The sequence below is a fragment of the Amycolatopsis anabasis genome (genome assembly GCF_009765355.1).
Classification (GTDB): domain Bacteria; phylum Actinomycetota; class Actinomycetes; order Mycobacteriales; family Pseudonocardiaceae; genus Amycolatopsis; species Amycolatopsis anabasis.
Genome location: NZ_VTHK01000019.1, coordinates 1 through 55,747, shown reverse-complemented (window position 1 = coordinate 55,747; position 55,747 = coordinate 1). Strand labels below are relative to the sequence as shown.

Below are 55,747 nucleotides of genomic sequence, written 5' to 3'. Positions count from 1 at the left end.
GCGCCGCGACCGGCTGGAAATTGAAGGTCTCGGAGTCACTGGCCACCACGCCCGCGCCCACGGAGGATGAACTGAGGATTCTGCGTGAGCTGAAGAAAGCGAGTGAACCGTGACCGAGGTCTTCGTTCTGGACGCCGTCCGCACCCCGTTCGGCCGCTACGGCGGCGCGCTGTCCGGGGTCCGGCCGGACGATCTGGCCGCGCACGCGCTGCGCGGCCTCGCCGAGCGGACCGACCTCGATCCGGGGACCGTCGACGAGGTGATCCTCGGCGACGCCAACGGCGCGGGCGAGGACAACCGCAACGTGGCGCGGATGGCCGCCCTGCTCGCGGGCTGGCCGACCGCGGTGCCCGGGGCCACGGTCAACCGGCTGTGCGGTTCCGGCCTGGAAGCGGTCATCCAGGGCAACCGGGAAATCGCGGTCGGGGACGCTTCGCTGGTGGTGGCCGGTGGGGTGGAGTCGATGAGCCGCTCGCCGTGGGTGATGCTGAAACCGGAGAAGGCGTTCCCGGCGGGCCCGCAGACGCTGCACTCCACCGCGCTCGGCTGGCGGATGGTCAACCCGAAGATGCCCGAGCGGTGGACGGACTCGCTGGGGGAGAGCACCGAGAAACTCGCCGAGCGCTACGGCATCGGCCGCGAGGCGCAGGACGAGTTCGCGCTGCGCAGCCACCGCAACGCCGCCCGCGCCTGGGACGAGGGTTTCTACGACGGCCACGTCGTTCCGGTGCCCGGCACGGACCTGACCCGGGACGAAGGCATCCGGCCGGATTCCACAATGGACAAACTGGCCAAGCTCAAGCCCGCGTTCCGCGAACAAGGCACGGTCACCGCGGGCAATTCCTCCCCGCTCAACGACGGCGCCTCGGCGCTGCTGCTCGGCGACGAGGCCGCCGCGAACCGGCTGGGCCGGGACCCGCTCGCCCGGATCGCCGGACGCGGCGCGGCGGGCGTCGATCCGGACGTCTTCGGCATCGGCCCGGTGCGCGCCGCGGAGATCGCCCTGGAGCGGGCCGGGATCGGCTGGGACGATCTGGCGGCGGTGGAACTGAACGAGGCGTTCGCCGCGCAGTCGCTGGCCTGCCTCGCCGACTGGCCGAAGCTGAACCCGGAGAACGTGAACGTCCACGGCGGCGCGATCGCCATCGGGCATCCGCTCGGCGCGTCCGGCGGGCGCATCCTCGGCACGCTCGCGCACGAGCTGCGGCGCCGGGGCGGTGGCTGGGGTCTGGCCGCCATCTGCATCGGAGTGGGTCAGGGATTGGCCGTCGTTCTGGAGGCGTGAAACATGGGCACACCGACGAAGTTGCACCTGCCGAGTTACCGCCGGGATCCGGACGGCACGCATCCGCCGCTGGACTCGCCCGGCTATCGGTCGACCGCGTTGCGCCATCCGAAACAGCGGCCCGTCCTGCTGCCGCAGATGCTCACCGAGGTCACCGGCCCGCTGCTCGGCCCGGGCCGGATCGGCGAGCACGACAACGACCTCACCCGCCAGCACGCGGGGGAGCCGCAGGGGCAGCGGATCATCGTGCACGGCAGGCTGCTCGACGGCGACGGCAGGCCGGTGCGCAACTCGCTGGTGGAGATCTGGCAGGCGAACGCGGGCGGCCGTTACCGGCACACCGGCGACCGCTGGCCGTCGCCGCTGGATCCCAACTTCGACGGGGTCGGCCGCACGCTGACCGACGACGAGGGCCGGTACGAGTTCACCACCATCAAACCCGGCGCCTACCCGTGGAAGAACCACGACAACGCCTGGCGCCCGGCGCACATCCACTTCTCGCTGTTCGGCACCGCGTTCATCCAGCGGCTGGTCACCCAGATGTACTTCCCGGACGATCCGCTGTTCGCCCAGGACCCGATCTTCAACTCGGTGCCGGACGAGAAGGCGCGGCAGCGGATGATCTCGAAGTTCGACCTGAGCCGCACGGTCGACCACTGGGCGCTGGCCTTCGAGTTCGACATCGTGCTGCGCGGGCGCGAGGCTTCGGTCTTCGAGGACGAGGAGGACGAATGAGTGACGATGCGAAGCTCCGCTCGTTCGTCCGACCGGGTGCGGGTGTCCCGCAAGGCACAGTGGAGGACGACGAGTGACTACTCCCTCGCAAACCGTCGGTCCGTACCTGTCGATCGGGCTGCCCTGGCCGGACGGGGTCGACGCGGTGCCCGAGGGCACCCCCGGCGCGGTGTGGATCCGCGGCCGGGTCCTCGACGGCGCGGGCGAACCGGTGCCGGACGCGCTGGTGGAGACCTGGCAGGCGGACGCGAACGGCCGGTTCGACCACCCGGACGATCCGCGCGGCGCGGTGGCGGGTTTCCGGGCCTTCGGCCGGTGCCCGACCGAACCGGACGGCAGCTACCGCATCCGCACGATCGTGCCCGGCGCGGTCCCCGGGCGGGACGGCCGCGAGCAGGCGCCGCACATCGACGTTTCGGTGTTCGCGCGCGGCCTGCTCGACCGGGTGGTCACCCGGATCTACTTCCCGGAGCACGCCGAGGCGAACGCGGCGGACGAGGTGCTGGCCGCGGTCCCGGCGGATCGCCGCGCCACCCTGATCGCCGTCTCGGCCGAGGACGGTTACCGGTTCGACGTGCGCTTGCAGGGAGAAGGCGAGACAGTCTTCTTCGATGTCTGAACTGTTTGACGGGATCATCGCCGCGGGCGCCGTGCGCAGCGAGGTGAGCGACGCCGCGTGGCTGCGCGCGATGCTCGACGTGGAGAGCGCGCTCGCCGCCGCGCAGGCCGATGCCGGGCTCGTCGAGCGCGCGCACGCCGAGGAGATCGCCCGGGCCTGCCGGGACGGCTACTACGACCTCGCCGAACTCGGCGCGCAGGCGATCGGCGTCGGCAACCCGGCCGCGCCGCTGGTCCGGGAGATCACCGCGAAGGTCGCCGGGACCGCCGCCCGGTACGTGCATTTCGGCGCGACCAGCCAGGACGTGGTGGACACCGCCGCGGTGCTGGTCGTCGCCCGCGCGCTGGAACCGCTGCTGGAAGACCTCGACGCGTGCGCCGAACTGGCGGCCGGGCTCGCCGGGGAGCACGCCCTGACCGTCCAAGTCGGACGGACGCTGGCGCAGCAGGCCATTCCGGTGACCTTCGGGCTCACCGCCGCGGGCTGGCTGTCCGGTTTGGACGCCGCCGCGCACCGGTTGCGCGGGCAGCGGCTCGCCGTCCAGCTCGGCGGCGCGACCGGAACCCTGGCCTCGCTCGGCGAACGCGGTCCGGCCGTGCTCGCCGCGTTCGCGAACCGGCTCGGCCTGGCCGAACCGGACCTGCCCTGGCACACCGAACGCACCCGGATCGCCGAGATCGCGGGCGCGCTGGCGGAGACTTCCGGTGTGGTCGCCGGGATCGCGCACACCCTCACCCTGCTCGCGCAGACCGAGATCGCCGAGGTGTCCGAACAGGGGCCGCCGGGCAGCGGTGGCTCGTCGACCATGCCGCACAAGCGGAATCCGATCGCGTCGGTCGTCGCGCAGGCGTGCGCGCGGCAGGCGCCCGGGCTGGCCGGCACCCTGTTCGGTGCGATGGCCCACGAGTACCAGCGCGCCGCCGGGGCCTGGCACGCCGAATGGCGCCCGCTCGCGGAACTGTTGCGCAGCACCGGATCCGCGGTGCACTGGCTGCGGACCGCGGTCGAGCGCCTGCGGGTCGATCCCGCCCGGATGCGGGAGAACCTGGACCGCAGCGGGGGAATCCTGCTCGCCGAACGGGTCACCAGCGCGCTGACCCCGGAAACCGGTCGCCTCGCCGCGCACGACGCGGTCACCGCCTGCTGCCGCCGCGCGCTCGCCGGGGAGGGGACGCTGGCCGAACTGCTCGCCGCGGATCCGTTGGCGGGCAAGCACCTGAGCCACGAGCAGATCGAAGAACTCCTGGATCCCGCCGGATACCTCGGCAGCGCGGAGTTCTTCGTCCGCCGCGCCCTCGATTCCCACCGCGCGTTCAAGGAGACCAGGTGAGCGTAGCCCTGCACCACGTCGTCGACGGTCCCGCCGGCGGCGAGGTCGTCGTGCTGAGCAATTCCGTCGGCAGCGACCTGCGGATGTGGGATCCGCAGGTCGGACCGCTGACCGCGGCCGGGTTCCGGGTGGTGCGCTACGACCAGCGGGGCCACGGCAAGTCGCCGGTGCCGCCCGGGCCTTGCACGATCGGCGACCTCGGCGACGACGTCCTCGCGCTGCTGGACTCGCTCGGCGCCGAGCGAGTCCGGTTCGCCGGGCTGTCGCTGGGCGGGATGACCGGGATGTGGCTGGCCGCGCGGCATCCGGACCGGATCTCCCGGCTCGTGCTGTGCTGCACCTCGGCCCGGCTCGGCCCGGCGAAGATGTGGGCCGACCGGGCGGCGCTCGTGCGCGCGGAGGGCACCGGCGTCGTCGCCGAGGCGGGCGTCGGGCGCTGGCTCACGCCCGGTTTCCGCGAGCGGAATCCCGGCCGGGCCGGGGAACTGCGCGACATGATCGCCGCGACCCCGGCCGAGGGGTACGCGTCGTGCTGCGGGGCGATCGAGCGGATGGACCTCACCGGCGAACTCGCCTCGATCACCGCGCCGACCCTGGTGATCGCCGGGGCCGAAGATCCGGCGACCCCGCCCGAGCACGGCCGCCGGATCGCCGACGGCATCCCCGGCGCCCGGCTGGAGATCGTCGAAGGCGCCGCCCACCTCGGCAACGTCGAGCAACCGGCCCGGTTCAGCGAACTGATCATCGAACATTTCCAGGGGGCCGCGTGACCGAGGACGAGCGCTACGAGGCCGGGATGCGCGTGCGCCGGGAGGTGCTCGGCGACGAGCACGTCGACCGCGCCATCGCCCGCACCACCGAGTTCACCGCGCCCTTCCAGGACTACATCACCCGATCGGCCTGGGGCTCGATCTGGACCCGCCCCGGACTGGACCGGCGCACCCGCAGCTGCATCACGCTGGCCGCGCTGACCGCCCTGCACTGCCACGACGAACTCGCCATGCACGTCCGCGCGGCTGTCCATAATGGACTTTCCGCGGCGGAGATCGGCGAGGTGCTGCTGCACACCGGGGTCTACGCCGGGGTGCCCGCCGCGAACGCCGCGCTGGCCATCGCGCAGCGCACCCTCGCCGAACTGGGTGAGCCCACCGCCCAACCGCCGAACGGCCTATAGAGTTGGCCTATGGACGAGGTCGGGGAAGGCACGCGCGGTGCGCACCACGTGCAGTCGCTGGAACGCGGCCTGGCGGTGATCAAGGCGTTCAACGCGGGCGCGCCCGAACTCACGCTGAGTGAGGTCGCCCGGGTCACCGGCCTGACCAGGGCCGCGGCCCGCCGGTTCCTGCTGACCCTGGCCGACCTCGGGTACGTCCGCACCGACGGCAAGCACTTCTCGCTCACCGCGCGCGTGCTGGAACTCGGCTACGCCTTTCTGTCCAGTTTGTCCCTTCCTGAGGTCGCGCAGCCGCATCTGGAGCGGCTGTCGGCGGAGGTGCACGAGTCCAGTTCGGTCTCCGTGCTGGAGGGCGGCGACATCGTCTACATCGCCCGGGTCGCGGTGTCCCGGATCATGACCGTCACGATCAACGTCGGCACCCGGTTCCCCGCGCACGCGACCTCGATGGGTCACGTGCTGCTCGCCGGGCTGGACGCCGACGCGCTCGCCGCCTACCTCGCCGAGGCCGAGCTGACCCGGCTCACCTCGCACACCCTGACCTCGCCCGCCGCGCTGCGCGCCGAACTGGTCAAGGTGCGCGAACAGGGCTGGGCCATGGTCGACCAGGAGCTCGAGGAGGGCTTGCGGTCGGTCGCCGCGCCGATCCGCGACCGGCACGGCGCGGTGGTGGCCGCGGTGAACGTGTCCACCCACGCCAGCCGGACCACCCCGGAATCCGTGCGCGGCGAGATGGTGCCGCCGCTGCTGGCCGCCGCCGCCCGGATCGAAGCCGACCTCGCGGTCGCCCCCGCCGCGCACGCCAAACGTGGGTGACGTAGCCGGTCTGCTGCTCGCCGCGGGGGCGGGCAGACGCTTCGGGCAGCCGAAGGCCCTGGTCGAACTGGACGGGGAACCCTTGTTGCTGCGTGCTTTGCGCACGCTGACCGGGGGCGGCTGCGCGCCCGTGCGCGTGGTGCTCGGCGCGGAGGCAGAGGCCGCGCGCGCCCTGCTGCCGGATCCGTCGATCGCGGTGGTCGCCGAGGACTGGGCGACCGGGATGGGCGCGTCGCTGCGCGCGGGACTGCGGGCCGTCCGCGAACTGGACTGCGACGCCGTGCTCGTGCACCTGGTGGACCTGCCCTGGACCGGCCCGCCGGTAGTCGACCGGCTGCTGGCGAACGCGGGCCCCGAGGCGGTCGCCCGCGCGAGTTTCGACGGCGTACCCGGGCATCCGGTGCTGTTCGGCAGGCGTTGGTTCGACGAGATCGCGGACAGCGCCCGCGGTGACCGGGACGCGCGGGACTGGCTTTCCGGACGGGCGGATCTCCGGCTGATCGAATGCGGCGACCTCGGCCGCGGGGCCGACGTGGACCGGCCCGACGATCTACGCTAGCTGGTTGTGACGGGTCAAATCGGTTCGCCGGAGGAGCTGGCGCGGCTTCTCGACGGCATCGGGTACCTCGCCGACGACGGCGTGGCCACGGCCGCGTTCCTGGCGTTGCGGATGCGGCGGCCGCTGTTCTGCGAAGGCGAGCCGGGGACCGGGAAGACCTCGCTCGCGGTAGGTCTCGCGCAGGGGCTGGACCTGCCGCTGATCCGGCTGCAGTGCCACGAGGGCATCGACGCGGCGCAGGCGTTGTACGAATGGGACTTCCCGCGCCAGCTGCTGCACCTGCGCGCGCTCGAAGCGGCCGAGGACCGGCTCGACGCCGAGGTCGCCGAGCGGTCCCTCTACACCGAACGGTTCCTGCTCGCACGGCCGCTGCTGCGCGCGCTGACCGCGTCCCCGTGCGTGCTGCTGGTCGACGAGATCGACCGCGCCGACGACGAGTTCGAGGCGTTCCTGCTGCAGCTGCTGGACGAGAACGCGGTGACCATTCCCGAGTTCGGCGAGGTGCGGGCCGAAACCCCGCCGCTGGTGGTGCTCACCTCCAACCGCACCCGCGAGGTGCACGACGCGCTCAAGCGGCGCTGCCTGTACCACTGGCTGGAGCATCCGGATCTCGCGCGGGAGATCGCGATCCTGCGCCGCCGGGTGCCGGGCATCGGGGAACGGCTGGCGGCGCAGGTCGCCGGGGCGGTGCGCAAGCTGCGCGATCTGGAACTGCTGAAACCGCCCGGGGTCGCCGAATCGCTCGACTGGGCGCAGGCGCTGCTGGCCCTGGAGCGCGACGAACTGGACGCCGAATCCGCCGCGCGCACGCTCGGCGCGGTGCTCAAGTACAGCGAGGACCTCGACCGGGTGCGCGCCAAACTGGACGCTTTGCTCGCCTAGCGCCCGTTCAGCCCGGCGAGGTTCGCGCCGGTAGGTCACCACGTGCCGGTCGCGGGTCAGGGAGACCGCGGCGAGCGGATCCCGCCAGAACACCTCGCCGCCCGCGATCTGCGGCGGCATATCCGGTTGGGTGAAGATCGTGTGCGCCAACCGCGCCTCTTCGGTTTCCGCGGTGGCGCCGATCTTGTCCACATAGGACTGATCGACCGGGGTCCGGTTGGTGGCGCCGAGCGGGACGGCGGTGACCTGCGCGTGGGCGAAGACGGTCCGCGCCGACCGCATGCCTTCCGCCTCCCGGTCAGGAGTGTGCGCCGTAGTCGCCGATCCCGTGCTCCAGCAGATCGAAGGCGTCGTCGATGAAGCTCGCCTGATCGCGCCGGACCTCCTCGACGTCGTCGCCGTCCAGGATGCGCCGCACGGCGTTCCCGAAGATCGCCGAGATGACACCGGAGAGCAGGCGGGCGACCACCCGGGCGCGGTTGTCGTCCTCGATCTCCGCCGCGAGGACCTTCGCCAGCGCGTCCCCGAGCTCGTGGCCCTGCTCGTTCATCCGGTTCATCAGGGCCGGGCTGGACCGCAGCACCGACCAGAAGCCGGTCACCCCCTCGATCGCGCCGGAGAGCGGGTGGCCGGAGGCGAGCAGTTCGTGGTGGTAGCGGCGCATCGCGGTCACCACCGGCTCGCCCGGCGCGCGTTCGGTGATCACCTGCTCCAGTTCGGCCAGCCGGTCGGCGTGCCGGTCGAGGAAGAGGTCCTCCTTGCGCGGGAAGTAGTTGAAGACCGTCATCTTCGAGACGTTCGCCGCCTCGGCGACCTCGGCCACCGTCACGTTGTCGAAGCCGTGTTGGATGAACAGGGCGGTCGCCACGTTCGAGATGTGCCGGCGGGTCGCCTGCTTCTTCTGCTCGCGCAACCCTTGCTTCGCCATGACCCGATCATATACCTGTCATAAACTTTGACTCGGTCCAAGATTATCGGCATGATGGTGCCACCGAGACAGATGGGGAGAATCGATGGACTACGAGGTGGCGATCTGCGGCGGGGGGCCGGTCGGCCTGATGCTGGCGTGCGAACTGGGCCTGGCCGGGGTGGACGTCGTCGTGCTCGAACGACTCACCGAGATCGACCAGACGATCAAGGCGGGCGCGATCAACCTGCCGACCGGTGAGGCGTTCTACCGGCGCGGGATGTTGGGGGCGTTGCAGGAGGAGCAACGGCTCGGTATCGAGCGGATGCTGGAATTCCGGCGGTCCAGGGGGGCGGACGTCGTCGCCGCGCCGCGGAAGAAACCGATGTTCGCGGGACATTTCGCCGGGATCATGGTCGGCGGGGACCTGGTCGACTACGACGATCCGGACTTCCGCGACGTCGGCCCGGTCGCGGGCGTGATGGCGGTCGGGCAGCAGGCCATCGAGGCGATCCTCGCCGAGCGGGCCGCCGAACTCGGCGTGACCGTGCGGCGCGGGGTGGAGGTCACCGGCTTCGACGCGGACGACGACGGTGTGACCGTCCACTTCGGAGAGTCGTCGCTGCGGGCGGGCTGGCTGGTCGGCTGCGACGGGGGGCGCAGCCAGGTGCGCAAGCTGACCGGTTTCGACTTCCCCGGAACCGATCCGTCGATCACCGCGTACCAGGCGATCGTGGACCTCGAAGGCGCCGAGGAGTTGCGCCCCGGCTGGAACCGCACGGAGAACGGGATCTACGTGCACGGGCCGATCCCGGGCCGGATCCTGAGCGTCGAGTTCGACAGCCCGCCCGCCGACCGCGAAGCGCCGATCACGGCCGCCGAGTTGCAGGCGAGCCTGCGCAAGACCTCGGGTGTCGAGGTCACCGTCACCGCGGTGCGCTCGGCGACCCGCGCCACCGACAACGCGCGGCAGGCGACCACCTACCGGCGGGGCCGGGTCCTGCTGGCGGGGGACGCCGCGCACGTGCACTCGCCGTTCGGCGGGCAGGGGCTCAATCTCGGCATCGGGGACGCGGTCAACCTGGGCTGGAAGCTGGCGGCGACGATCCAGGGCCGGGCGCCGGAGGGTTTGCTCGACACCTACACGACCGAACGGCATCCGATCGGCGCGTGGGTGCTGGAGTGGACGCGCGCGCAGGTCGCGTTGATGCGGTCCGATCCGCGCGCGCACGCCCTGCACGGCGTGGTGACCGATCTCCTGCGGACCCGGGACGGGGCCACCTATCTGGCCAAGAAGCTGTCCGGGGTGCTGCACCGCTACGACCTCGGCGACGGGCATCCGATGGTCGGGTTCAGCGCGCCGGATCTGGAGTTCGCCGACGGCACCCGGCTCGGCGGGCACTGCGCCGACGGCAAGCCGCTGCTGCTGGACCTCGCCGATTCCGCGGAACTGCGTGCGGTGGCAGCGAACTGGGACGTGCGGGTCCTCACCACCAAGTCCGTTTCGCGGCCCGAGCTGACCGGCCTGCTCCTGCGTCCCGACGGCCACGTGGCCTGGGCGAGCGAGGAGTCCACTGTGGAGGGTTTGATCGAGGCGGTGTCCCGGTTCGCGATTCCGGTGTGAGCGAGGAGGCCTCCTCTGCTACGGTGGCGGGGGAGTGATCCTGAACTAGGGGAGACCAGGCGTGGCAGGTGAAGACGACATCTCCGGGTGATACCCGGCCATGTCGTCGTCTCCTGTTCCCTGCTGGGCGTTTCTGTGCCGCCCGCATCTCACCCGAGGTCTCCCGCATGTTCATCGTCTGTTCGAATCTTTCCTTTTCCTGGTCCGACGACACCCCGGTGTTCCAGGACCTGTCGTTCACCGTCGGCGGCGGCCGCACGGGCCTGGTCGCGCCGAACGGCGCCGGTAAGAGCACACTGCTCAAACTGATCGCGGGCGAGTACCGGCCCGGCGGCGGGACCGTGTCCGTGCAGGGAGTGCTCGGTTACCTCCCGCAGAACCTGCCGTTCGCCGGGGGCCTGACCGTGGCCGAGGTCCTGGGCATCGCTCCGGTGCTCAGGGCGCTGGAAGCCGTTGAATCCGGGGACGCGAGCGAGGAGCACTTCACCGCGATCGGCAACGACTGGGACATCGAGGAGCGCACCCGGGCCCAGCTCGACCGGCTCGGCCTCGGGGACGTGCCCTTCGCCCGGCGCCTGCACACCCTCAGCGGTGGCCAGGTCGTCTCGCTCGGCCTGGCGGCGCAGTTGCTCAAGCGGCCCGACGTCCTGCTGCTCGACGAGCCGACCAACAACCTCGACCTGGACGCGCGCCGCAAGCTGTACGGCGTGCTCGAGGAGTGGACCGGCTGCCTGCTGCTGGTCAGCCACGACCGGGCGCTGCTCGACCGCATGGACCGCATCGCCGAGCTCGACCGGGGCGAGATCCGGTTCCACGGCGGGAACTTCACCGACTACGAGCAGGCCGTGCGCGCTGAACGCGAGGTCGCCGAGAAGAACGTCCGCAACGCCGAGCAGGAGGTCAAGCGGGAGAAGCGGGAGATGCAGCAGGCCCGCGAGCGGGCCGCCCGCCGGGCGAGCAACGCCGCCCGCAACGTCAAGGACGCGGGGCTGCCGAAGATCGTCGCCGGCGGGTTGAAGCGGCGTGCCCAGGAGTCGGCGGGGAAGGCGGACGGCACGCACGCCGCGCGGGTCAGCGACGCCCGGGCCCGGCTCGACGAAGCGAGCCGCGCCCTGCGCGACGAGCAGAAGATCGCGCTGGAACTACCGGGAACCAACGTCCCCGCCGGACGCATGGTCTTCCTCGGCGAGCGGATGCGGATCCAGCGCGGTGACCGGACGCTCTTCGAGGGCATCGACCTGGCGATCCGGGGCCCCGAGCGGATCGCGTTGACCGGGCCCAACGGCGTCGGGAAGTCCACCCTGCTGCGCCTGATCCACGGCGACCTGGAACCGGAGAGCGGGGAGGTCAAACGGGCCGACGGCAGGATCGCCTACCTCTCCCAGCGGCTCGATCTGCTCGACCTCGACCGCACGGTGGCGGAGAACCTGGCCGCGTTCGCACCCGGTATGCCGCAGGCGCAGCGGATGAACCTGCTCGCGCGCTTCCTGTTCCGGGGCTCCCGCGCCCACCTCCCGGCCGGGGTGCTCTCCGGTGGCGAGCGGCTGCGCGCCACCCTGGCCTGCGTCCTGTTCGCCGAACCGGCGCCCCAGCTGTTGCTGCTGGACGAACCGACGAACAACCTCGACCTGGTCAGCGTGGGCCAGTTGGAGGGTGCGCTCAACGCCTACCAGGGCGCGTTCGTGGTGGTCAGCCACGACGAACGGTTTCTCGCCGAGGTCAACGTGAACCGCTGGCTGCGGCTCGCCGGTGGCCGCCTGCGGGAAACCGGGGCGCCCGAGGTCAGGAATCCAGGGTCTGCTCCAGCTTGAGCAACGTCTCGACCAGCGCCGACCGCGAACCGGGGGCGAGGTGGACCTCCGCGTCGCTCCCGGTTCCCGCGGTGTAGTTGAGGTAGCGGCCCCAGTCGGTGTCGGCGTAGTGCAGCGGTTGTTCGAGGCGGGTGTACCGGTTGAGCTCGTCGCGGCGGCCCGCGTAGAGCTCGCCGGTGCCGAGCACGGGGCGTTGCAGCACCTTGACCAGTTCCCGGATCTCCGGGCCGGGCACGTCGTCCTTCCGCCGCCCGGCCTCTTCGAGATCGGCCACCCGCACCATCAGCGGCCGCCCGCCGCCGGGGGTCACGTCGGGCAGTTCGGCGACGAGGGCTTCGGGCAGTCGGTCCCGCCGGGCCGTCCGCAGCGCCACGCCTTCGCCGGACCGGATGGCCACGATGCCCTGCAGCCCGCGCGCCGCGGCGAGCACGCCGTAGGTGCGCTCGCCGTCGTTGGCCCAGCCGTAGTACTCGATCGACGGCGTGGTGAGCAGGGGGAGCCAGTCGAGGAAGTCGACCTCGATCCGGCCGCGGCCGTCCACCAGCCCCGCCTCGGTGAGCGCCTGGTTCATCCGCTCGCGGGCCAGGACCTTCTCGTCATCGCTCAGCCACAACGGTTCCGGGCGCAGCACGACGTGCAGTGCGCCGGCCTTCTCCTGTTCGGCCAGCCCGGCGAGCGCGGTGATCGGCAACTGCACGTAGTCGCTTCGCACGACGGGCATGGTCCTCAGTCTTCCCGGGCCCTATTCCCCGATGACCGGCGGGGTGGCGCGCTCGTCGGTGCCGAAGATCGAATCGGGATCGGCCTCGATGAGGAAGTCGGGACGCTGGTGTTCCTGGTCCTCTTCCCCCTGACCACGACCGGCCGCACCCAGCGGCCCGGCGGCGCCCACGCCGCCGCGTGCCGCCGCACTCCGCGCCGCCGCCCCTTCGGCCGCCGCCGCGCTGCCCGGCATCCCGACCCCGGAACCCTTACCGGCCCCCAGCCCGCGCTCACCGGCGGGTCCCCTGCCCGCGGCGCCTTCACCGGCAGGTCCCTTGGCCCCCGAGCCCGTGCCGACCGCACTCCGGCCGCCGCCCTCGCCGTAAAGCCGGTTGGACGCACTGCCCCGCCCGTAGCCCGTGGTGGGACCCTCGCCGGGCCTGCCGCCGCGGAACGGAGTCCGCTCGGTGCCCCGATCCCGGTTCCCGCCCAGCGGCCCCGGAATGATCGGGGGCGCGCCGGTGGTATGCGTGTTCGGCCCACTGGTCGAGGGAGGCGGAACGTTCGGGGTGTGCACCGGCCCGCCGCCGCCCTGCCCCGGAACCGGCCCCGGACCGGACGTGGTCGACTGGCCCGGGTTGACGCTGGGCCCCCCGCTCACCGGACTTCCCGGCCCGGTGGTCGGCGCGTACTGGGTACCACTGGTCCCCGAGGTCTGCGTGTGCTGCGGCCCCACGATCTCCCGGCTCTCGATGCTCGCGCTGGACCCGGTGCGGACGCCCACACTGGCCCCGTCGAGCGGCAGTTCGCGGTAATCCATCGGAATCTGGCCACGCGTCGAGTTGGTGGTCGACGAGTACTGGTCCATGACCCGGACGTTGTTCTCGTTCGCCGCATTGTGCTTGCTGACGCCCTCTTGATACGAGTTGACGTCGTTCGCGGCCATGATCGGCCCGGCGACCGGAATCGCGGCCTTCAACCCCAGCGACCACCCACTCGGCTTCTCCGGCGCCGGCGGCACTTCTACCACGGAGGTCTTCGCACTGTCGAACGCGGACGACTGGTCGTTCATCGATCGGGTCGTGTTGTCCAGCGGAGTCGCCGACTCCTTGAACGTCTGCGCGAGCGGCCCTGCACCCGCATAGGCCGCGTCACCGGAGGCACCGGTCCAGGCGTCTTGCATCTGCCCCTGCAGATTATTGATCGCCAGTGCCTCATCGCGGTAACCGTCGTTCAGTTCCTTGACCGCAGCCGCGACACTGCGCCACAGTTCCGAGTTGGCATTGGTGAAGTTGTGGTAGATCTGGGTCCCGTCCATCTGGCCCATCAGGAGCCCTCCTTCAGGGTTTGGATCACGGCCTCGGCTACCTGCTTGGCCAAGTCGCACGACTCCTGCGCACCCTGGTAACCCTGGGCGGTGGCTGCGAAGACCTCGGAATCGGCGACAGCCACCGCGAGCGCGCAGCGGCCTGCCGGACGCCCGTCGGTGACGTCGGCGAAAGCTGCTGGATAACCGGAAACCTCGGTCGGCTCGGCGTACGCGATCCTGCCTTTTTCGCGCAGCGCAAAGGTTCTGGCCAGTCCAGGAGTGCTTGGATCCGTGTTCGTCAGGCCGAGCTGCACGCTGATTTCCTTGCCGATTCCGGGCATGAGCCAGTTGCAGGCCGGGCCCCCGACGATCGCACCGACACCGTTCAGCGTCGTGATCCCCGGATTGGTGTAGTTCAGGCTCTGCGACAACTGCGGCGGGAGGAGCTCACACGGCTTTTCCCGATACGAAGTGGGGTCAAGGGGCTGCTCGATCTTCGGCATGTTCGATGCCGAACCGTCCGACTGCGCGGAGGGCTGCGGAGTACCAGCCTCTGTCCGGGAACATCCCGCGACAGCCAGGAGCGCTGCCGCAGTAGCAAACAGCGAGACAATGATGGGCCGCCGAAGTTTCATGTCGCGTAGACGTCTCCCGTGCCCCGTTTCAGGTCGTCGACGGTGTCCTGCTCGCCTGCCTGTTTGCCCGCCTTCACACGTTCCAGCTTGCCGATGTAGTCCTGGATGTATTTCAACATCGAGTCGTGTTGCTGCTGGAGCAGACCGACTGATCGGCTGAGTTCGCTCGTGTAGCCGGTGCTCGCCTCGTCTTCAGCTACCGAACCGAGCATTATGGCGTTCGCAATCTGGCGGAGTGTGATTCCGCGTTGGGCGATGCCGTCGGCGCGGGCTCGCCAGAGACCGAGCAATTCGTCGATCTTTTCCACACTCGGGAACTCGAAGCCGCCGGACACGCCACCGGCCAGCGGGCGTTCGGTGTCCCAGGGGCTGACTTCGCCCCAGATGCTCCGTGCGGCCATCTCGGCCTGGCCGACTGCTGCTCCGGCAGCGGCCCCCGCCGCGATGTCCTGGCCCATGCCGCCTCCCCGTTACTGCCAGTCAGTAGTTGTCCGCGCTGCCAGGGTAGCGGATCGATTCGCGGGCATGGGGTCGTTTGGCGCAGGTCATGGCGTCCGGGACGGGAGATCGGTTCGCGCTCCTCCGCGTCAGAGCAGCCGCCGACCCTGCCGCGAATGGGGGACAATGGCGGGGTGGGTGTTCAGGATCCGCTTGCCGGGTTTGTCGGGTTCGCGGCCGCGTTGCGGGCGGCCGGGGTGCCGTGCGGGCCGCAGCGGGTTCAGGCGTACCTCGATGCGGTGGAGCAGGTCGATATCGGTGACGCTGCGCAGCTGTACTGGGCCGGAAGGTTCACCCTTTGTGCTGATCCGGACGATCTGATCCGGTACGACGACGCCTTCGCGGAGTGGTTCTCCGCCGAGCCGCCGCGACGGCGCCGGGTGACCGCGAGCCGCCCGAAGCAGGCGCGGATCGCGGCGATGTCGCCCCAGTCGCCGGGTGGCGAGACCGACGCGGAACCGGGACAGCTCCGGGTCGCCGCCACCGACGCCGACGTCCTGCGCAGGCGGGACCTCGCCGAACTCACCCACGCCGAGCGGCGTCATTTGCGGGAGTTGCTCGCCGTGCTGCGGCCCGAGCCGCCCCGCCGCTCGTCCCCGCGGCACCGCCCGGCGCGCCGCGGACGGCTCGACCCCGGCCGGACGCTGCGCGCGATGCTCGCCGGGGGCGGCGAGCCGGTGCGGCTCGCGCGTCGTGATCGGTCCAGCAAACCGCGCCGGGTGGTGTTGCTGCTGGACGTTTCCGGGTCGATGAGCCCGTACGCCGACGCGTTGCTGCGTTTCGCCCACGTGGTGGTGCGCGGCGCACCGGCGAGCGTCGAGGTGTTCACCCTCGGCACGCGCCTGACCAGGGTGTCCCGGCAGCTCCGCCAGCGCGATCCCGAGCAGGCCATGCTCGCCGCCGGGCGCGCGGTGCCCGATTTCGCCGGGGGCACGCGGCTGGGCGAGACCCTGCGCGTCTTCCTCGACCGCTGGGGTCAACGCGGCGTGGCCCGGCGCGCCGTGGTCACCGTCTTCTCCGACGGCTGGGAGCGCGGCGACCCCAACCTGCTCGGCGAGCAACTCGCCCGGCTACGCCGTTTGGCCCACGCGGTGTTCTGGATCAATCCGCACGCGGGGCGCGAAGGTTACGCTCCCGTGCAGTCCGGCATCGCGGCCGCGCTCCCGCACATCGATCGGCTGCTCGCCGGGCACAGCCTGGCCACCCTGCAACGACTGCTGCTGGAGATACGCGATGCATGACGTGCTTGACGAGTTGTACCGGCGCTGGTCAGCGGGCGAAACGGTCGGGCTCGGCACGGTCGTCGCGACCTTCTCGTCCGCACCCCGCGCGCCCGGCGCGGCGATGCTGGTCGCCGCGGACGGCGAGGTCACCGGCAGCGTGTCCGGTGGCTGCGTCGAGGGGGCGGTGTACGAGCTCGCGCAGCAAGTGGTCGAGGCCCGCACCCCCGCGCTGCAGCGCTACGGGGTGAGCGACGACGACGCGTTCGCGGTCGGCCTGACCTGCGGCGGCATCCTCGACGTCTACGTCGAACGGGTCGACGCCGAGTCGATGCCCGAACTCGAGGACGTGGTGAAGTCGGTGCGCGGCGGCGAGCCGGTCGCCGTGGTCACCACGATCGAGCACGAGGATCCGGAGCGGATGGGGCGGCACATGATCGTGTGGCCCGACCGCACGGCCGGTTCGCTGGGTTCGGACCGGATCGACGACGCCGTCGCCGACGACGCGCGCGGCCTCCTGGCCACCGGCCGGACCGGCACGCTGCACTACGGCCCCAACGGCCAGCGGCGGGGCGAGGGGATGGCGGTGTTCGTCAACTCCTTCGAACCACCGCCGCGCTTGCTGGTGTTCGGCGCGATCGACTTCGCCGCGGCCATGGCCCGGATGGGCGCCTACCTGGGGTATCAGGTCACGGTCTGCGACGCGCGCCCGGTGTTCGCGACCGCCAGCCGGTTCCCCGAGGCGCACGAGGTGATCGTCGACTGGCCGCACCGCTACCTCAAGGCGGAGGCCGAGGCGGGACGGGTCGACCGGCGCACCGCGATCGCCGTGCTCACCCACGATCCGAAGTTCGACGTGCCCCTGCTCGAGGTCGCCCTCCGGCTGGACGTGGGGTACGTGGGGGCGATGGGTTCCCGGCGCACCCACGACGACCGGATCAAACGTTTGCGCGAGGCCGGGGTGACCGAAGCGGAACTTGCGAGGCTGTCGTCACCGATCGGCCTCGACCTCGGGGCGCGAACCCCGGAGGAAACCGCGGTGTCGATCGCCGCCGAGATCATCGCGCTGCGCTGGGGCGGCGGCGGAAAGCGGCTCGCCGAACTGGACGGCCGCATCCACGGCTGACGGTCACGCCGGGCGGAGTGCGTCCAGGATGCGGTCGCGATCGTTGAGGTAGGCGCATCCGGCGAGTGGCGTGGAGAAGCCGTTCAACAGGTATTCGAGGTTGGTGTGCTCGTCGGGACTCAGGCGGAAGGAGCCGGTGGCGAGATGGGCGGCCAGCACGTCGGCAAGTTCTTCCCATTCGCCCGACCAGAGCAGACCGCGGTAGTGCGCGAGGTCGTCTGCGGGCAGGCGCCCGGCGAGCTGATCGAGAAGCGTCTCGGCGAAGTAGCTGATGCGACCGGCGGACAGGTCGTCGACCGTGGGGTTCGCCGGATCCCGCGCGGCGTCGGGATTGCGGGTGACGCCGGTTCCGCCGACCGGGTAGGCGGTCCGGACCTGGCCATCGGGCTCGATGAGCGCGACGATGTCGACACCGTCGCGTACTCCGGCGGTGCGCCAGCGGCCGTTGGGCTGCTTGCGCGGGCGCTCGTCGGGGTCCTTGGCGACGTCGATGATCGCAGCCATGATCCGATCCCGGCTCCAGTTCGAGGGGAACTCGCTGGTTCCCCGGCGGCCGGTCCCCGGTGCGTGCCCACCACCCACGCGCGCCCCTTTCTTGATCAGCCCGAGCTTACTGTGCGGCGTTGACGATGTTCAGCCCGGCAAGAACCTCGTCCCGTTTGTTGATGGCGTCGAAATATTCGATCGGCACATCGAAATAGTAGAGTAACTTCTTGAGATTGCTGTGCTCTTCCTGGGTTACGGGAATCCTTTCCTGAAGGAGGGTTTCCGTTAACTCGTCGATAAGAAGCGCCCACTCTCCGCCGTAGAGGTAGCTGTCGATACGTTGGCGATCCGCTTCGGGTAGGCGATCGCGCAGGTTGCGCACGAACCCCTCGAGTAGGTTTGTGAACTCATTCTCGTCCATTATCGTCCTGCTGGTGGATTTCGTACAACGCCGGGTCCACTCTCCGGATACGCCGTGATCACGTGGCCGTCGTTGTGGACGACAACTCGTATCAGGACGCCGTCCCGTCTCGCGGTCGTCTCCCAGCGATCCGGACGTCGACCAGGTTCGATCTTGTCCGGATTTCGCGCAACGCTCTCGATCTCAGCGATCACCTTGGCATCGTTCCAGTCGGGCGGAAATTCGGTCTTTTTGGGTTTTCCCGTGCCAGATCGGTGTCCTCCACCAGTCTGATCGCCGTCCAGAATGTGGAAAGCCCTGTCCGGCGTAACCCGAATCTGGTCGGGGTGGGGGTGGTCGCCTTCGACTTCGGACCACTTGCCGCGCAGTTCGCCCAGGACGACGTCTTCGACGGGCTTCAGGCGGCCGCCTTCGACCAGGGTTTCCTTGTGCGTGTCCCCGAACAGGGTGAGCTGCTCGACATGCCGCGTGGGCAACTGCTGGATCGCCTGCTGCAGATTCGACAGGTACTGATCCTTGAAGTCGCTCATGTCGATCCCGGCCCAGATCAGCGTGGCGACCCGGATCACCATCTGGGAGGCGCCCCTGGTGAGCAGGGCGTCCATGGCGATGGCGATCCACTCGAAGACCTCGAGTTTGTCGGCGGCGTTCGCCACGGCGTTGGCGACGCCTTCTTTCACGGTGGCGATCGCGTCGCCGAGCATCTGGCAGGCCGCCGCCATGTTGTTGACCGCCAGGTATGTGCGGTCGAAGGGGAGGTCCTGCAGGCAGTTGTTGCCGCTGCACAGCCGACCCCAGTAGGAACGGATCAGGCTGAACGTCTCGCCCTGGTTGGCGTCGGCCAGCGAAAGGAAGATCCTGGTCGACTCGGCGTTCACGTCGAAGAACTGCCTGCCGAGCGCCCGCCATGCCTCCGCCGCCTCCCAGAGCGGGCCGGGATCCGCATTCGGCCAAAACCCGGCGAGGATGTCCGGTACATACGGTTCGGGGCCGGGGCCTCCGCAGGGCGGCGGGGGCGCCATCTCGTAGTCCGACCGGGTGCCGGGGAACGGGATTCGCTCCTGCTGCCCACCGCCGGAGGCTTCCTCGGCGTCGAGGTAGAGGTTCGCCGTGTCCTTCAGCGTGATCGACACCGCGCCGAGCACGGTCACCACACCACCGATCGCGTTGCAGACCGCCGCCGCGCACCTGTCGTACGGCTCGCGGAAACCGGCCAGCAGGCAGTCCTCACCGATCATGCCTCCGGTCGCCGCAAGAGCCGCGTTGCTCCGGTCGATCGTGGCGACCAAGGCGAGCTGCAGGTCCGCGAGCTTCCGCACGGCGACCCGCAGATCGTCGACGGTGATCTCGAAGCCGTTCGAACCGCCGGGCGCGCCGGCGGACATCGGGATGGTGCCGCCCGCGACCGCGCTCGCTCCGCCCTGCCACAGTTTCGAGGCCGCATGCGCGGTCTCGCGGTAGTTTCCCTGGATGGCGCCCATCCGCTCTTCCGCTTCGCGGAGGACTTCCCGCAGCTCCGCGGCTCCGGCGGCCCATTCGGCGCGCAGGCGGTCGAAGGCGTCCGCGGCTTCGCCCGTCCAGGTGGCGCGCAGCGGTGCGAGCTTGCGGGCCAGATCGTCGAGCAGTTCCTCCCAGGTCTTGCCGGTGTCTTCGACCGCCTCCTGGCCCTCGGTCAGCGTCGCGAAGGACGCTTTGATGTACGTCAAGTCCCCACCCCGTGACTGTCCGGCTCCCCACCGTGACGGTACCGACCCGAGTGCCGCGGGGCCAGGGACAACGCATATGCGACGGCGACCGGCATGCCCGAGTTCCGGTGCGGCGTCGAGCACCGCGTCCGCGATCCGGTAGTACTGCCGCCGCCCCAGATCCGGCCCCAGCCAACGGAGTCCGTCGCCGACCGCGATCACGCCGACCCAGTCGCCGCGCCGCAGGGCGGCCCGCACCAGTTGCGCGGCGCCGTGCACCGCGAGGTCGAGATCCGCGCCGGTGGCGCCCGTGTCGACCAGCGTGACGAAGATCAGGCGTGGGCGGGCTACGAATGGGCATTTCATGGGGGACTTTTCCGCAGATTCGGATCGATGCCCCATGTTTCGACGCGGATGCGGATGGAGGGGGACGGGTCCCTGGCCGGGGTCTTGTCCGAACGAGATCGAAGTAGCACGCTCCAGTGTGAGTCCGATCACCCACCACAGGAGGCCTCATGCGCATCACGGTCAGCGTGGACGGCAACCAGTACACGGACGACGTCGAACCCCGAACACTGCTCGTTCACTATCTCCGGGACAAACTCGGCAAGACCGGTACCGTCGTCGGCTGCGACACGAGCAACTGCGGTGCGTGCACGGTCCACCTCGACGGCCACAGCGTGAAGTCGTGTTCGGTCCTGGCCGTCCAGGCCGACGGCTGCGAGATCACCACGATCGAGGGGCTCGCGCGGGACGGCAAACTCCACCCGGTCCAGCAGGCGTTCCACGACAACCACGCGTTGCAGTGCGGATTCTGCACGCCGGGCATGATCATGCAGTCGATCGATCTGCTCGCGGACAACCCGGATCCGGACGAGCAGGCCGTGCGCGAGGGCCTCGAGGGCAACCTCTGCCGCTGCACCGGCTACCAGAACATCGTGCGCGCGGTGCGGGACGCGGCCCACCACATGCGGCCGGGCGCCGGGCCGGAAGCCGAGCGGGTCGAGGACGAACTCGGCACCAGCCAGCGCGCCGCGAGCAGCGTCGGCGGGGGTGGCGAATAATGACCGCCACGGTCGAGCCGGAGGTCGGGAAGGCCCGGCTTCGCAAGGAAGACGAGCGGCTGATCACCGGCCGCACCCGGTGGACGGACAACCTGGCGCTGCCCGGCATGCTGCACCTCGCCGTGCTGCGCAGCCCGTTCGCGCACGCCCGGATCACCAACATCGACACCAGCGATGCCCGGTCGATGCCCGGCGTGCTCGGTGTCTTCACGGCCACCGATCTGGACCCGGACTCCTCGATCGCGTTGCCGTGCGCCTGGCCGATCACGCCGGACATGAAGCATCCCCGCCGACCGCTGCTCGCCGCGGACACGGTCAACTTCGCCGGTGAGGGCGTCGCGATCGTGGCGGCCCGCAGCGCCTACGAGGCGCGGGACGCGCTGGACAAGATCGACGTCGACTACGACGAACTCCCGGTCGTGCTCGGCCTGGAGAACGCCCTCGCCGAGGGCGCCCCGCTGGTGCACGAGGAACTGGGCACCAACAAGAACGCGTTGTGGGTCTTCGATTCCGGTGACGCCGGGTCCGGCGGCGATGTCGAAGCGGCCATCGGCAGCGCCGAGGTCGTACTCAAACGCCGGTTCCGCCAGCAGCGCCTGGTTCCGGCGTTCATGGAACCGCGGTCCTGTGTGGTCGACCCGACCGGCCCGCAGGTGACCATGTGGTCGGCGACCCAGATCCCGCACATCCTCAAGACGATGTCCGCGCTCACCCTGGGCCTGCCCGAGCACAAGCTCCGGGTGATCGCGCCGGATGTCGGCGGCGGCTTCGGCGGCAAGATCGCCGTGCTGCCCGAGGAACTGGCCGCGCTGCTGATCGCGCGGAAGCTCGGCCGGCCGGTGAAATGGACCGAGTCCCGTTCGGAGACCATGCTCGCCGCGCACCACGGGCGCGACCAGATCCAGGACATCACGATCTCGGCCAACCGCGACGGCACGGTCACCGGGCTCAAGGTCGAACTGCTCGCCGATATGGGCGCGTACCTCGGCCTGGTCGGCCCCGGCGTGCCGATCCTCGGCGCGTTCATGTTCAACGCGATCTACAAGATCCCGGCGTACCGCTTCGCGTGCACCAACGTGTTCACCAACACCACGCTGACCGACGCCTACCGCGGCGCCGGGCGGCCGGAGGCGACCTTCGCCATCGAGCGGATGATGGACGAACTCGCCGCCGAGCTAAGCATGGACCCGCTGGAGATCCGCGAGAAGAACTGGATCAAGCACGAGGAGTTCCCGTACACCACGGTGTCGACGCTGACCTACGACTCCGGCAACTACGAGGCCGCGACCGCGAAGGCCAAGGAACTGTTCGACTACGACGGGCTGCGCCGCGAACAGGCCGAGCGGCGGGCCGCGAACGATCCGGTCCAGCTCGGCATCGGCATCTCCACGTTCACCGAGATGTGCGGGCTGGCGCCGTCCCGCGTGCTCGGCTCGCTCGACTACGGCGCCGGCGGCTGGGAGCACGCGTCGATCCGGATGCTGCCGAGCGGCAAGGTCGAGGTGGTCACCGGATCCTCGGCGCACGGCCAGGGGCACGAGACGGCGTGGAGCCAGATCGTGGCCGACCGGCTCGGGATTCCGTTCGATGACGTCGAAGTGTTGCACGGCGACACCCACACCTCGCACAAGGGGCTGGACACCTACGGTTCGCGGTCCCTCGCGGTCGGCGGGATCGCGGTGCTCAAGGCCGCGGACAAGGTGATCGAGAAAGCCCGCACGATCGCCGCGCATCTGATGGAATGCTCCGAGGACGACCTCGAGTTCACCCAGGGCAAGTTCTCGGTGCGGGGGACCGAATCCGCGACCGCCATCCAGGACGTCGCGAACGCGGTGTTCGCCGCGCACAACCTGCCCGACGGCATCGAGCCCTCGCTGGATTCGGACGCCACCTACGATCCGGAGAACTTCTCGTTCCCGCACGGCACGCACCTGTGCGCCGCCGAGGTGGACACCGAGACCGGGCGGGTGAACCTGCGGTCGTACGTCTGCGTCGACGACGTCGGCAAGGTGGTCAACCCGTTGATCGTGGACGGTCAGGTGCACGGCGGGCTGGCGCAGGGCATCGCGCAGGCCCTGTACGAGGAGGCGGTGCACGACGAAGGCGGCACGCTCACCACCGGCACGTTCGCCGACTACCTGCTGCCCTCGGCCGCCGATCTGCCGTCCTTCACCACCGACCGCACCGAGACGCCGTCGACCACGAACCCGTTGGGGGTCAAGGGAGTCGGCGAGGCCGGGACGATTGCCTCCACTCCCGCGGTGGTCAACGCGGTGATCGACGCGGTGCGCCATCTCGGGGTGAACGAAGTCGAGATGCCCTGTTCGCCGATGCGGGTGTGGTCGGCGATCCAGTCCGCACGAGGAGGTGCCCAGTGATCCCCGCGGCCTTCGACTACGTCGCACCATCCACTGTGGACGATGCCGTGCGCGCACTCGCCGAGGGCGGCGAGGACGCCAAGGTGATCGCGGGCGGGCAGAGCCTGCTGCCGGTGCTGCGGATGCGGCTCGCCGCGCCGACGAAACTGGTCGACCTGGGCAAGATCGCCGAGTTGCGCGGTGTGCGCGAGGAGGGCGACACGCTGGTGGTCGGCGCGATGACCACGCACTACGACGTGCAGCGCGATCCGCTGATCGCCGAGCACGCCGCGCTGCTGGCCCGCGCCACCGACACCGTGGCGGATCCCCAGATCCGGCACCGCGGCACCTTCGGCGGGTCGATCGCGCACGCCGATCCGGCCGGTGATCTGCTCGCGCCGGTGCTCGCGCTGGACGCGGAGATGGTGGTGTGCGGGATGGACGGCCGCCGCACGGTGCGCGCCGCCGAGTTCTTCGAGGACTACTTCACCACCGCGATGCGGGTCGAGGAGATCCTAGTCGAAGTGCGGGTGCCCAAGTACACCGGGTGGCACGCGCACTACGAGAAGTTCAACCGGGTCGCCCAGGCCTGGTCCATGGTGGCCGTCGCGGCGGCCGTCCGGGTGGACGGCGGCACCATCGCCGAGGCGCGGGTCGGGCTGACGAATATGGCCGCGACGCCGATCCGCGCGACCGCGGTGGAGCAGGCGCTCGTCGGGCAGCCCGCGAACGCCGAGTCGATCCGGGCGGCGGCCGAGCACGCCGCCGAGGGCACCAGCCCGGCCGCGGACGCCAACGCGGACGCGGAGTATCGGCAGCACCTGGCGAAGGTACTCACCGGGCGGGCCGTCACGGCCGCGGTGACCGTCTGATTCGACCCGACAGAAAGGAGATCGGTCCGTGCGCCTCGACCACGAGTTCACCGTTCCGGCGAGCGTGGAGGAGGTGTGGCAAGCCGTGATCGACCCGGAACGGGTGGCGCCGTGCATGCCCGGCGCCACCCTCAAGGGGGTGGACGGCGCTGCCTTCCAGGGGACGGTGAAGGTCAAGCTCGGGCCGATCTCCTTGCTGTACAAGGGATCCGGTGAGTTCCTGGAGAGGGACGAGGCCGCGCGAAAGGTGGTGATCAAGGCATCCGGGAAGGACGCCCGGGGCGCGGGCACCGCGTCGGCCACGGTGACGGTCACCCTCGCCGCGGAAGGGGACCGGACCCGGGGCACGGTGGCGACAGATCTGCAGGTCACCGGCAAACCGGCGCAGTTCGGCCGCGGTCTGATCTCCGAGGTCGGCGGGAAGATCCTGGACTCGTTCGCCGCCTGCCTGGCCGAGAAACTGGGCACCACCGCGGAACCGGAGCCGGAGAAGCCAGGCGCCACCGCCGCGGAACCGGAGCCCGAGAAGCCAGGCACCGCCGCCGAACCGGAGCCGGAGAAACCGGCCGAATCCGCATCGCCGAAACTGACCACGGTCGAGAACAACCGGGAAACCGAGGCGATCGACCTCGTCGACCTCGCGGGCGCCCCGGTTGCCAAGCGCCTGGCCCCGCTCATCGCCGGCGCGGCCGCACTGCTCGTTCTCCTCGCCGTTCTTCGTCGCCTCCGACGCCGTTGAACAGGGTGCGCACGATCCGGGTGGCGAGTTCGTCCGGGTCGTCCTCGCCGTCGTCGAACGCCTCGTTGACGAGCGCGTAGTAGACCCGGCGCGCCCAGACCGGGTCGACGTGCTGGGCCAGCATCCCCGCATCGCGCATGCGGCGGAACCAGGCGTCGGACTGTTCGGACAGTTCGGCTTGGAGCCTGGCGACCCGCGGGTTCGCCGGGGAGAGGTGGCGGAAGGCGAAGCGCCGCCCCATCTTCACCCGCAGCACGTTCACGGTGGCCTGGTGCAGGGCGACGAGGGGCGGGGCGGTCTCGACGCGCGCCGCGTCGACCGCGTCCTTCAGTTGCCGGATCGCGGATTCGGCCATGGCGTCCAGAAGCGCCTCGCGGGTGGCGAACCGCCGGTGCACGGTGGCCCGGGAAACCCCGGCCGCCTCGGCGATCTGTTCCATGGTCGCCGTCGGATGCCGCGCGAGCAGCCGTTCCGCGGCTTCCAGGATCGCGCGCACGGTCCGCTCGGCATCGGCCCGCAACGGACGGCTTTCACCAGGCACGATCGTCGATCCTACTGGTGAAACAGGATGTCGCAGTTGTTGACAGAGTTGAGACAAGTTGTTTCACTTGGCCCATGCGAACGGTACCGATCAGCAGGGCGGACCTCCTCCGGGAGGCCGCGGCGACCGCCGACGAGTTCGTCGATCTGGTGCTGTCCGTCCCCGATCCGGATGCTCCGGTTCCGGCCACCCCGGGCTGGTCCGTCACGGATGTGCTCGGGCATGTGGCGAGGGAGCCCGCCCGGTACCGGGATCTCGCGCTCGGCGGGGGCACCTGGCCGTCGCGGGTGGCCGAACTGCCCGCGTTCAACGCGGAACAGGTGCGCACCCTGCCCACCCGCGATCCGGCGAAGCTGGCGGCGATCCTCCGCGAGGGCCTCGATTCGTTGCTGGAGAACGTCGAGCGGTTCGGTGACGACCAGCCGATGATGAACTTCGACGGGGACCAGCGCGTGCGGGCCGACCGGGCGCTGGGCACCCTGATCGGCGAGTTCGTGGTGCACGGCCACGACATCGCGCGGGCGTTCGGGCGCCCCTGGCCGATCCGCGCGGAACTGGTGCCGATGATCCTGCGCGGCCAGCAGCAGATCTTGCCCGGTTGGGTGCACCCGGACCGCGCGGCCGGGCATACGGCCACCTACGAATTCCGGTTGCGGGGTCAGGAAAGTTACCTCTACCAGTTCCGCGACGGGCACCTGGTGGTCGGGCCGCCGGCGCCGGACCGGATCGACGTGCACCTCAGTTTCGAACCGGTGACCGCGCTCCTGCTCACCTACGGCCGCATCGGCCAGCTGCGTGCGGCCCTCACCGGGAAGGTGTTCGCCTGGGGCCGCCGCCCCTGGCTCGCCACCCGCCTGATCGCCCTCTTCCACCCCGCCTGACGTGCGGAACGTGCCCTGGCCCACGTCCTCGCGGGGAAGCGCGGCGGGGGAAGGGGCGTTGGACCGGGTGTGAACGCGGATCATGAAACCGACGTCGTGGTGATCGGCGCGGGGCAGGCGGGACTGTCGGCCGCCTACTTCCTGCGCCGGGCGGGGTTGCCCAACGACTCCGGATTCGTGGTCCTCGATCACGGCAAACGGGCCGGGGGCGCCTGGCAGTACCGCTGGCCGTCGCTGAAGCTGGACCGGGTGCACGGCCTGCACGATCTGCCCGGGATGGCGCTCGGCACCCCGGACGGCGACCGCCCGGCCGCCGACGTCGTCTCCGAATACTTCGACCGCTTCGAACGCGTCTACGACCTGCCGGTCCGCCGCCCGGTCGACGTGCTCGCGGTCCGCCACCACGGCGACCGGCTGCTGGTGGAGAGCGCCGCCGAATCCTGGGCGGCCCGCGCGGTGATCAACGCGACCGGCACCTGGGACCGCCCGTTCTGGCCGCACTATCCCGGCCAGGAGACGTTCACCGGCCGCCAGTTGCACACCGCGGACTACACCGGGCGCGAGGAGTTCCGCGGTAAGCACGTGATCGTGGTCGGCGGCGGCACCTCGGCGGTGCAGTTGCTGACCGAGATCGCGACCGTCGCGCGCGGCACCACCTGGGTCACCCGCAGGCCGCCGGTGTTCCACGAGGGCCCGTTCACCCCCGAAGACGGCCGCGCCGCGGTGGCCAAGGTCGAACGCGCGGTGCGCGCCGGACGCCCGCCCGCGAGCGTGGTGAGCGTGACCGGGCTGACCCTCACCCCCGAGGTCGCGCGTGCCCGCGAGGCCGGGATCCTCGACCGCGAACCGATGTTCGAGCGGATCACCCCGCACGGCGTGGTCTGGGCCGACGGCACCGAACAGCGCGCCGACGTGATCCTCTGGGCGACCGGTTTCCGCGCCTCGATCGACCACCTGGCACCGCTGCACCTGCGCGAACCCGGTGGCGGGATCCGGATGGACGGCACCCGGGTGGTCGCCGAACCCCGGCTGCACCTGGTCGGCTACGGCCCGTCGGCCAGCACGATCGGCGCGACCCGCGCGGGCCGCAGCGCGGTGCACGAGATCCGGCAACTGCTCGGACTGTCCGGTTAGGCTCCCTGAATGCCGCTGCGCTCGTTCGACGACCTCGATCTGGCGTTGCTGCAGGTGCTGCAGGCCGACGGCCGGGCGCCGTTCAGCCGGATCGCCGAGGTGCTCGGGGTGTCCGACCAGACGGTCGCCCGCCGCTACACCCGCCTCCGGTCCGATGGCGCGGTGCGGGTGCTGGGGCTGACCCGGCCGCAGGCAGTGGGCGAGGAGCAGTGGCTGGTCCGCGTCCGCTGCGCCCCGGACGCCTCGACGTCCATCGCGCGGGCACTCGTCGCGCGGAACGACACCTCCTGGGTGCACCTGGTGTCCGGTGGCGCGGAGATCCTCTGCATGGTCCGGACCAGCGTCAACGGGGACGGCGAATCCGTCCTGTTGGACCGGCTGCCGCGCACCCCGCGGGTGATCGGGGTCGGCGCGCACTGCGTCCTGCACGTTTTCTTCGGCGGCGAACGGAGTGCGCTGACCAAGAACGGGCCGCTCACCACCGAGCAGGTCGATCGGTTGCGGGCGCCCGTCACCGCGCCACCGGAGGAACCCGTGCCGCTGTCCGAAGAGGACAGACGGCTGCTGTCGGCGCTGGAAGGTGACGGCCGCACCGGGAACCGGGAACTGGCCGCGCGGACCGGCTGGTCGGAGACCACGGTCCGTCGCCGGTTGGCTGAACTGCGGGAATCCGGCACGCTGTACTTCGATCTGGACTTCGACGCCCGCCGGGTCGGCTTCGGGACCTCGGCGACGTTGTGGCTGTCGGTGGCGCCGAGCGAAGTCGTCGCGGTCGGCGAGGCGCTGGCGCGGCATCCGGAGGTGACCTTCGCGGCGGCGACCACGGGCCCGGCCAACCTGTACGCCAACGTGCTCTGCCGGAACTCCCGGGCGCTCTACGCCTACCTGACCGGGCCGGTGGCGGCGCTGGCCGCGGTCCGCCAGGTCGAGACCGCGCCGATCATGCGCACGCTGAAATGCGCCGGGCTACCCATCGGCTGACCTGTCGGATTTCGCCGCAACCACCGCACTCGGTGTCGGATAGTGCGCGAAAACCCCGTCCGGCTGGGTTCCCGCGCGGAGCACGGGCGACCTTGGCGAGTGTTCACCCATTCCGAAAAGGAGCCCGTTCGATGCCGGACGTCTTCGATCCGATCAACCTCGGCGCACTCACGCTGCCCAACCGGGTGGCCATGGCGCCGCTGACCCGCCGCCGTGCCTACGGCGACGGACTCTCCGCGACCCCGCTGATGGCCGAGTACTACGCGCAGCGCGCCACCGCCGGGTTGATCATCGCGGAAGCCGCACACCCCTGCGCGGTCGGCCAGGGGTACACCGATATGCCCGGTCTGCACAGCGAGCGGCAGACCGAGTCCTGGTGCCCGGTCACCGCGGCGGTCCACGCCGCGGGCGGACGGATCTACGCCCAGCTCATGCATGCCGGTCGCAACAGCCACCCCGAACTGCTGGGTGCGGGGCGTCATCCGGTCGCCCCCTCGCCGATACCGGCCGAGGGCCAGGTCCGGGTGCGCAGCGATCCGGCGGTGCGCAAGCCCTACCCGGTTCCGCGGGAACTGAGCACCGGCGAGGTCCGGGAGACGATCGACGAGTTCGCGGCCGCCGCGGACAACGCGATCCGCGCGGGCTTCGACGGTGTAGAACTGCACGGCGCCTACGGTTACCTGATCCAGCAGTTCCTCTCCAGCAACGCGAACCGGCGCACCGATCGCTATGGCGGAACCGTGCGCAACCGCACCCGGTTCGCGCTCGAACTCGTCGACGCCGTGGCCGCGGCGATCGGTCCCGAGCGCGTGGCCCTGCGCATCTCGCCGGGCTGCACCGCGTTCGGCCTCACCGAGGACGACGTCGACGAGCTCTACCTCGCGCTGATCGACGAACTGCGCGACGACCTCGCGTACCTGCACCTGTTCGAATTCCCCGGGCACCGGAAGTTGACCGAAGCGCTGCGTTACCGGTGGCCCGGCGTGTTCCTGCTCAACCCGCACGAGACCGAAGACTCCTGGCCCGCCGGAGTGGCGGATCTGCACCTGGTCCCGGACGGGCTGGCCGACATGCTGGCCTTCGGCACGCTGTACATCGCCAACCCCGATCTGGTGGCCAGGCTCCGCGCCGGCGGGCCGTTCACGCCCGCCGACCCGGCCACCTTCTACCGCGGCGACCACCGCGGCTACACCGACTACCCCGTGCTCGAACCGGTGTAGCGCACCTGCCGGTCCTTGCCCTGCCGGTACGCGGAATGGCCGGAAGCGTGTTCCGGCACGCCGACCTCCCACCAGGCACCGGCCTCGGTCCACGACTTCGGGTGCGTGCGCACCACGACGACCGCGGGCCGGTGCTCGGCCGCCGCGGCTTCCCGTGCCCTGCGGTAGGCGGACCGCGCGTCGTCCACGCTCGCCGCGGTGAACACCGCGCAGCCCAGGGCTTCGGCGTGCGCGGCGAAATCGACGCGCGGCGGTTCCCGGTGCGTGGTCCGGCAGTCGGCGTACATGTTGTTGAACGGCGTGCCGCCCTGGCCCTCCTGCAACCGCGCGATCACCGCGTAACCGTCGTTGTCGCAGACCACCGCGACGAACGGGTGCCCGGCGAACGCGGCGGAGAACAGCTCCGAATTCAGCATCAGGTACGAACCGTCCCCGAGCAGCGTGGTGACCACGCCCCGGGGGCGGGCCATCGCCGCACCCCAGGCCCCGGCGAGCTCGTAACCCATGCAGGAGAACCCGTATTCGACGTCCATTGTGGACTCGCCACGCGCCCGCCAGCCGCCGATCAGCTCGCCCGGCAGGCCGCCGGACGCGGTCATCACGTAGTCGTCCGGGCCGGCCAGGTCGTTCACCGCGCCCACCACCTGCGCGTAGGTCGGCAGGTCCGAACCCGGGGCGCGCAGCGAATCGACGTGCGCGTCCCATTTCGAACGCTCCGCCGCCGCGCGTTCCCGCCAGCCGGGCGCGCCCAGCGGAGCGGAGCCGAGTTCCCCGGCGAGTTCGGCGAGCCCCGCGTCCGCGTCCCCGACGACAGCCAGCGCGCCGTGCTTCACCGCGTCGAACCGGGCCGCGTTCAGCGTCACCAGCCGGACACCGGGTGCGAACACCGTCCAGGACGCCGTGGTGAAGTCCTGCAAGCGCGTGCCGACCGCGAACACCACGTCCGCCTCGGCGGCGAGCGCATTGGCCGACGCCGAACCGGTGATCCCCAGCGGCCCGGCGTGCAGCGGGTGATCGTGCGGGACCAGGGTCCGCCCGGCCGTGGTCTCGGTGACCGGAATCCCGTACCGCTCGGCGAAATCCAGCGCCCGCCGCGCCGCCCCCGAGTACCGGACCCCGCCGCCCAGCACCAGCAGCGGGCGCTCGGCCGCGCGCAGCGCTGCGGCCGCCTCGGCCAGCGTCCGCGCATCGGGCCGTGGCCGGGGGACCCGGTGCACCACGGTCTCGAACAGCGCTTCCGGGAAGTCGAACGTTTCGGCCTGCACGTCCTGCGGCAGCGCCAGGGTGACCGGCCCGGCATCCGCCGGATCGGTGAGCACCCGCACGACCTGCGGCAGCGTCGCGAGCAACTGCTCCGGCCTGGTGATCCGGTCGAAGTACCGGCTGACCGCGCGGAACGCGTCGTTGACCGTGGCGGTCGGATCGCCGAAGTGCTCGACCTGCTGCAGCACCGGATCCGGCGCCCGGCTGGTGAAGGTGTCGCCGGGCAGCAGCAGGACCGGCAACCGGTTGGCGTGCGCGACCCCGGCGGCCGTGACCATGTTCAGCGCCCCCGGTCCGATCGACGAGGTGACCACGCCGACCTGCCTGCGCTGGCTGGCCTTCGCGTAGCCGGCCGCGGCCAGCGCCATGCCCTGCTCGGTGTGCCCCCGCCACACCGGCAACTCGTCCCGGTGTTCCGCCAGCGCGGTTCCCAGGCCGAGCACGTTCCCGTGGCCGAAGATCCCGAACACCGCGGGGAACAGCGGAACCTCCCGCCCGTCCAGGGTTTCCGACCGCTGCGCGAGCAGCCAGCGCACCAGTGCCCGCGCGGTCGTCAGCTTCACAGCAACTCCTCGATTTCCTCGTTCGTCGGCATGGCGTCCGCGCAGGCCAGGCGGGACGCGACCAGCGCGCCCGCCGCGTTGGCGTACCGCGCGATCCGCACCGGTTCCCAGCCGGAGAGCAGGCCGTGGATCAGCGCGCCGCCGAAACCGTCCCCGGCGCCGAGCCCGCACACCACCTCGACCGGTTGCGGCGGCACGGTCCACGAGCCGTCCGGGGTCGCGATCAGCACGCCGTCCGCACCTTTCTTGATGATCGCCAGGCGCACCCCGCGGGCCAGCATCCGCGCGGCGGCCTGGTCGGGATCGGCGGTGCCGACAGCCACCTCGGCCTCGGTGCGGTTGCCGACGGCGACCGTGACGTGGTCGAGCATCCAGCCGATCTCCGCCCGCGCGATGTCCACATCGGACCAGAACCCGGCGCGGTAGTCCAGGTCCAGCACGGTGTGCTCGCGCCGCCCCCGCCGTTCCAGTACCCCGCGCTGGGTACCGCGCGCCGGTTCGGCGCTCACCCCGGTGCCGGTGACCCACAGCAGGGGCACCGATTCCACCAGGTCCCACGGGACGTCCGCGTCGGTCAGCGTGAGATCCGGCGCGATCGGCTCGCGGTAGAACAGGATCGGCGGATCGGCGGGCGGATCCAGCGCGCAGAACACCACCGGGGTGCGCAGCCCGGCGGAGGTGCCCACGTGGTCCGGGGAGACGCCGAATCCGGTGAGCGCCTGGCGCACGTAGTCGCCGAACCCGTCCGGGCCGACCTTGGTGAGCACACCCGTCCGGCGGCCGAGCCGCGCGGCGGCGACCGCGACGTTGGTCGCGGTGCCGCCGAGCGACTTGGCGAACGTGCTGACCCCGGCCAGCGGGACCCCGCTCTGCTCGGGGTAGAGATCCACGCCGACCCGGCCGATGGTCAGGGCTTCCAGTGTCATCAGGTCGCCTCCACCGCCCGCAGTTCGTGTTCCAGGGCTTCGAGTTCGGCGCCACCGGCCATCTGCCGGGTGAGTTCGGGCAGGTCGATCTCGGACTTCTCGTAGCTGCCCAGCGGCGCGCCCCGCTTGAGCAGCAGGAACCGGTCGGCCACCGGGTAGGCGTGGTGCGGGTTGTGCGTGATCAGCACGACGCCGAGCCCGCGGTCCCGGGCCTGCGCGACGTACTTGAGCACGACCCCGGCCTGTTTGACGCCGAGCGCGGCGGTGGGCTCGTCCAGGATCAGCACCTTGGCGCCGAAGTGCACCGCGCGGGCGATCGCCACGCACTGCCGCTCGCCGCCGGACAACGTGCCCACCGGCTGCTCCACGTCCCGCAGATCGATGCCCATTTCGGACAGTGCCCGCTTGGTGGTCTCCTTGCCCTTCTTCCGATCCAGCATCTGGAAGGGGCCCCGGCCGACGGTCGGCTCGGAGCCGAGGAAGAAGTTCCGCCAGACGCTCATCAGCGGCACCACCGCGAGGTCCTGGTAGACCGTCGCGATACCGCGATCCAGCGCCTCGCGCGGCGAGGTGAACCGCACCGGCTCGCCTTCCACCTTGAACTCGCCGGTGTCGTGCTGGTGCACCCCGGCCAGGATCTTGATCAGCGTGGACTTCCCGGCGCCGTTGTCGCCGAGCACGCAGGTGACCTCGCCCGCGTTGACCACAGTGGACACATCCCGCAACGCGATCACGCTGCCGTAGCTCTTGCCGACCGCGTCGACCTCGAGCAGCCGTTTTCCCGGAGTGCTCATCGCCGTACCCTTTCCGCCCGGCGCCGGAACGCGTTGTTCACCAGAACCGCGGCCAGCAGCATGATCCCGAGGAACAGCATGAACCAGTCGCTGTCCCAGTTGGCGAACACGATGCCCTGCCGCGCCATGCCGAAGATCAGCGCGCCGATCGCGGCGCCGATCGCCGAGCCGAAGCCACCGGTGAGCAGGCAGCCGCCGACCACCGCGGCGATGATGAAGTGCAGTTCCTGCCCGATGCCCTGGTTGGCCTGCACGCTCGCGAAGCGCAGGATGTTGATCGAGCCCACCAGCCAGCCGGCCGCGGCGGTGGTCATGAACAGCAGGATCTTCGTCCGCACCACCGGAACGCCGACCGCGCGGGCGCTGACCTTCGCCCCGCCGACCGCGAAGATCCAGTTGCCGAACCGGGTCCGCACCAGCAGCCAGGCCGCCAGCAGGGCGAAGCCGATCCACCACACGATGGAGATCTGGAACGGCGTGCCGCCGATGTCCACTGTGGACGCGAACACGAAACCCGCGGACTCGTAGCCGCCCGCGCCGCGGACCCCGGACACCGCGACCGTGCCGGTGACCAGCTTGGTCACGCCGAGGTTGAGCCCCTGCAGCGCGAGGAACGTGCCCAGGGTGACGATGAAGCTCGGCAGCCCGGTGCGCATCACCAGCCAGCCGTTGAAGGCGCCCACCGCCAGCGCGAACACCAGCGACGCCAGCAGCGCGACCCACACGTTCCAGCCCGCCTGGGTGGCCAGGATCGCGGTGACCAGCGCGGTGGACGCGGTCATCACCCCGGCCGAGAGGTCGAACTCGCCGCCGATCATCAGCAGCGCGACCCCGACCGCCATGATGCCCAGCGTGGACGAGTCGTCCAGCCAGGTCGCCACGCCGTCGGCGCTGAGGAACTGTTCGGTGGCCACCGAGAAGAACACGAACACCACCACGGCGCCGAGCAGGGCGCCGATCTCCGGCCGGACCACCAGCCGGTCCAGCAGCCTCGGGGTGGCGAGCCGCTCGTCGAGCGGGGGAGAAGCCGTCGCGGTCATCGGGTGCCTCGATTCACGTACTGGCCGACCTTGTCCACAGTGGACTTGTCGACGAGGTCGGGACCGGTCAGCACCGGGCGCCCGCCGCCGACGACGTTCGCGTTGTCCCGGTACAACTTGAGGAACAGGACCGGCAGGTAGCCCTGCTCGTACTGCTGCTGGTCGACGGCGAACCGCACGTCCCCGGATTGGATGGCGTTCACCACGTCGGTGTTCAGGTCGAACGTGGCGACCTGGGCCTTCGAATTCGCCTGCTTGATCGCGTTCACCGCGTTCGCGGCGACCTGGGAGTTCAGCGTGAGCACCGCGTCGATCGAGGGATCGGTCTGGACCGCGCCGCGGATGCGGGACTGCACGTCGGTCGGGTTGCTGATGTCGACCTGCAGGTTCTCCACGTTGCCGCCGAAGCCCCGCTTCGCGCCGTCGCAGCGCTGCGCCTGGCCGACGTTGCCCGCCTCGTGCACCACGCAGAGCAGCTTGGTCTTGCCGAGATCCTTGAACTCGCGCCCGGCGTTCTCCCCGGCGATGCCCTCGTTCTGGCCGACGTGGGTGATCGCGCCGTAGACCTTGCTCTGGTCCTCACCGGAGTTGATGGTGATGACCGGGATCCCGGCGCGGACCGCGCTTTCGATCGACGGCCGCAGCGCCTCGGGGTTCGCCATCGACACCACCAGCCCGCCGACCCGCCGGGCGACCGCGTTGTCGATCAGCTTCGCCTGGTTGCCGGGGTCGCCGTCGGAGTTGTACTCGACCTGGACGTCGAGTTCCTTGCCCGCCGCCTCGGCGCCGTTCTTGACCACGTTCCAGAAGGCGTCACCGGCCGTGCCATGGGAGATGACCGCGACCCGCAACGGACCGCTTTCAACGGGCCCGGAACCGCCCGATCCGGTCGTTTTCGGTTCCGCCGACGGCCCGGTGCACGCGGAGAGCAGCAACGCTCCCGCTGCTACCAGGAGACCGATCCGGCCGAACCTGGAGCGATAAGACGTCATCGTCTCTCCTCGCTGTTCGGAAATCTACGCAGCCGAGAGCCGGCTGACGATCTCGTTGAGGTGGGCAAGGCTGCGGGCGGTGTCCCGTCTGGGCACGTCGTCCGGGCTTTGCTCATCGAGTGCGGTGTCCTGTTCGAGGACGTACCAACCGTCGTAGCCCGCCTCGTGGACGAACCTGACCATGGCTTCGATGTCGACGTCCCCCTCGCCGAGCGGTGCGTACAACCCCCGGCCGACGGCCTCGGTGTAGGCGAGGCGGCCCGCGCGAACCTCGTCGGCGAGCGCGGCGCGCACGTCCTTGAGGTGCAGGTGGCCGATCCGGTCCGGATGGCGCTTGGCCAGCTCGACCGGATCGGTGCCGCCGATCAGCAGGTGCCCGGTGTCCAGGCACAGGCGAAGATCGGAGTCGTTCAGGAACCGTTCGACCTCGGTCTCGGTTTCCACGTGCGTGCCGACGTGCGGGTGCAGAACGGTCTCCAGGCCGTGGGAAGCCGCGATGTCCCGGATCCTGCCCGCGGTGCCGACCAGGGTGCGCCACTGATCGGCGGTCAGCGCGGGCCGTTCGTCGTAACCGGCCAGGCCGGTGGCGGCGGCGAGCACGAGGACCTCGGCGCCGCACGCGGCGAACAGGGCGGCCGATTCCTCGGCGGCGGCCAGCGCGGCGTCGGGATGCTCGTGCAGCGGGATCGCCAGGAAACCGCCGACGAGGGCGAGCCGGTGGCCGTCCAGCAGGGCGCGGAGGTCGGCGGGTTCGCGGGGCAGGTATCCGGGCGGCCCCAGTTCGGTGGCGCGCAGCCCCAGCTCGGCCATTTCGGCGAGCACGGTCCGCGCGTCCAGGACCCGGCCCCAGCCCGGGACCTCGCACACACCCCAGGAAATCGGGGCGGCCGCGATGCGGAATTCGGACGGCGTTGACATCGGCGTCATCTCCAGCTCGTCGGTGCGTTGGAGCGCTCTATTGATTAGAGCGCTCCAATCTTGTAGCGTCGCTCACGTCAAGTCAAGGGTTCGGCGGGAGGCAAGGGTGGCGCGACCGACCATGGAGGACGTCGCCGCGCGGGCGGGTGTTTCGCGCGCGCTGGTCTCGCTGGTCATGCGCGGCTCGCCCAAGGTGAGCGAGCATCGCCGGGCGGCCGTGCTCAAGGCGGCCGAGGAACTGGGCTATTCACCGCATGTGATGGCCCGATCGCTGGCCAGCCGGACGTCCACGGTCCTCGGCGTGATGGTGTCCGATCTGCGGAACGCCTTCTTCGCCGAGGTGGTGGAAGGATTGGACGCGGCGGCGCAGGCGGCCGGGTTCAGCCTGATCCTGAACACCGGTGGGCGGAGCCCGAGCCGGGAGCGGTCGGCGCTGGCCGGTCTGCTTTCCTTCCGCCCGGCCGGGGTCGTGCTGCTCTCCCCGGTGCTGCCCGCGTCCGCGATCGAGGAGGCCGCCGAGCAATGCCCGGTGGTGCTGGTTTCCCGCACTTCGCGAGCATCCACTGTGGACACTGTGAACGACGACGGGGAGGCGGGCGCCGCGCTCGCGGTGGACCACCTGGTGGCGCTCGGGCACCGGCGGATCGCGCACCTGGACGGTGGCGGAGCCTTCGTCGCCGCCGCACGGCGCAAGGGTTACCGGGCGGCGATGCTCCGGCACGGCCTGGAACCGCGGGTGATCGCCAGCGAGCACACCGACACCGCGGGTGAGAAAGCCGTGCGAGAGGTGCTGAATTCGCCCGGTGATATGCCGACCGCCTTGCTGGCCGGTAACGACTTCAACGCGGTCGGCGCGATTTCCGCGCTCGAGGAGGCCGGGTTGCGCGTGCCCGCGGACGTGTCGGTCGTGGGCTACGACAACACTTCGCTCGCCGCCCTGCGCCACCTTTCGCTGACCACCGTCGACCAGCCGCGGATCGAGATGGGCCGGTTGGCGGTGGAAGCGTTGCTGGAACGGGTGCGCGGGGAGCGGAGCGATCCGGTGCGCCACCTGCTGCACCCCTCGCTGGTGGTCCGGTCGACCACTGCGGCTCTTCCTGCCTGATCGCGGGTTTGTGAATTCTGAGGAGATTGCATGAAACTGGGACTTGCCGGGACCGGGCGGATCGGGACCACGCACGCGGAGATCCTGCGGCAGATTTCCGGGGTCGATTCGGTCGTCGTCGCGGACGCGGACGTCGAGCGGGCGCGCCGGGCGGCGGCGAAGGTCGGCGTCGAGAGCGTCGACGGCATCGACGCGTTGTTCGAGTCCGGTGTGGACGGTCTGGTGGTGACCGCGGCGACGGACGCGCATCCCGAGTTGATCATCAAGGCGGTGGACGCGGGGATCCCGGTCTTCTGCGAGAAACCGGTCGCCGCGGATGTGCCGGGGACACTGGTGGTGCTCGATCGGATCGGTTCGTCCGAGGTGCCCGTGCAGATCGGGTTCCAGCGCCGGTTCGACGCGGGGTACGTCGCGGCGCGGGAGGCGGTGCGGTCGGGGCGGCTCGGGTGGATTCACACGGTACGGGCCACCACGTTCGACGCGGCGCCGCCGCCCGCGGAATACATCCCGCATTCCGGTGGGTTGTTCCGGGACTGCAGCGTGCACGACTTCGACATCATCCGGTGGGTGACCGGGCGCGAGGTCGTGGAGGTGTACGCGCTCGGGGCGAATCGGGGGGCCGCGTTCTTCGCGGAGGCCGGGGACGTGGACTGCGCGGCCGCGGTGTTGACCTTGGATGACGGCACGATCGCTTTGGTGTCGGCGGGGCGGTACAACGCGGCCGGGTATGACGTGCGGCTGGAGTTGCTCGGGTCGCAGGACAGTGCGGCGGTGGGGTTGGATGAGCGGTTGCCGTTGCGGTCGCTGGAGTCTGGGGTTTCTTGGCCTTCCGGGCCCGCGTATCCCGGTTTCATGGAGCGGTTCCGGCCCGCGTATGTGCGGGAGCTGGAGGTCTTCGTTTCGGTGGCGCGCGGGGAGGCGGAAAGCCCGTGCGGGGTGGCGGACGCGTTGGCGGCGTTCTACGTGGCCGAGGCGTGCGAGCTGTCCCGGCGGGAGCGGCGCCCGGTGCGGCTGGACGAGGTGCGCGGCTAGCGCGCGAGGATGGAGCGCGCGGTGCGGGCGACCAGGTCGACCGCGCGGGGTGGTGGGGGTTGCCCGTTGGCCAGGTGCCGGCGGGCGACCGCGTAGGGCAGGTCGACCAGGGCGAGGAGGACTTCGTCCTGGGTGGCCGGTTTGAGCCTGCCTGCCATGGTCTGCAGTGCGTTCTGGAGGGTTTTGTCGGTGGCGTTGGATTCCTTGATGTCTTTTGGGGACCAGTCGTCCGGGCTGAACGCGCGTTTTCCGGTGTAGAGGATCGCGGCTTCCTGGGGGTGCTTCCGGCACCAGGCGATGGTGTGCTTGGCGGCGTTTTCGGCGGCTTCCAGGGCGGGCTCGTGGTCGAGTGCTTCGAGGAATCCGGTGTGGAACCGGTGGACGGTGCGGAGCCAGACGGCGGCGAGGAGCGCGGCGCGATCCGGGAAGCGGTGGTAGATGGAGCCGCTGGGCGCACCGGTGCGGCGGGCGACGGCGGTCATGGTGACGCCGCGTACGCCGTCCTCGGCGAAGATGGCGATGGCGGCGTCGAGGAAGTTGTCGGTGGTGTGGGTTGGTGGTCTGCCCATAGTTTTGGAGGATAGTCGCTAGTGGTTGGTGGTGGCGGTGGTGGCCGTGTGGCGAGTTGGGTTGGGTTTCAGGCACGCCTTCGGCGCGCCGTGGGAAACTGTCGCTCCAGAGGCTGGTTTGCGTCGTTGGTCACCAGCGACAGTTCCCCACGGAATGGGCACGTTTGGTTACGTTGGTTTCTGTGCCCGATTCACCCATTCGGGATGGGTGTTGATCTTCCGTTGTCGATAAAATGGGAGACGTGGAGATAAATACCAGGCTTGTGGAGTTGAAAGAGATTATTCAGTTGGAGGGGGAGGTGATTGCGCGGGCGCAGGCTCGGCAGTTGAGAGCTATTGCGGAATTGGACAACCTGCAAGGAAGATCCCGTGGGGTTCCTGTCGAAGTCGCTTGGATGTTGAAGTTGACTGAGCACAAGGCGGCGAGGAAGGTGGCGCTGGCGCGGACGCTCACCACGCGGCTGCCTGAGACCTTGAAGGCCATGGAGGGTGGGGTGATCGACGAGGAGAAAGCCGCCAAGATCGCCGAGCCGACGGGGTATTTGAGCGATGAGAAGGCCGGTGAGGTTGATGCCATCATGGCGACGCGGTTGCAGGGGAAGAATCCGTCCTCGCTGCGGAAGATGGTGAACTACTGGATCGCCAAGGTCGACAAGGCGGGGTACGAGGCGCGGTGCAAAGCCAGGCGGGCTGATCGGCAGCTTCAGTTGATTCACCAGGACCACGGTATGTGCACGTTGGTCGCGGATGTGCCGGTGGAAAAGGGCAGCGCGGCGTACCACAGCATCGATCGCGAAGCCCGGAAACGGAAGACCAAGGATGAATCGCGCACGTTGGGCCAGTTGCGAGCCGACATTCTGATCGAGCGCTGCCTCGGCACCAGCCACGGCGACCCGAAAGCCGACATCTTCGTGTATGTCGATCTGCAGACCTTGGCCGGATTGAACAGCGACCCCGCACAGTTGGCCGGATATGGACCGATCTCCGCTTCACTGGCCCGCGAGATCGCCCACGGCGCCAACTCCACCTGGCGGCGGATCGTCACCGACCCCATCACCGGCTTGCCCGCCGATGTCGGCCGTACCCGCTACCGGCCACCCGCAGCGCTGGACCGCTACATCCGCCTGCGTGACCGCGAATGCCGCGCACCCGGATGCAACCGGCCCGCCCAATGCGGCGACATCGACCACACCCAGGACTGGGCCAAGGGTGGAAACACCGACAAGAGCAACCTCGGCGGCTGGTGCGAACGACACCACTACCTGAAGGATCAGCCTGGATGGAGGTTCGACGCACAACCCGACGGCAGCATCACCATCACCACCCCCACCGGCGGCACTTACGCCAGCCAACCCGAACCACTCCACGAGCCGCGTGTTTAGACCGGCAGGGAGAAGACCTTTCGGGCGTTTCCGGCCAGGAAGAGTTCGGTCGCTTCCGCGTCGAGACCGAGGTCGTCCAGGCGCTTCAGGCAGTGGCCGGGAGTGATCATCGGGTAGTTCGAGCCGAACAGGACGCGGGAGCGGCCGCGGCCGCGCATGAAGTCGACGAGTTCGGGGGGTAGGCGGTGGACGGCGTAGGCGGAGGTGTCGAGGTAGAAGTTGGGGTACTTCGTGGCCAGCGAAAGGACCTCCGCCATCCACGGGTAGCCGACGTGGCCGCCGACCACCACGAGATCCGGGAAATCGAGGAGGACCTCGTCGAGATAGGGGATCGGGCGGCCGGGTTCCGAAGGGCAGAGGGGGCCGGTGTGTCCGATCTGGGTGCAGAACGGGACATCCTCCTCGACGCAGGCGACGTACACCGGGTAGTAGCGGCGGTCGTTGGGCGGGAGGTTCCACAACCACGGCACGACCCGGACGGCGACGAAACCGAGATCGCGGACGCAGCGGCGGATCTCGCGGACGGCGGCGACGGGGTTGGTGAGGTCGACCGTGGCGACACCGGCGAACCGATCGGGATGGGCTTCGACGAGTTCGGCGACCTCGTCGTTGGAGATCAGCGCGCCCTGCGGGGAATGCCAGGCGGACAGCAGGCCGAACCGGACACCGGCTTCGTCCATCGCGCCCAAGGTCTGGGCGACCAGGGGGACCGCGCGAGATTGATTGGTCCAGCGGAGCAGGGATTCCAGCCAGGGCGCAGCCATGAAGCGCTGGTTGGGGTGCTGCATCCAGACGTCGACGATCTCGGGCGGCATCGGTCCCTACCTCTCCGTCGGTGGCCCGGCGGGGCGCTCGAAGAACGTTTCCAGGGACAGAATGGCATGAGTTCCGGTCACGCCGTCGATCTCGAACAGCTTCTTGAGGACAACCTGGAGGTTCTCCGTGCTCGTCGTGCGGATCTTGACCAGGATGGAAGCGCTTCCCGCGACGACATGGGCTTCGCAGACCTCGGGGATCGCGGCCAGCGCGTCGGCCGTGGACCGCTCGCCCAGCCAGGCGTTCGACTCGATCAGGACGAACGCGAGGATGCCCAGACCCAGTGCCGACGGATCGACGTCGACGGTGGTGCTGCGGATGATGCCTCTTTCGCGGAGCTTGCGCACCCGTTCGTGCACGGCGCCCGCGGAAAGTCCCACCGCTTGGCCGAGTGTGGCGTAGGCCAGGGTCGCGTCCTGCTGCAGCAGCGCGAGCAGTCGCCGGTCGATGTCATCCACGTGGTGGATGCTAACGCCGCCGACGTGCTTTCGCTGTCAGCCGTCGGCGAGTTCGGACTCCGCTTTTTCAATGGCGGCGAATTCCTCCTCCGGCGCGGAAGCGACCAGGCGGTGGCGGCTGTAGAACCAGAAGTAGGCGAGCGCGGCGACGAAGATGGCGGCCGTGATCGCGGCGGCGACCTCGTCGACGAAGAAGGTGGCGATCACCGCGGCGACCGCCAGGACCAGGGCGATCCCGGTGGTCACCACGCCGCCGGGAGTCCGATAAGGACGGTCCAGGCCGGGTTCGCGAACGCGCAGCACGATATGGGACAGGTTCAGCAGCACGTACGACACCGTCGCGCCGAAGACCGCGATGTTGATCAGCAGGGCGCCGTCCTTCGTGGCCGTCGCCAGGACGAAACCTATGGTGCCGGGGACGATCAGGGCCAGGTACGGCGTCTTGCGCTTGCCGGTCCGGGACAGCCAGCGGGGCAGGTACCCGGCGCGGGACAGCGCGAACAGCTGGCGGGAGTAGGCGTAAATGATCGAGAAGAAGCTCGCGACCAGGCCCGCCAGGCCGACGTAGTTGACGATCTGGGCGAGCGCGTTGTCCCCGCCGTACGCCGCCCGGACCGCCTCCGGGAGCGGATTGCCCGAGGTCGCAATCGTTTTCGACCCCGCGCCGCCCGGGGCGACCAGCAGGATCAGGGCGGCGAACACGACCAGCGCGCCCATGGCGGCGATGATGCCGCGCGGCATGTCGCGCTTCGGATCGCGCGCCTCCTCGGCGGCCAGCGGCACGCCCTCCACGGCCAGGAAGAACCAGATGCCGTAGACCAGCGCGGCCAGCACCCCGGTGATGCCGAAGGGCAGGAAGGTGCTCGCCCCGGCGGCGTCCGTCGGGACGATGTCGAACAGCTTGTCGGCGGAGAACTTCGGGATCATCCCGGCGACGAACGCGATCAGCGCGATCACGGCGACCGCGGTGATCACGAACATGACCCGCAGCGCCTCGCCCACCCCCCGCAGGTGGATGCCGATGAAGATCAAGTAACACGCGAGGTACACCGGCCAGCTGTTGGTCAGCCCGAACAGGCCCAGGGTCTCCACGTACGAACCGATGAACGTCGCGATCGCCGCCGGCGCGATCGAGTACTCGATGAGGATCGCGACCCCGGTGGCGAACCCGCCGAGCGGGCCGAGCGCGCGCCGCGCGAAACCGTAGCCCGCGCCCGCCACCGGCAACGCCGACGACATCTCGGCCAGGCCGAACACCATGCAGCCGTACATCACCGCCATCAGCACGGTCGCGATCAGCAGCCCGCCCCAGCCACCCTTCTCCAGGCCGAAGTTCCAGCCCGCGAAGTCACCCGAGATCACGTACGAGACGCCGAGCCCGGCCAGCAGCAGCCAGCCCGCGGCGCCCCGGCGAAGTTGCCGATGTTCGAGATAATCGGCGTCGACCTTGCGGTACTCGACATTGCGCTCGGCCATCTGGACTCCAATGGGTTGTGGACAGTCCTTTGGGGTTGTCAAAGGGTCAGACAACGCGGTGTTGTTGTCAAGAGTTGACGAGTGCTCAATGGGTCTGATTTGATCCTTTAAACGGCGACTTGGGCGGAAGGCTGGTTCGCGATGGGAAGCAGGAGAGGCATGCTCACGCTGGACCGGCTGCGTGAGCTGGTCGAAGCGGGCAGCGTGGACACCGTGCTGGTCGCCATGACCGATATGCAGGGCCGGTTGCAGGGCAAGCGGTGTTCGGCCGAGTACTTCCTCAACGAGGTCGTGTCCCACGCGACCGAGGCGTGCAACTACCTGCTCGCCGTCGATGTCGACATGAACACCGTCGACGGCTACCGGATGTCGTCGTGGGAGCGGGGCTACGGCGACTTCGTGCTGCGGCCCGACCTCGGCACGCTGCGCGAGATCCCCTGGCACGAGGGCACCGCGCTGGTCCTCTGCGACGTCGAATGGGTGCAGGGTGGCGAGGTCCCGGCTTCGCCCCGGCAGGTCCTGCGGCGCCAGCTCGACCGGCTCGCCGAGCGCGGGCTGGCCGCGTTCGTCGGCACCGAACTGGAATTCATCGTCTTCGACGACAGCTACGAGCAGGCGTGGCAGCGGGGCTACCGGGACCTGACCCCGGCCAACCAGTACAACGTGGACTACTCGATGCTCGGCACCGCGCGGCTGGAACCGCTGCTGCGCCGGATCCGCAACGCGATGTCCGGCGCCGGGCTCTACGTCGAATCGGCGAAGGGCGAGTGCAATCCCGGGCAGCAGGAGATCGCCTTCCGCTATGCCGAGGCTCTGTCCACTTGCGACAACCACAGCATCTACAAGACCGGCGCCAAGGAGATCGCGGCGCAGGAAGGCAAGAGCCTCACGTTCATGGCCAAGTACAACGAACGTGAGGGGAACTCGTGTCACATCCACATCAGCCTGCGCTCGACCGAGGGGGACGCGGTGCTCGCGGGCGACCGGCCCGGCGGATTCTCCCCGCTGATGGAGCACTTCCTCGCCGGGCAACTGGCCGGGTTGCGCGAGCTGACCTACTTCTTCGCGCCGAACGTGAACTCCTACAAGCGGTTCGTCCCGGGTAGTTTCGCGCCGACCGCGGTCGCCTGGGGCACCGACAACCGGACCTGCGCGCTGCGCGTGGTCGGGCACGGTGACTCGCTGCGGGTGGAGAACCGGGTGCCCGGCGGGGACGTGAATCCCTACCTCGCGGTGGCCGCGCTGATCGCCGCCGGGCTGCACGGCATCGAGAACGAGCTGCCGCTGGAGCCCGAACTGGCCGGCAACGCGTACAACTCCGGCAAACCGACGGTCCCGACGACCCTGCGGGACGCGACCGCGGCGCTGGCCGAGAGCAAGCTGGCCCGCCAGGCCTTCGGCGACGAGGTCGTCGAGCACTACCTGAACGCAGCGCGGGTCGAACTGGCCGCCTTCGACGCCGCCGTGACCGATTGGGAGCGCATCCGTGGCTTCGAACGTCTCTAAGCCCCTGATCGGGCTCACCGCCTACGCCGAACCGGCGACGTTCGGGGTGTGGGACACCGAGGCGATCCTGTTGCACCGGGTCTACACCGACTGCGTGGTCCACGCGGGGGGAGTACCGGTGCTGCTGCCCCCGGTGACCGACGCCTACGCCGAGCTGGTGTCCGCTGTGGACGGTCTGGTGCTGGTCGGCGGGGCGGATATCGAGCCGTCCCGGTACGGCCAGGAACCGCACGAGACGACCTACACCCGGCCCGAGCGGGACGTCTTCGAATTCGCCCTGCTCGACGCCGCGATCAACGCGGGAATCCCGGTGCTCGGGGTGTGCCGCGGGATGGAGGTGCTCAACGTGGCCCGCGGCGGCACGCTCACCCAGCACCTGCCCGAGGTCAGCGGCAGCGTCGACCACCAGCCCGCCCGGGCGGTGTACGGCACCAGCACGATCACGCTGGCCGCGGGCACGCGCGCCGCCGCGATCCTCGGCGCGGAGACCAAGGGCCGGTGTTACCACCACCAGGCCGTCGACCGGATCGGCGACGGGCTGGTCGCCTCCGGCTGGGCGCGGGACGGCACGATCGAGGCGCTCGAGCTGCCCGGCGAGCCGTTCGTGCTCGGGGTGCAATGGCATCCGGAACAGGACAGTGACGACGTACGGCTCTTCGCGGCCCTGGTCGAGGCCGCGAAGGAGAAGGGCAGCACATGAGCAGCACGTTCGACGTGATCAACCCGGCGACCGAGGAGGTGGTGCGCTCGGTCGCGCTCACCTCGGCCGAGGAGACCGACGCCGCGATCGCGCGAGCCCAGGCGGCGCTGCCCGCCTGGCGCGCGGTGGCGCCCGGGGACCGGGCCCGGCTGCTGCGCCGGTTCGCCGATGCCGTGGACGCCGATCTGGAGAACCTGGCGCGGCTGGAGGTCACCAACTCCGGGCACACCATCGGCAACGCCCGCTGGGAGGCGGGCAACGTCCGGGACGTGCTGCACTACTACTCGGCGGCGCCGGAGCGCCTGCTGGGCAAGCAGATCCCGGTGCCCGGCGGGGTGAACGTCACCTTCGCCGAACCGCTCGGCGTGGTCGGCGTGATCGTGCCGTGGAACTTCCCGATGCCGATCGCCGGTTGGGGTTTCGCGCCCGCGCTGGCCGCCGGGAACACGGTGGTGCTGAAACCGGCCGAGCTGACCCCGCTCACCGCGCTGCGGCTCGCCGAACTCGCCCGCGAGGCCGGGATTCCCGAGGACGTCTTCCAGGTGCTGCCCGGCAAGGGGTCCGTGGTCGGGCAGCGGTTCGTCGAGCACGCGGGCGTGCGCAAGGTGGTGTTCACCGGTTCCACCGAGGTCGGCAAGCAGATCATGGCCGGATGCGCGGCCCGGGTGAAGCGGGTGACCCTCGAACTGGGCGGCAAGAACGCGAACATCGTGTTCGCCGACGCCGACCTGGCGAAGGCCGCCGCCACCGCGCCGTACGGCGTGTTCGACAACGCGGGCCAGGACTGCTGCGCCCGGTCGCGGATCCTGGTGCAGGCCAGCGTCTACGAGAAGTTCCTGGAACTGCTCGAACCCGCGGTCAAGGGCGTGGTCGTCGGTGACCCGGGCGCCGAGGCCACCGAGATGGGCCCGCTGATCTCCGCGCAGCACCTCGAAAAAGTCGCCTCCTACTTGGCTCCCGACACACCAGTGGCCTTCCGGGGGAGTGCGCCGGAAGGCCCCGGGTTCTGGTTCCCGCCGACCGTGGTGCTGCCGAAGTCCCCGGCCGATCCGCTGGTCACCGAAGAGATCTTCGGCCCGGTGGTGGCCGTCCAGCCGTTCGAGACCGAGGCGGACGCGATCGCGCAGGCCAACGACACCGAGTACGGGCTGTCCGGCTCGATCTGGACCTCGGACGTGGGCCGCGCGCTGCGGGTCTCCCGCGGGGTCGAGGCGGGCAACCTGTCGGTCAACTCGCACTCCTCGGTGCGTTACTGGACCCCGTTCGGCGGGTTCAAGCAGTCCGGCCTCGGCCGGGAACTCGGCCCGGACGCGGTCGAGGCCTTCACCGAAACCAAGAACGTTTTCATCAGCACGGAGGAATGAGCAATGGCGGAACGTTTGACCGGCCGGGTCGCGGTGATCACCGGCGGCGGCAGCGGAATCGGGCTGGCCTCGGCGCGCAGGCTCGCGAGCGAGGGCGCCAAGGTCGTCGTCGCGGACGTCGACCCCGACGCGGGCAAGGCCGCGGCCGACGAGGTGGGCGGCGAGTTCGTGGCGACCGACGTGACCAGCGAGACCGAGGTCGAAGCGCTGTTCCAGACCGCGGCCGACCGGTTCGGCTCGGTCGACATCGCCTTCAACAACGCCGGGATCTCCCCGCCGGAGGACGACTCGATCCTCACCACCGGGATCGAGGCGTGGCAGAAGGTGCAGCAGGTCAACCTGACCTCGGTCTACCTGTGCTGCAAGTACGCGATCCCGCACATGCGGCGGCAGGGCAAGGGGTCGATCATCAACACCGCGTCGTTCGTCGCGGTCATGGGTGCGGCGACCTCGCAGATCTCCTACACCGCGTCCAAGGGCGGTGTGCTGTCGATGAGCCGCGAACTCGGCGTGCAGTTCGCCCGGGAGGGCATCCGGGTCAACGCGCTGTGCCCGGGGCCGGTGAACACCCCGCTGCTCAAGGAGCTGTTCGCCAAGGATCCGGAGCGGGCGGCGCGCCGGTTGGTGCACGTGCCGATGGGCCGGTTCGCCGAGCCGGAGGAAATCGCGGCCGCGGTCGCCTTCCTGGCCAGCGACGATTCCTCGTTCATGACGGCTTCGCAGTTCCTGGTGGACGGCGGCATTTCCGGCGCCTACGTGACACCCCTCTAGGCCGTGCTTCAGAGGTGGGGTGGTGTCGTTCTCACCCTGGCTCACGGTGGGCCTTTTCGATAGCGGGCATGATCGTGCCGGGGTCGCGCCGGCATCGGGAAATGCCGTCTCGGCCCCGACACGGTCATCAACCAGGACAGGGGCTGCCTCTCGTCTCCGATGCCTCGTGCGGTAAGGGCACGGGGCGCGGGTAGAAAGCCGTTTCACCCCTCACCGAGGTGTCACGGGAGAATGACTTTGAGGAATTTGGCAGTGTCGTCGACGACATCCTCGCCCGCTTCGGTGACGGTGTCACCGGTGTCCTCGATCGTGTCGCCCGTTGCCTTCGCTCCCGCGGCCACGGCGTCACCAAAAACCATCGCAATCGGGAGCGGCGAGGCCGCAACGACGTCCCCGGCGAGTTCCCCGCCTTCCTCGGTCGCTTCCGCCGCTGTGTCGGTCGTATCGTTGGCGGCCTCGAGCAGGGTATCCGCGTTGTCGACCACGAAGTCGATCGCCGGGTCGGTGGTTTGCGCGTTGGCGACCCCGCTACCTATCCCGACGAGGCCGAAGGTCAGCAGTGCTGTCGCGAGGCAGCGTTTGGTTGATTTCCGCATGATGTTTCACCACATTCTCTTTGTGGACGGACCGCCCCGTGTCGGCACCACGCCAAGGGGCGAAAACAGTGATTTTTGGGCGCGACCATCCCCGAACACTATTCGCTCGAAGGAGAAACAATTACGCCAGGATGATTGTTTGTTCTTCACCTCTGGCGAGACCGTTCAACACTACGCACCGACAGCGAACCGGATGGCTCTGCCCGCCACACTTCATCAGAACTGTGTCATCGCCCCGTTCGCCAGGAGACGGAAGGGGGCAACGGCAGTGAGTTCGCGTGACTGAAACATTGGGTAAACGGGGCCGGGCCTGCTCGCCGCGCTCGGGGCGCCGGGTCCGACACCGCGACATCACCTCCCCCTCTGTCTCGCGGCGTGTCCCGCCGCTGACCTGGAGTCTCCTTTGTGTTGCAGGTCACATTACACCCTGTAGGGCAAATAACCCAGAGTAATAGCCCATTTTTCGCAACGAGGGTTATGCCAACCAGCCGCCCGCCGGTTCTCCGGACGGCTGGACCTGGCAGGACGCCCCGGACACCGTGGCCTCCAGTGTGACCGGGGATCTGGACGTGCGGGTCGAGGCAGCGCTGGACTACTGGTCCGGGGGTGCGCTGACCGGGAAAAGGAACCCCACCTCACCGCGGTTGTCGTGGCTTTGAAACACGGCCTGGGTGCGGGGTTTCGCCTGAACGGGCGGAATCGTCGGAAAGCCTCGCTCGTCCCGGTGACTGGGATTGCGGTGACAGATTCACCGGGGTAGGCCGAGGTTGGGCAATCCCGCCCAAAACGCCGATTCAAGGAGGCCACCATGACCCGTCAGATGAGCGCCCAGATGCAGCAGTGCATCGATATGTGCAACCAGTGCCACAACATGTGCGAGCGCATGATGTCGTACTGCATGGAAATGGGCGGGGATCAGATGGTCCGCATGGGCATGATGATGATTTCCTGTGCGGATATGTGTCGGATGTGCGCGGATATGATGATGCGCTGTTCGAGCATGAAGGCCGACCGGGAAATGCTGGCGATGTGCGCGCGGATGTGCGAGATGTGCGCCGACATGTGCATGAAGTGCGCCGAGATGGCCCGGGCGATGAACGATCCGGGGCTGGACGAGGCCGCCGACATGATGATGCGCTGCGCCGAGGCGTGCCGCGCGATGACCCCGGAAGCGATGATGCAGTCGGCCTGACGCACCCGGAACCGGTCCGTTCCCCGCGCCAGGGGAACGGACCGGTTCCGGTCAGGCGCTGAAACCGAACGAGGCGACGAACACGAAGTTCGCCGACTGGTTGGACAGTTTGGTCACCACGAAATCGTCGTACAGTCCCGGCGGCACCTCGGTGTCCACGCGCACCCGGACGCTCACGAATATCGGCGAGGTGAGCCCGCCGAGATCGAGGGGGATCTCCTTCCGGTTGTTGTCCGCACTGGTCAGCCTGGCCGTGGCGAGCACTTGCTCGTCGGCGTGGAAAGGATCGGCGGGATCCGGTACGTAGGCGGTCACCGTGATCAGATGACCCGGGTATCCGGTGAAGGTCTGCACGTCCTGGGTCCGCAGGACCAGGGTCGTGCTGTCCGGCCCCGCGGGATCGGTTTTGCGCAGGGTGAGCGGGAGCTCGAGCGCTATTCCCGGGTAATCGGCGTCGCCGTACACCCCGGGCTCGTCGCCCAGGTGAATCCGGCCCTGCCAGACGAGTTCCGGTTGGGTGCTCAGCATGATCAATACCCCCAAGTATTTTCGAACCGCTGAAAGGAATCGAGCCTACTGAGTTTCGTGATCGCGAAGACGCGCGAAGCACTGGGAATGCCCCTACAATCGTCTTTCGTGCATGGAAGTGCGTTCCGCGCCGCCCGATCGGGCAGGCCGGGCCGCGGTGTCGATCACGGGCAGGGGGCTCCCGGTGGACGGCGGCCCCCTCCGGCACGTACGGTACCCCCAGTACAACTGCATATCGGGCCGCATGAGCCGGAGCGGGAGAGCCCTCGTCATCGAACGAGGCACCGAAGGAGCAAACTCCCCGCCAATCTCTCAGGTACAGCTACCGCTTCAGGCGAGGCCACTCTGGAAAGCAGGTGCACCCGCACCTCACCCAAGGTGAAAGCCGTCGTGGGCGACGGCGAAACTCTCAGGTGCCATGACAGAGGGGGAGTTCCCCAGTACGGACGGTATTCCGTCCCGTACGCGAGAAGAGGAGCTCCCAGTGTCATCCTTCGCATCTCGCCACATCGGACCGGCGGAGTCCGAACAGGCCAAGATGCTGGCCGAATGCGGCTACGGCAGCCTCGACGCGCTGGCCGAGGCCGCGGTCCCGGCCGGGATCCGGCTCGCCGCCGACCTGGACCTGCCGCCCGCCGCGGCCGAGCAGGAGGCGACCGCCGAGCTGCGCAAGCTCGCCGCCCGCAACCGGCCGATGACGCAGATGATCGGACTCGGCTTCCACGACACGCTCACCCCGCCGGTGATCCGCCGCAACGTGCTGGAGAACCCCGCCTGGTACACCGCGTACACCCCGTACCAGCCGGAGATCTCGCAGGGCCGCCTGGAAGCCCTGCTCAACTTCCAGACCATGGTCGCCGACCTCACCGGCCTGACCACGGCCAACGCCTCGCTGCTCGACGAGTCGACCGCGGTCGCCGAGGCGGTGCTGCTGATGCGCCGGGCGTCGAAGGCCAAGTCGAACCGGGTCGTGCTGGACGCCGAATGCCTGCCGCAGACCATCGCCGTGGTCCGCACCCGGGCCGAGGCGGTCGGCATCGAGGTCGACGTCCGGGACCTCGGAGACGGCCTGCCCGAGGACTTCTTCGGCGTGGTCGCGCAGTACCCCGGCGCCTCCGGCGTGCTCCGCGAACCCGCCTTCTACCAGGAGATCGGCGCCGCCGCGAAGGCCGCGGGCGCGCTGTTCGCGATGGCCGCCGATCTGCTCGCGCTCACCCTGATCACCGCGCCCGGCGAGTTCGGCGCGGACCTCGCCGCGGGCACCACCCAGCGCTTCGGCGTCCCGCTCGGCTACGGCGGCCCGCACGCCGGGTACCTCGCGGTCCGCGCCGGGCTGGAGCGTTCGCTGCCCGGGCGCCTGGTCGGGGTGTCGGTGGACGCCGACGGCGCCCCCGCCTACCGGCTCGCACTGCAGACCCGGGAGCAGCACATCCGCCGAGAGAAGGCCACCAGCAACATCTGCACCGCGCAGGTGCTGCCCGCGGTCCTCGCCGCGATGTACGCCGTCTACCACGGCCCGGACGGCCTGGCCGACATCGCGCGGCGGGTGCACGGCCACGCGATCTCGCTCGCCGACGCGCTTCGCGCCGGGGGCGTGGACGTCGTGCACGAACGCTTCTTCGACACCGTGCTGGCCCGGGTCCCCGGCCGCGCCCAGCGGGTGCTCGCCGACGCGCGGCGGTTCGGCATCAATCTCGGCGCGGTGGACGACGACCACGTGCGGATCGCCTGCGACGAGGTCACCACGCCGGACACCCTGCGTCGCGTGCTGCTGGCCTTCGAACTGGAGGCGCATGCCGAGGCGACCGACGAAACCCGGTTGCCCGCGGGGCTCGCGCGGCAGAGCGGGTACCTCACGCACGAGGTGTTCTCCGCGCACCGCTCGGAAACCGCGATGCTGCGCTACCTGCGGCACCTGTCCGATCTGGACTACGCGCTGGACCGGGGCATGATCCCGCTCGGCTCGTGCACCATGAAGCTCAACGCCACCACCGAGATGGAGCCGATCAGCTGGGCGGAGTTCGCGGGCCTGCACCCGTTCGCCCCGGCCGAGGACGCCGCCGGGTACCGGGAACTGGTCGACCAGCTCACCGGCTGGCTCGCCGAGGTCACCGGCTACGACACGGTGTCCCTGCAGCCCAACGCGGGCAGCCAGGGCGAGCTGGCCGGGCTGCTGGCCATCCGCGCCTACCACCGCGCGAACGGGCAGCCCGAACGCGACGTCTGCCTCATCCCGTCCTCGGCGCACGGCACGAACGCCGCCTCCGCGGTGCTCGCCGGGATGCGCGTGGTCGTGGTCGCCTGCAACGACTCCGGCGACATCGACCTGGACGATCTGCGGGCCAAGGCGGACCAGCACCGGGACACGCTGTCCGCGATCATGGTCACCTACCCGTCCACACACGGGGTCTACGAGGAGGGCATCGGCGAGCTGGCCCGGATCGTGCACGACGCCGGTGGCCAGGTGTACGTCGACGGCGCGAACCTGAACGCGCTGCTCGGGCTGGCCAAACCCGGCGAGTTCGGCGGCGACGTGTCGCATCTGAACCTGCACAAGACGTTCTGCATCCCGCACGGCGGCGGCGGGCCGGGCGTCGGCCCGGTCGCGGTGCGCTCGCACCTCGCGCCCTACCTGCCGAACCACCCGCTGCTCCCGGGCGCCGGCCCGGCCTCCGGGGTCGGCCCGATCGCGGCCGCGCCGTTCGGTTCCGCGTCGATCCTGCCGATCTCCTGGGCGTATGTCCGGATGATGGGGGCGGCCGGGCTGACCGAGGCGACCAAGGTCGCGGTGCTCGCCGCCAACTACGTGGCCGCCCGCCTCGGCCCGCACTACCCGGTGCTCTACACCGGGCGGAACGGGCTCGTCGCGCACGAATGCATCCTCGACCTGCGCGGGCTCACCAAGGAGACCGGCGTGACCGTCGAAGACGTGGCGAAACGCCTGGTGGACTACGGTTTCCACGCGCCGACCATGTCGTTCCCGGTGGCCGGGACGCTGATGGTGGAGCCGACCGAGAGCGAGGACCTCGGCGAGATCGACCGGTTCTGCGACGCGATGATCGCGATCCGGCAGGAGATCGCCGAGGTCGCCGAGGGCCGGTGGCCGGTCGAGAACAGCCCGCTGCGGGGCGCCCCGCACACCGCGGAGCTGCTCGCCGGGGACTGGGACCTGCCGTATGACCGCAAGCTCGCGGTCTACCCGGCCGGGGTCTCGCCGAAGGCCAAGTACTGGCCGCCGGTGCGCCGGATCGACGGCGCGCGCGGCGACCGGAATCTCGTGTGCACCTGTCCGCCGCTGAACGCCTACGAAAGCTGAGGCTATGTCGAAGCAATCCCCCTTGCACGAGGTGCACACCGAACTCGGTGCGCTGTTCACCGATTTCGCCGGGTGGTCCATGCCGGTGCGGTATTCCAGCGAACTCGCCGAGCACAAGGCCGTCCGCGAGGCCGCCGGGCTGTTCGACCTGTCGCACATGGCCGAGATCGAGGTGACCGGATCGGAGGCCGCGCTCGCCCTGGACCACGCGCTGGTCGGCAACCTGTCCAAGCTCAAGGCCGGCCGCGCGCGGTACACCATGCTGTGCCACAGCTCCGGCGGTGTCCTCGACGACCTGGTCGTCTACCGGCTGGCCGAGGAGAAGTTCCTGGTGGTCGCGAACGCCGGGAACGCCGCCGTGGTCGCGGTCGAGCTGCGCGACCGCGCGGACGGGTTCACCGCCGAGGTGACCGACCGGTCGGCGGAGTTCGCGCTGATCGCCGTGCAGGGCCCGAAATCGGCGGAGATCGTCGGTTCGGTGACCGACGCGGACCTGACCGAGCTGAAGTACTACGCGAGCGTGCCCGCGATCGTGAAGGGCCACCACGTGCTGCTCGCCCGCACCGGCTACACCGGCGAGGACGGGTTCGAGCTGTACGTCCCGGCCGCCGAGGCCGCCGAGGTGTGGGCGGTGCTGACCGAGGCCGGGCAGCCGCACGGCCTGGTGCCCGCCGGACTCGCCTGCCGGGACACCCTGCGCCTCGAAGCCGGAATGCCGTTGTACGGCAACGAGTTGAGCGTCAAGCTGACCCCGTTCGAGGCGAACCTGGGCCGGGTGGTCAAGTTCGACAAGCTCGGCGATTTCGTCGGCAAGGCGGCGCTCGCCGGGCACCGCGACGCCGAGCGCGAGCGGGTGCTGGTGGGCCTGAAGGGCACCGGCCGCCGCGCGCCCCGGCACGGGTACAAGGTGCTGCACTCCGGCGCCGAGGTCGGCGAGATCACCAGCGGCGCGCTGTCGCCGACGCTGGGTTACCCGATCGCGATGGCCTACGTGCCGCCCGCGCTGAGCGAACCCGGAACCACCCTGTCCGTGGACATCCGCGGCCGCGTCGAACAGGTCGAAGTCGTCGCCCTGCCCTTCTACAAGCGTTCGAACCAAAGGACTCCCGCGAAATGAGCATTCCCGAGAACCTCAGCTACACCAAGGAACACGAGTGGATTTCGGTCGAGGACGGGGTGGCCACGGTCGGCATCACCGCGTTCGCCGCCGAATCGCTCGGTGACATCGTGTTCGTGCAGCTCCCCGAGGTCGGGTCGACGATCACCGCGGGTGAGGTGTGCGGCGAGATCGAATCGACCAAATCGGTCAGTGAACTGTTCGCCCCGGCCACCGGCGAGGTCACCGCGGTCAACGAGTCCGCTGTGGACGGTCCCGAGGTGATCAACAACGATCCGTTCGAGCAGGGCTGGCTGTTCAAGGTGCGCACCGAATCGCTGCCCGAGCTGCTCGACGCCACCGCGTACCGAGCGCTGACCGAGGAGGGCTGAGCATGAGCACGTTCGCCGCTTCGCTGTCCACTGTGGACCCCGAGGTCGCCGCCGCGGTCGCCGCGGAACTGGACCGCCAGCAGAGCACCCTGGAGATGATCGCCTCGGAGAACTTCGCGCCGGTCGGTGTGCTCGAGGCGCAGGGTTCGGTGCTGACCAACAAGTACGCCGAGGGTTATCCCGGCCGCCGCTACTATGGCGGCTGCGAGCACGTCGACGTCGTCGAGCAGCTCGCGATCGACCGGGCCAAGGAGCTCTTCGGCGCCGAGCACGCCAACGTCCAGCCGCATTCCGGCGCGCAGGCGAACGCCGCCGCGATGTTCGCGCTGCTGCAGCCGGGGGACACGATCCTCGGCCTGGACCTCGCGCACGGCGGGCATCTGACGCACGGGATGAAGATCAACTTCTCCGGCAAGCTCTACAACGTGGTCGCCTACCATGTCGACAAGGAGACCGGGCTGGTCGACATGGCCGAGGTCGAGCGGCTCGCGGCCGAACACAAGCCGAAGCTGATCGTGGCGGGCTGGTCGGCGTACCCGCGGCGGCTCGACTTCGCCGAGTTCCGGCGGATCGCGGATGCGGTGGACGCCAAGCTCATGGTCGACATGGCGCATTTCGCCGGGCTGGTGGCGGCCGGTCTGCACCCGAGCCCGGTGCCGCACGCCGATGTGGTGACCACGACGACCCACAAGACGCTCGGCGGCCCGCGCGGCGGGATCATCCTGTGCAAGTCCGAGCTCGCGAAGAAGATCAACTCGGCGGTGTTCCCGGGGCAGCAGGGCGGGCCGTTGGAGCACGTCATCGCGGCCAAGGCGGTCGCGCTGAAGATCGCGGCGAGCGAGGAGTTCCGGGAGCGGCAGCAGCGCGTGCTGGACGGCGCGAAGGCCCTGGCCGCGCGGCTCTCGCATCCCGACTGCGTGTCCGCCGGGGTGCGCGTGCTGACCGGCGGCACCGACGTGCACCTGGTGCTCGTCGATCTGGTCGAGTCCGCTTTGGACGGTAAGCAGGCCGAGGACCGGCTGCACTCGGTGGGGATCACGGTGAACCGCAACGCGGTGCCGTTCGACCCGCGCCCGCCGATGATCACCTCCGGCCTGCGCATCGGCACCCCGGCGCTGGCCACCCGCGGGTTCGGCGCCGACGATTTCGCCGAGGTCGCCGACATCATCGCCGCGACGCTGCGTCCCGATTTCGACGCGGACACCGAGCAGGAGCTGCGGGCCCGCGTCGAGTTGCTCGCCAAACGGCACCCGTTGTACGGGGAGTTGCAGACATGACGATTGTCCCGGAGGGTCGGAAGTTGTTGCGGCTTGAGGTTCGCAACAGTCAGACGCCGATC

Annotated in this window: 55 protein-coding genes and 1 riboswitch (1 of these 56 cut by a window edge); of the genes, 34 read left to right on the top strand and 21 right to left on the bottom strand. The window is 69.9% G+C overall.

The genetic code is table 11. The features are described from left to right. From FXO23_RS24455 to FXO23_RS24410, 10 genes are all read left to right on the top strand, one after another. Positions 1-113, top strand: the 3' end of a protein-coding gene (locus FXO23_RS24455) for a CoA-transferase subunit beta (protein ID WP_158887758.1). 646 nt of this gene lie to the left of the window's left edge; only the last 113 of its 759 coding nucleotides appear in the window; the start codon falls outside the window, past its left edge; it ends in the stop codon at positions 111-113. Beyond that, positions 110-1,285, top strand: coding sequence for a thiolase family protein (locus FXO23_RS24450; protein ID WP_158887757.1), 1,176 nt, complete (start codon positions 110-112; stop codon positions 1,283-1,285). The genes FXO23_RS24455 and FXO23_RS24450 overlap by 4 nt, the downstream gene beginning before the upstream one ends. 3 nt (positions 1,286-1,288) lie before the next feature. After that, positions 1,289-2,020, top strand: coding sequence for a protocatechuate 3,4-dioxygenase subunit beta (gene pcaH, locus FXO23_RS24445; RefSeq protein ID WP_158887756.1), 732 nt, complete (start codon positions 1,289-1,291; stop codon positions 2,018-2,020). Positions 2,021-2,093: 73 nt separating this feature from the next. After that, the gene (gene pcaG, locus FXO23_RS24440) at positions 2,094-2,639 is read left to right on the top strand and encodes a protocatechuate 3,4-dioxygenase subunit alpha (RefSeq protein ID WP_158887755.1); all 546 of its coding nucleotides are present in this window, start codon (positions 2,094-2,096) and stop codon (positions 2,637-2,639) included. Continuing rightward, positions 2,632-3,969, top strand: coding sequence for a 3-carboxy-cis,cis-muconate cycloisomerase (pcaB, locus tag FXO23_RS51685; RefSeq protein ID WP_158887754.1), 1,338 nt, complete (start codon positions 2,632-2,634; stop codon positions 3,967-3,969). Before pcaG ends, pcaB begins: the two co-directional genes overlap by 8 nt. Continuing rightward, complete coding sequence (pcaD, locus tag FXO23_RS24430) at positions 3,966-4,739, top strand: 3-oxoadipate enol-lactonase (RefSeq protein WP_246257746.1); 774 nt, start codon at positions 3,966-3,968, stop codon at positions 4,737-4,739. The genes pcaB and pcaD overlap by 4 nt, the downstream gene beginning before the upstream one ends. After that, positions 4,736-5,143: a 4-carboxymuconolactone decarboxylase gene (gene pcaC, locus FXO23_RS24425; RefSeq protein WP_281356586.1), complete on the top strand. Its 408-nt coding sequence runs from the start codon at positions 4,736-4,738 to the stop codon at positions 5,141-5,143. The genes pcaD and pcaC overlap by 4 nt, the downstream gene beginning before the upstream one ends. 9 nt (positions 5,144-5,152) lie before the next feature. Continuing rightward, positions 5,153-5,959, top strand: coding sequence for an IclR family transcriptional regulator domain-containing protein (locus FXO23_RS24420; RefSeq protein ID WP_158887752.1), 807 nt, complete (start codon positions 5,153-5,155; stop codon positions 5,957-5,959). Next, positions 5,952-6,518 (top strand): nucleotidyltransferase family protein, encoded by a 567-nt coding sequence (locus tag FXO23_RS24415; RefSeq protein ID WP_158887751.1) that lies wholly within the window; start codon positions 5,952-5,954, stop codon positions 6,516-6,518. The genes FXO23_RS24420 and FXO23_RS24415 overlap by 8 nt, the downstream gene beginning before the upstream one ends. 6 nt (positions 6,519-6,524) lie before the next feature. Next, positions 6,525-7,400, top strand: a complete 876-nt coding sequence (locus tag FXO23_RS24410) for an AAA family ATPase (RefSeq protein ID WP_158887750.1) — start codon at positions 6,525-6,527, stop codon at positions 7,398-7,400. Positions 7,401-7,698: 298 nt separating this feature from the next. Here the strand turns inward: FXO23_RS24410 and FXO23_RS24405 are convergent, their stop codons facing one another. After that, on the bottom strand, positions 7,699-8,328 hold the full coding sequence (locus FXO23_RS24405) for a TetR/AcrR family transcriptional regulator (RefSeq protein WP_158887749.1): 630 nt from the start codon (positions 8,326-8,328) through the stop codon (positions 7,699-7,701). 85 nt (positions 8,329-8,413) lie between these two features. Between FXO23_RS24405 and FXO23_RS24400 the strand changes: the two genes are divergently transcribed. Then, positions 8,414-9,931 (top strand): FAD-dependent monooxygenase, encoded by a 1,518-nt coding sequence (locus FXO23_RS24400; RefSeq protein WP_158887748.1) that lies wholly within the window; start codon positions 8,414-8,416, stop codon positions 9,929-9,931. Between the two features lie 167 nt (positions 9,932-10,098). After that, positions 10,099-11,742 (top strand): ribosomal protection-like ABC-F family protein, encoded by a 1,644-nt coding sequence (abc-f, locus tag FXO23_RS24395; protein WP_158887747.1) that lies wholly within the window; start codon positions 10,099-10,101, stop codon positions 11,740-11,742. Here abc-f and FXO23_RS24390 read toward each other — a convergent pair. Genes FXO23_RS24390 through FXO23_RS24375 form a run of 4 tightly spaced genes read right to left on the bottom strand, consistent with a single transcriptional unit; the run spans position 11,714 to position 14,846 of the window. Next, positions 11,714-12,463: an ESX secretion-associated protein EspG gene (locus tag FXO23_RS24390; protein ID WP_425484903.1), complete on the bottom strand. Its 750-nt coding sequence runs from the start codon at positions 12,461-12,463 to the stop codon at positions 11,714-11,716. The two genes, abc-f and FXO23_RS24390, sit on opposite strands and share 29 nt — an antisense overlap. 21 nt (positions 12,464-12,484) lie before the next feature. Next, complete coding sequence (locus FXO23_RS24385) at positions 12,485-13,771, bottom strand: WXG100 family type VII secretion target (protein ID WP_246257745.1); 1,287 nt, start codon at positions 13,769-13,771, stop codon at positions 12,485-12,487. Continuing rightward, on the bottom strand, positions 13,771-14,388 hold the full coding sequence (locus FXO23_RS24380; RefSeq protein ID WP_158887746.1) for a DUF3558 domain-containing protein: 618 nt from the start codon (positions 14,386-14,388) through the stop codon (positions 13,771-13,773). The genes FXO23_RS24385 and FXO23_RS24380 overlap by 1 nt, the downstream gene beginning before the upstream one ends. Continuing rightward, a complete protein-coding gene (locus FXO23_RS24375) occupies positions 14,385-14,846 on the bottom strand; it encodes a hypothetical protein (protein ID WP_158887745.1) in 462 nt (153 codons plus the stop codon). Before FXO23_RS24375 ends, FXO23_RS24380 begins: the two co-directional genes overlap by 4 nt. Before the next feature lie 156 nt (positions 14,847-15,002). Here FXO23_RS24375 and FXO23_RS24370 point away from each other — a divergent pair, with 156 nt between their 5' ends. Next, the gene (locus tag FXO23_RS24370) at positions 15,003-16,127 is read left to right on the top strand and encodes a vWA domain-containing protein (protein ID WP_158887744.1); all 1,125 of its coding nucleotides are present in this window, start codon (positions 15,003-15,005) and stop codon (positions 16,125-16,127) included. Continuing rightward, on the top strand, positions 16,120-17,232 hold the full coding sequence (locus FXO23_RS24365; RefSeq protein WP_158887743.1) for an XdhC family protein: 1,113 nt from the start codon (positions 16,120-16,122) through the stop codon (positions 17,230-17,232). The genes FXO23_RS24370 and FXO23_RS24365 overlap by 8 nt, the downstream gene beginning before the upstream one ends. A gap of 3 nt (positions 17,233-17,235) precedes the next feature. On the opposite strand, the gene FXO23_RS24360 is transcribed toward FXO23_RS24365, so the two are convergent. The 3 genes from FXO23_RS24360 to FXO23_RS24350 are packed head-to-tail and all read right to left on the bottom strand — an operon-like array spanning position 17,236 to position 20,190. After that, complete coding sequence (locus tag FXO23_RS24360) at positions 17,236-17,814, bottom strand: EndoU domain-containing protein (RefSeq protein WP_158887742.1); 579 nt, start codon at positions 17,812-17,814, stop codon at positions 17,236-17,238. 28 nt (positions 17,815-17,842) lie between these two features. Then, complete coding sequence (locus tag FXO23_RS24355; protein ID WP_158887741.1) at positions 17,843-18,139, bottom strand: hypothetical protein; 297 nt, start codon at positions 18,137-18,139, stop codon at positions 17,843-17,845. Beyond that, a complete protein-coding gene (locus tag FXO23_RS24350; protein WP_158887740.1) occupies positions 18,139-20,190 on the bottom strand; it encodes a WXG100 family type VII secretion target in 2,052 nt (683 codons plus the stop codon). The genes FXO23_RS24355 and FXO23_RS24350 overlap by 1 nt, the downstream gene beginning before the upstream one ends. A 149-nt stretch (positions 20,191-20,339) precedes the next feature. Here FXO23_RS24350 and FXO23_RS24345 point away from each other — a divergent pair, with 149 nt between their 5' ends. From FXO23_RS24345 to FXO23_RS24330, 4 genes are read left to right on the top strand one after another with little or no spacing between them, the layout of a single operon-like run. After that, positions 20,340-20,888 (top strand): (2Fe-2S)-binding protein, encoded by a 549-nt coding sequence (locus FXO23_RS24345; protein ID WP_158887739.1) that lies wholly within the window; start codon positions 20,340-20,342, stop codon positions 20,886-20,888. Then, positions 20,888-23,266, top strand: coding sequence for a xanthine dehydrogenase family protein molybdopterin-binding subunit (locus FXO23_RS24340; RefSeq protein ID WP_158887738.1), 2,379 nt, complete (start codon positions 20,888-20,890; stop codon positions 23,264-23,266). Before FXO23_RS24345 ends, FXO23_RS24340 begins: the two co-directional genes overlap by 1 nt. Further along, positions 23,263-24,117, top strand: a complete 855-nt coding sequence (locus FXO23_RS24335; RefSeq protein WP_158887737.1) for an FAD binding domain-containing protein — start codon at positions 23,263-23,265, stop codon at positions 24,115-24,117. Before FXO23_RS24340 ends, FXO23_RS24335 begins: the two co-directional genes overlap by 4 nt. Positions 24,118-24,145: 28 nt before the next feature. Beyond that, entirely contained in the window at positions 24,146-24,856 is a 711-nt protein-coding gene (locus FXO23_RS24330) for an SRPBCC family protein (protein ID WP_158887736.1), read from the top strand. Here FXO23_RS24330 and FXO23_RS24325 read toward each other — a convergent pair. Then, a complete protein-coding gene (locus FXO23_RS24325; RefSeq protein WP_246257742.1) occupies positions 24,792-25,397 on the bottom strand; it encodes a TetR/AcrR family transcriptional regulator in 606 nt (201 codons plus the stop codon). The genes FXO23_RS24330 and FXO23_RS24325 overlap by 65 nt on opposite strands. 74 nt (positions 25,398-25,471) lie before the next feature. Between FXO23_RS24325 and FXO23_RS24320 the strand changes: the two genes are divergently transcribed. The 4 genes from FXO23_RS24320 to FXO23_RS24305 all read left to right on the top strand — a co-directional run bounded on the left by FXO23_RS24320 (position 25,472) and on the right by FXO23_RS24305 (position 29,613). Then, a complete protein-coding gene (locus tag FXO23_RS24320; protein WP_158887735.1) occupies positions 25,472-26,278 on the top strand; it encodes a maleylpyruvate isomerase N-terminal domain-containing protein in 807 nt (268 codons plus the stop codon). A 69-nt stretch (positions 26,279-26,347) separates the two neighbouring features. Next, positions 26,348-27,412, top strand: a complete 1,065-nt coding sequence (locus FXO23_RS24315) for an NAD(P)-binding domain-containing protein (RefSeq protein WP_158887734.1) — start codon at positions 26,348-26,350, stop codon at positions 27,410-27,412. Between the two features lie 9 nt (positions 27,413-27,421). Beyond that, on the top strand, positions 27,422-28,393 hold the full coding sequence (locus FXO23_RS24310) for an AsnC family transcriptional regulator (RefSeq protein WP_158887733.1): 972 nt from the start codon (positions 27,422-27,424) through the stop codon (positions 28,391-28,393). 131 nt (positions 28,394-28,524) lie between these two features. Beyond that, entirely contained in the window at positions 28,525-29,613 is a 1,089-nt protein-coding gene (locus tag FXO23_RS24305; protein ID WP_158887732.1) for an alkene reductase, read from the top strand. On the opposite strand, the gene iolD is transcribed toward FXO23_RS24305, so the two are convergent. Genes iolD through FXO23_RS24275 form a run of 6 tightly spaced genes read right to left on the bottom strand, consistent with a single transcriptional unit; the run spans position 29,589 to position 36,109 of the window. After that, the gene (gene iolD, locus FXO23_RS24300) at positions 29,589-31,439 is read right to left on the bottom strand and encodes a 3D-(3,5/4)-trihydroxycyclohexane-1,2-dione acylhydrolase (decyclizing) (RefSeq protein WP_158887731.1); all 1,851 of its coding nucleotides are present in this window, start codon (positions 31,437-31,439) and stop codon (positions 29,589-29,591) included. The two genes, FXO23_RS24305 and iolD, sit on opposite strands and share 25 nt — an antisense overlap. After that, the gene (gene iolC / locus FXO23_RS24295) at positions 31,436-32,365 is read right to left on the bottom strand and encodes a 5-dehydro-2-deoxygluconokinase (RefSeq protein WP_158887730.1); all 930 of its coding nucleotides are present in this window, start codon (positions 32,363-32,365) and stop codon (positions 31,436-31,438) included. Before iolC ends, iolD begins: the two co-directional genes overlap by 4 nt. Continuing rightward, entirely contained in the window at positions 32,365-33,159 is a 795-nt protein-coding gene (locus FXO23_RS24290; RefSeq protein ID WP_158887729.1) for an ATP-binding cassette domain-containing protein, read from the bottom strand. The genes iolC and FXO23_RS24290 overlap by 1 nt, the downstream gene beginning before the upstream one ends. Next, a complete protein-coding gene (locus tag FXO23_RS24285; protein WP_158887728.1) occupies positions 33,156-34,199 on the bottom strand; it encodes an ABC transporter permease in 1,044 nt (347 codons plus the stop codon). Before FXO23_RS24285 ends, FXO23_RS24290 begins: the two co-directional genes overlap by 4 nt. Beyond that, positions 34,196-35,191: a sugar ABC transporter substrate-binding protein gene (locus FXO23_RS24280; protein WP_158887727.1), complete on the bottom strand. Its 996-nt coding sequence runs from the start codon at positions 35,189-35,191 to the stop codon at positions 34,196-34,198. Before FXO23_RS24280 ends, FXO23_RS24285 begins: the two co-directional genes overlap by 4 nt. A gap of 24 nt (positions 35,192-35,215) precedes the next feature. After that, a complete protein-coding gene (locus FXO23_RS24275) occupies positions 35,216-36,109 on the bottom strand; it encodes a sugar phosphate isomerase/epimerase family protein (RefSeq protein WP_246257741.1) in 894 nt (297 codons plus the stop codon). Between the two features lie 106 nt (positions 36,110-36,215). Between FXO23_RS24275 and FXO23_RS24270 the strand changes: the two genes are divergently transcribed. Continuing rightward, positions 36,216-37,214: a LacI family DNA-binding transcriptional regulator gene (locus FXO23_RS24270; protein ID WP_158887725.1), complete on the top strand. Its 999-nt coding sequence runs from the start codon at positions 36,216-36,218 to the stop codon at positions 37,212-37,214. Between the two features lie 30 nt (positions 37,215-37,244). After that, positions 37,245-38,246, top strand: a complete 1,002-nt coding sequence (locus FXO23_RS24265; RefSeq protein ID WP_158887724.1) for a Gfo/Idh/MocA family protein — start codon at positions 37,245-37,247, stop codon at positions 38,244-38,246. Here FXO23_RS24265 and FXO23_RS24260 read toward each other — a convergent pair. Further along, positions 38,243-38,815 (bottom strand): TetR/AcrR family transcriptional regulator, encoded by a 573-nt coding sequence (locus FXO23_RS24260; RefSeq protein ID WP_158887723.1) that lies wholly within the window; start codon positions 38,813-38,815, stop codon positions 38,243-38,245. The two genes, FXO23_RS24265 and FXO23_RS24260, sit on opposite strands and share 4 nt — an antisense overlap. 233 nt (positions 38,816-39,048) lie before the next feature. On the opposite strand from FXO23_RS24260, the gene FXO23_RS24255 reads away from it, so the two are divergent. After that, positions 39,049-40,197: an HNH endonuclease gene (locus FXO23_RS24255; protein ID WP_158887722.1), complete on the top strand. Its 1,149-nt coding sequence runs from the start codon at positions 39,049-39,051 to the stop codon at positions 40,195-40,197. On the opposite strand, the gene FXO23_RS24250 is transcribed toward FXO23_RS24255, so the two are convergent. Genes FXO23_RS24250 through eat form a run of 3 tightly spaced genes read right to left on the bottom strand, consistent with a single transcriptional unit; the run spans position 40,194 to position 42,947 of the window. Continuing rightward, positions 40,194-41,012, bottom strand: coding sequence for an amidohydrolase family protein (locus FXO23_RS24250; protein WP_158887721.1), 819 nt, complete (start codon positions 41,010-41,012; stop codon positions 40,194-40,196). The two genes, FXO23_RS24255 and FXO23_RS24250, sit on opposite strands and share 4 nt — an antisense overlap. Before the next feature lie 6 nt (positions 41,013-41,018). Further along, positions 41,019-41,471: an Lrp/AsnC family transcriptional regulator gene (locus FXO23_RS24245; protein WP_158887720.1), complete on the bottom strand. Its 453-nt coding sequence runs from the start codon at positions 41,469-41,471 to the stop codon at positions 41,019-41,021. Positions 41,472-41,507: 36 nt separating this feature from the next. Beyond that, complete coding sequence (gene eat, locus FXO23_RS24240) at positions 41,508-42,947, bottom strand: ethanolamine permease (RefSeq protein WP_158887719.1); 1,440 nt, start codon at positions 42,945-42,947, stop codon at positions 41,508-41,510. A gap of 159 nt (positions 42,948-43,106) precedes the next feature. On the opposite strand from eat, the gene FXO23_RS24235 reads away from it, so the two are divergent. Genes FXO23_RS24235 through FXO23_RS24220 form a run of 4 tightly spaced genes read left to right on the top strand, consistent with a single transcriptional unit; the run spans position 43,107 to position 47,288 of the window. After that, positions 43,107-44,453 carry a glutamine synthetase family protein gene (locus FXO23_RS24235; protein ID WP_158887718.1) on the top strand — a complete coding sequence of 449 codons (1,347 nt, stop codon included), beginning with the start codon at positions 43,107-43,109 and terminating at the stop codon, positions 44,451-44,453. Next, complete coding sequence (locus FXO23_RS24230) at positions 44,434-45,153, top strand: gamma-glutamyl-gamma-aminobutyrate hydrolase family protein (protein ID WP_158887717.1); 720 nt, start codon at positions 44,434-44,436, stop codon at positions 45,151-45,153. Before FXO23_RS24235 ends, FXO23_RS24230 begins: the two co-directional genes overlap by 20 nt. Beyond that, on the top strand, positions 45,150-46,517 hold the full coding sequence (locus FXO23_RS24225) for an aldehyde dehydrogenase family protein (RefSeq protein ID WP_158887716.1): 1,368 nt from the start codon (positions 45,150-45,152) through the stop codon (positions 46,515-46,517). Before FXO23_RS24230 ends, FXO23_RS24225 begins: the two co-directional genes overlap by 4 nt. A 3-nt stretch (positions 46,518-46,520) precedes the next feature. Next, positions 46,521-47,288, top strand: a complete 768-nt coding sequence (locus FXO23_RS24220; protein ID WP_158887715.1) for a 3-oxoacyl-ACP reductase — start codon at positions 46,521-46,523, stop codon at positions 47,286-47,288. A 221-nt stretch (positions 47,289-47,509) separates the two neighbouring features. On the opposite strand, the gene FXO23_RS24215 is transcribed toward FXO23_RS24220, so the two are convergent. Further along, positions 47,510-47,884, bottom strand: coding sequence for a prefoldin domain-containing protein (locus FXO23_RS24215; protein ID WP_158887714.1), 375 nt, complete (start codon positions 47,882-47,884; stop codon positions 47,510-47,512). Positions 47,885-48,692: 808 nt separating this feature from the next. Between FXO23_RS24215 and FXO23_RS24210 the strand changes: the two genes are divergently transcribed. After that, positions 48,693-49,076, top strand: a complete 384-nt coding sequence (locus tag FXO23_RS24210; protein WP_158887713.1) for a four-helix bundle copper-binding protein — start codon at positions 48,693-48,695, stop codon at positions 49,074-49,076. A 51-nt stretch (positions 49,077-49,127) separates the two neighbouring features. Here the strand turns inward: FXO23_RS24210 and FXO23_RS24205 are convergent, their stop codons facing one another. Beyond that, complete coding sequence (locus FXO23_RS24205; RefSeq protein ID WP_158887712.1) at positions 49,128-49,604, bottom strand: hypothetical protein; 477 nt, start codon at positions 49,602-49,604, stop codon at positions 49,128-49,130. A gap of 245 nt (positions 49,605-49,849) precedes the next feature. After that, positions 49,850-49,942: riboswitch (glycine riboswitch) on the top strand. 80 nt (positions 49,943-50,022) lie between these two features. Between FXO23_RS24205 and gcvP the strand changes: the two genes are divergently transcribed. Genes gcvP through glyA form a run of 4 tightly spaced genes read left to right on the top strand, consistent with a single transcriptional unit; the run spans position 50,023 to position 55,685 of the window. Next, a complete protein-coding gene (gene gcvP / locus FXO23_RS24200) occupies positions 50,023-52,920 on the top strand; it encodes an aminomethyl-transferring glycine dehydrogenase (RefSeq protein WP_158887711.1) in 2,898 nt (965 codons plus the stop codon). Positions 52,921-52,924: 4 nt separating this feature from the next. Beyond that, positions 52,925-54,037, top strand: coding sequence for a glycine cleavage system aminomethyltransferase GcvT (gcvT, locus tag FXO23_RS24195; protein ID WP_158887710.1), 1,113 nt, complete (start codon positions 52,925-52,927; stop codon positions 54,035-54,037). Beyond that, complete coding sequence (gene gcvH, locus FXO23_RS24190) at positions 54,034-54,408, top strand: glycine cleavage system protein GcvH (protein WP_158887709.1); 375 nt, start codon at positions 54,034-54,036, stop codon at positions 54,406-54,408. Before gcvT ends, gcvH begins: the two co-directional genes overlap by 4 nt. Before the next feature lie 2 nt (positions 54,409-54,410). After that, complete coding sequence (glyA, locus tag FXO23_RS24185; RefSeq protein WP_158887708.1) at positions 54,411-55,685, top strand: serine hydroxymethyltransferase; 1,275 nt, start codon at positions 54,411-54,413, stop codon at positions 55,683-55,685. Positions 55,686-55,747 lie beyond the last annotated feature (62 nt).

Excerpts from the sequence above, each read along its gene's own strand:
- pcaH (WP_158887756.1), top strand. The coding sequence starts at position 1,289 with ATGGGCACACCGACGAAGTTGCACCTGCCGAGTTACCGCCGGGATCCG.
- pcaB (WP_158887754.1), top strand. The coding sequence starts at position 2,632 with ATGTCTGAACTGTTTGACGGGATCATCGCCGCGGGCGCCGTGCGCAGC.
- FXO23_RS24420 (WP_158887752.1), top strand. The coding sequence starts at position 5,153 with ATGGACGAGGTCGGGGAAGGCACGCGCGGTGCGCACCACGTGCAGTCG.
- FXO23_RS24405 (WP_158887749.1), bottom strand. The coding sequence starts at position 8,328 with ATGGCGAAGCAAGGGTTGCGCGAGCAGAAGAAGCAGGCGACCCGCCGG.
- FXO23_RS24400 (WP_158887748.1), top strand. The coding sequence starts at position 8,414 with ATGGACTACGAGGTGGCGATCTGCGGCGGGGGGCCGGTCGGCCTGATG.
- abc-f (WP_158887747.1), top strand. The coding sequence starts at position 10,099 with ATGTTCATCGTCTGTTCGAATCTTTCCTTTTCCTGGTCCGACGACACC.
- FXO23_RS24390 (WP_425484903.1), bottom strand. The coding sequence starts at position 12,463 with ATGCCCGTCGTGCGAAGCGACTACGTGCAGTTGCCGATCACCGCGCTC.
- FXO23_RS24385 (WP_246257745.1), bottom strand. The coding sequence starts at position 13,771 with ATGGGCCAGATGGACGGGACCCAGATCTACCACAACTTCACCAATGCC.
- FXO23_RS24380 (WP_158887746.1), bottom strand. The coding sequence starts at position 14,388 with ATGAAACTTCGGCGGCCCATCATTGTCTCGCTGTTTGCTACTGCGGCA.
- FXO23_RS24375 (WP_158887745.1), bottom strand. The coding sequence starts at position 14,846 with ATGGGCCAGGACATCGCGGCGGGGGCCGCTGCCGGAGCAGCAGTCGGC.
- FXO23_RS24370 (WP_158887744.1), top strand. The coding sequence starts at position 15,003 with ATGGGGGACAATGGCGGGGTGGGTGTTCAGGATCCGCTTGCCGGGTTT.
- FXO23_RS24365 (WP_158887743.1), top strand. The coding sequence starts at position 16,120 with ATGCATGACGTGCTTGACGAGTTGTACCGGCGCTGGTCAGCGGGCGAA.
- FXO23_RS24355 (WP_158887741.1), bottom strand. The coding sequence starts at position 18,139 with ATGGACGAGAATGAGTTCACAAACCTACTCGAGGGGTTCGTGCGCAAC.
- FXO23_RS24350 (WP_158887740.1), bottom strand. The coding sequence starts at position 20,190 with ATGAAATGCCCATTCGTAGCCCGCCCACGCCTGATCTTCGTCACGCTG.
- FXO23_RS24345 (WP_158887739.1), top strand. The coding sequence starts at position 20,340 with ATGCGCATCACGGTCAGCGTGGACGGCAACCAGTACACGGACGACGTC.
- FXO23_RS24340 (WP_158887738.1), top strand. The coding sequence starts at position 20,888 with ATGACCGCCACGGTCGAGCCGGAGGTCGGGAAGGCCCGGCTTCGCAAG.
- FXO23_RS24320 (WP_158887735.1), top strand. The coding sequence starts at position 25,472 with ATGCGAACGGTACCGATCAGCAGGGCGGACCTCCTCCGGGAGGCCGCG.
- FXO23_RS24310 (WP_158887733.1), top strand. The coding sequence starts at position 27,422 with ATGCCGCTGCGCTCGTTCGACGACCTCGATCTGGCGTTGCTGCAGGTG.
- FXO23_RS24305 (WP_158887732.1), top strand. The coding sequence starts at position 28,525 with ATGCCGGACGTCTTCGATCCGATCAACCTCGGCGCACTCACGCTGCCC.
- iolC (WP_158887730.1), bottom strand. The coding sequence starts at position 32,365 with ATGACACTGGAAGCCCTGACCATCGGCCGGGTCGGCGTGGATCTCTAC.
- FXO23_RS24290 (WP_158887729.1), bottom strand. The coding sequence starts at position 33,159 with ATGAGCACTCCGGGAAAACGGCTGCTCGAGGTCGACGCGGTCGGCAAG.
- FXO23_RS24285 (WP_158887728.1), bottom strand. The coding sequence starts at position 34,199 with ATGACCGCGACGGCTTCTCCCCCGCTCGACGAGCGGCTCGCCACCCCG.
- FXO23_RS24280 (WP_158887727.1), bottom strand. The coding sequence starts at position 35,191 with ATGACGTCTTATCGCTCCAGGTTCGGCCGGATCGGTCTCCTGGTAGCA.
- FXO23_RS24275 (WP_246257741.1), bottom strand. The coding sequence starts at position 36,109 with ATGTCAACGCCGTCCGAATTCCGCATCGCGGCCGCCCCGATTTCCTGG.
- FXO23_RS24265 (WP_158887724.1), top strand. The coding sequence starts at position 37,245 with ATGAAACTGGGACTTGCCGGGACCGGGCGGATCGGGACCACGCACGCG.
- FXO23_RS24260 (WP_158887723.1), bottom strand. The coding sequence starts at position 38,815 with ATGGGCAGACCACCAACCCACACCACCGACAACTTCCTCGACGCCGCC.
- FXO23_RS24255 (WP_158887722.1), top strand. The coding sequence starts at position 39,049 with ATGGGAGACGTGGAGATAAATACCAGGCTTGTGGAGTTGAAAGAGATT.
- FXO23_RS24250 (WP_158887721.1), bottom strand. The coding sequence starts at position 41,012 with ATGCCGCCCGAGATCGTCGACGTCTGGATGCAGCACCCCAACCAGCGC.
- eat (WP_158887719.1), bottom strand. The coding sequence starts at position 42,947 with ATGGCCGAGCGCAATGTCGAGTACCGCAAGGTCGACGCCGATTATCTC.
- FXO23_RS24235 (WP_158887718.1), top strand. The coding sequence starts at position 43,107 with ATGCTCACGCTGGACCGGCTGCGTGAGCTGGTCGAAGCGGGCAGCGTG.
- FXO23_RS24225 (WP_158887716.1), top strand. The coding sequence starts at position 45,150 with ATGAGCAGCACGTTCGACGTGATCAACCCGGCGACCGAGGAGGTGGTG.
- FXO23_RS24220 (WP_158887715.1), top strand. The coding sequence starts at position 46,521 with ATGGCGGAACGTTTGACCGGCCGGGTCGCGGTGATCACCGGCGGCGGC.
- FXO23_RS24215 (WP_158887714.1), bottom strand. The coding sequence starts at position 47,884 with ATGCGGAAATCAACCAAACGCTGCCTCGCGACAGCACTGCTGACCTTC.
- FXO23_RS24210 (WP_158887713.1), top strand. The coding sequence starts at position 48,693 with ATGACCCGTCAGATGAGCGCCCAGATGCAGCAGTGCATCGATATGTGC.
- FXO23_RS24205 (WP_158887712.1), bottom strand. The coding sequence starts at position 49,604 with ATGCTGAGCACCCAACCGGAACTCGTCTGGCAGGGCCGGATTCACCTG.
- gcvP (WP_158887711.1), top strand. The coding sequence starts at position 50,023 with ATGACAGAGGGGGAGTTCCCCAGTACGGACGGTATTCCGTCCCGTACG.
- gcvT (WP_158887710.1), top strand. The coding sequence starts at position 52,925 with ATGTCGAAGCAATCCCCCTTGCACGAGGTGCACACCGAACTCGGTGCG.
- gcvH (WP_158887709.1), top strand. The coding sequence starts at position 54,034 with ATGAGCATTCCCGAGAACCTCAGCTACACCAAGGAACACGAGTGGATT.
- glyA (WP_158887708.1), top strand. The coding sequence starts at position 54,411 with ATGAGCACGTTCGCCGCTTCGCTGTCCACTGTGGACCCCGAGGTCGCC.